67 protein-coding genes and 6 pseudogenes (1 of these 73 running past the window's edge) are annotated in these 54,043 nt (G+C 56.9%); 31 read left to right on the top strand and 42 right to left on the bottom strand.

The window, feature by feature from the left end:
• Positions 1-70 precede the first annotated feature (70 nt).
• A pseudogene (locus tag MXB53_RS15980) lies at positions 71-205 on the top strand (DUF7405 family protein); the annotation flags it as partial.
• A gap of 7 nt (positions 206-212) precedes the next feature.
• Here the strand turns inward: MXB53_RS15980 and MXB53_RS13960 are convergent.
• The 3 genes from MXB53_RS13960 to MXB53_RS13950 all read right to left on the bottom strand — a co-directional run bounded on the left by MXB53_RS13960 (position 213) and on the right by MXB53_RS13950 (position 1,600).
• Positions 213-848: an IS6 family transposase gene (locus tag MXB53_RS13960; protein WP_248898218.1), complete on the bottom strand. Its 636-nt coding sequence runs from the start codon at positions 846-848 to the stop codon at positions 213-215.
• Positions 800-1,051, bottom strand: coding sequence for a DUF8129 domain-containing protein (locus MXB53_RS13955; protein ID WP_248898217.1), 252 nt, complete (start codon positions 1,049-1,051; stop codon positions 800-802). The genes MXB53_RS13960 and MXB53_RS13955 overlap by 49 nt, the downstream gene beginning before the upstream one ends.
• A gap of 198 nt (positions 1,052-1,249) precedes the next feature.
• Positions 1,250-1,600 carry a DUF488 family protein, N3 subclade gene (locus MXB53_RS13950; protein ID WP_248898216.1) on the bottom strand — a complete coding sequence of 117 codons (351 nt, stop codon included), beginning with the start codon at positions 1,598-1,600 and terminating at the stop codon, positions 1,250-1,252.
• 290 nt (positions 1,601-1,890) lie between these two features.
• Between MXB53_RS13950 and MXB53_RS13945 the strand changes: the two genes are divergently transcribed.
• The 3 genes from MXB53_RS13945 (at position 1,891) to MXB53_RS13935 (ending at position 3,749) form a co-directional block, all read left to right on the top strand.
• The gene (locus MXB53_RS13945; protein WP_248898215.1) at positions 1,891-2,214 is read left to right on the top strand and encodes a DMT family transporter; all 324 of its coding nucleotides are present in this window, start codon (positions 1,891-1,893) and stop codon (positions 2,212-2,214) included.
• Between the two features lie 162 nt (positions 2,215-2,376).
• Complete coding sequence (locus MXB53_RS13940) at positions 2,377-2,580, top strand: hypothetical protein (RefSeq protein WP_248898214.1); 204 nt, start codon at positions 2,377-2,379, stop codon at positions 2,578-2,580.
• Between the two features lie 722 nt (positions 2,581-3,302).
• Positions 3,303-3,749 (top strand): universal stress protein, encoded by a 447-nt coding sequence (locus MXB53_RS13935; protein ID WP_248898363.1) that lies wholly within the window; start codon positions 3,303-3,305, stop codon positions 3,747-3,749.
• Between the two features lie 56 nt (positions 3,750-3,805).
• Here MXB53_RS13935 and MXB53_RS13930 read toward each other — a convergent pair whose 3' ends face one another.
• From MXB53_RS13930 to MXB53_RS15850, 9 genes and pseudogenes are all read right to left on the bottom strand, one after another.
• On the bottom strand, positions 3,806-5,143 hold the full coding sequence (locus MXB53_RS13930) for an MFS transporter (RefSeq protein ID WP_248898213.1): 1,338 nt from the start codon (positions 5,141-5,143) through the stop codon (positions 3,806-3,808).
• A gap of 294 nt (positions 5,144-5,437) precedes the next feature.
• Positions 5,438-6,598 (bottom strand): annotated as a pseudogene (locus MXB53_RS13920) (hypothetical protein).
• 129 nt (positions 6,599-6,727) lie between these two features.
• Positions 6,728-6,856 carry a hypothetical protein gene (locus MXB53_RS15685; protein WP_283102405.1) on the bottom strand — a complete coding sequence of 43 codons (129 nt, stop codon included), beginning with the start codon at positions 6,854-6,856 and terminating at the stop codon, positions 6,728-6,730.
• Positions 6,856-7,473 carry a DUF6166 domain-containing protein gene (locus MXB53_RS13915; protein WP_248898210.1) on the bottom strand — a complete coding sequence of 206 codons (618 nt, stop codon included), beginning with the start codon at positions 7,471-7,473 and terminating at the stop codon, positions 6,856-6,858. The genes MXB53_RS15685 and MXB53_RS13915 overlap by 1 nt, the downstream gene beginning before the upstream one ends.
• A gap of 118 nt (positions 7,474-7,591) precedes the next feature.
• Complete coding sequence (locus MXB53_RS13910; protein ID WP_283102404.1) at positions 7,592-8,428, bottom strand: HNH endonuclease; 837 nt, start codon at positions 8,426-8,428, stop codon at positions 7,592-7,594.
• 28 nt (positions 8,429-8,456) lie between these two features.
• Positions 8,457-8,804, bottom strand: a complete 348-nt coding sequence (locus MXB53_RS13905) for a helix-turn-helix domain-containing protein (RefSeq protein WP_248898208.1) — start codon at positions 8,802-8,804, stop codon at positions 8,457-8,459.
• A 126-nt stretch (positions 8,805-8,930) separates the two neighbouring features.
• Positions 8,931-9,194 carry a type II toxin-antitoxin system RelE family toxin gene (locus tag MXB53_RS13900; protein ID WP_248898207.1) on the bottom strand — a complete coding sequence of 88 codons (264 nt, stop codon included), beginning with the start codon at positions 9,192-9,194 and terminating at the stop codon, positions 8,931-8,933.
• On the bottom strand, positions 9,187-9,465 hold the full coding sequence (locus tag MXB53_RS13895) for a ribbon-helix-helix domain-containing protein (RefSeq protein ID WP_248898206.1): 279 nt from the start codon (positions 9,463-9,465) through the stop codon (positions 9,187-9,189). The genes MXB53_RS13900 and MXB53_RS13895 overlap by 8 nt, the downstream gene beginning before the upstream one ends.
• A gap of 46 nt (positions 9,466-9,511) precedes the next feature.
• Positions 9,512-9,694: pseudogene (locus MXB53_RS15850) on the bottom strand (DUF6166 domain-containing protein); the annotation flags it as partial.
• A 118-nt stretch (positions 9,695-9,812) separates the two neighbouring features.
• Between MXB53_RS15850 and MXB53_RS13890 the strand changes: the two are divergent.
• The 3 genes and pseudogenes from MXB53_RS13890 to MXB53_RS13880 form a co-directional block, all read left to right on the top strand.
• A pseudogene (locus MXB53_RS13890) lies at positions 9,813-10,022 on the top strand (restriction endonuclease); the annotation flags it as partial.
• Positions 10,023-10,122: 100 nt separating this feature from the next.
• Positions 10,123-10,692, top strand: a complete 570-nt coding sequence (locus MXB53_RS13885; RefSeq protein WP_248898205.1) for a response regulator — start codon at positions 10,123-10,125, stop codon at positions 10,690-10,692.
• A 66-nt stretch (positions 10,693-10,758) separates the two neighbouring features.
• Positions 10,759-11,589: an IS5 family transposase gene (locus tag MXB53_RS13880; RefSeq protein WP_089768607.1), complete on the top strand. Its 831-nt coding sequence runs from the start codon at positions 10,759-10,761 to the stop codon at positions 11,587-11,589.
• 21 nt (positions 11,590-11,610) lie between these two features.
• Here the strand turns inward: MXB53_RS13880 and MXB53_RS15845 are convergent, their stop codons facing one another.
• The 4 genes from MXB53_RS15845 to MXB53_RS13860 all read right to left on the bottom strand — a co-directional run bounded on the left by MXB53_RS15845 (position 11,611) and on the right by MXB53_RS13860 (position 14,838).
• Positions 11,611-11,991, bottom strand: coding sequence for a PQQ-binding-like beta-propeller repeat protein (locus MXB53_RS15845; RefSeq protein WP_248898204.1), 381 nt, complete (start codon positions 11,989-11,991; stop codon positions 11,611-11,613).
• Between the two features lie 50 nt (positions 11,992-12,041).
• Complete coding sequence (locus MXB53_RS13870; RefSeq protein WP_248898203.1) at positions 12,042-13,649, bottom strand: hypothetical protein; 1,608 nt, start codon at positions 13,647-13,649, stop codon at positions 12,042-12,044.
• The gene (locus MXB53_RS13865; RefSeq protein ID WP_248898202.1) at positions 13,646-14,425 is read right to left on the bottom strand and encodes an ABC transporter ATP-binding protein; all 780 of its coding nucleotides are present in this window, start codon (positions 14,423-14,425) and stop codon (positions 13,646-13,648) included. The genes MXB53_RS13870 and MXB53_RS13865 overlap by 4 nt, the downstream gene beginning before the upstream one ends.
• A 137-nt stretch (positions 14,426-14,562) precedes the next feature.
• Positions 14,563-14,838, bottom strand: coding sequence for a hypothetical protein (locus tag MXB53_RS13860; protein WP_248898201.1), 276 nt, complete (start codon positions 14,836-14,838; stop codon positions 14,563-14,565).
• A gap of 81 nt (positions 14,839-14,919) precedes the next feature.
• Here MXB53_RS13860 and MXB53_RS13855 point away from each other — a divergent pair, with 81 nt between their 5' ends.
• From MXB53_RS13855 to MXB53_RS13825, 7 genes are all read left to right on the top strand, one after another.
• The gene (locus tag MXB53_RS13855) at positions 14,920-15,204 is read left to right on the top strand and encodes a hypothetical protein (RefSeq protein ID WP_248898200.1); all 285 of its coding nucleotides are present in this window, start codon (positions 14,920-14,922) and stop codon (positions 15,202-15,204) included.
• 32 nt (positions 15,205-15,236) lie between these two features.
• The gene (locus tag MXB53_RS13850) at positions 15,237-15,467 is read left to right on the top strand and encodes a hypothetical protein (RefSeq protein ID WP_248898199.1); all 231 of its coding nucleotides are present in this window, start codon (positions 15,237-15,239) and stop codon (positions 15,465-15,467) included.
• Positions 15,457-15,753, top strand: coding sequence for a hypothetical protein (locus MXB53_RS13845; protein WP_248898198.1), 297 nt, complete (start codon positions 15,457-15,459; stop codon positions 15,751-15,753). Before MXB53_RS13850 ends, MXB53_RS13845 begins: the two co-directional genes overlap by 11 nt.
• The gene (locus MXB53_RS13840) at positions 15,746-16,009 is read left to right on the top strand and encodes a hypothetical protein (RefSeq protein ID WP_248898197.1); all 264 of its coding nucleotides are present in this window, start codon (positions 15,746-15,748) and stop codon (positions 16,007-16,009) included. Before MXB53_RS13845 ends, MXB53_RS13840 begins: the two co-directional genes overlap by 8 nt.
• Before the next feature lie 35 nt (positions 16,010-16,044).
• The gene (locus MXB53_RS13835) at positions 16,045-16,383 is read left to right on the top strand and encodes a toxin-antitoxin system TumE family protein (RefSeq protein WP_248898196.1); all 339 of its coding nucleotides are present in this window, start codon (positions 16,045-16,047) and stop codon (positions 16,381-16,383) included.
• 24 nt (positions 16,384-16,407) lie between these two features.
• A complete protein-coding gene (locus MXB53_RS13830) occupies positions 16,408-16,857 on the top strand; it encodes an HVO_A0114 family putative DNA-binding protein (RefSeq protein ID WP_248898195.1) in 450 nt (149 codons plus the stop codon).
• 471 nt (positions 16,858-17,328) lie between these two features.
• On the top strand, positions 17,329-17,631 hold the full coding sequence (locus MXB53_RS13825) for a DUF8011 family protein (protein WP_248898194.1): 303 nt from the start codon (positions 17,329-17,331) through the stop codon (positions 17,629-17,631).
• Positions 17,632-17,907: 276 nt separating this feature from the next.
• Here the strand turns inward: MXB53_RS13825 and MXB53_RS13820 are convergent, their stop codons facing one another.
• Together MXB53_RS13820 and MXB53_RS13815 are read right to left on the bottom strand one after the other, a co-directional pair.
• Entirely contained in the window at positions 17,908-19,101 is a 1,194-nt protein-coding gene (locus MXB53_RS13820) for a DUF6498-containing protein (protein ID WP_248898193.1), read from the bottom strand.
• Positions 19,098-19,745 (bottom strand): hypothetical protein, encoded by a 648-nt coding sequence (locus MXB53_RS13815; RefSeq protein ID WP_248898192.1) that lies wholly within the window; start codon positions 19,743-19,745, stop codon positions 19,098-19,100. The genes MXB53_RS13820 and MXB53_RS13815 overlap by 4 nt, the downstream gene beginning before the upstream one ends.
• A gap of 201 nt (positions 19,746-19,946) precedes the next feature.
• On the opposite strand from MXB53_RS13815, the gene MXB53_RS13810 reads away from it, so the two are divergent.
• Together MXB53_RS13810 and MXB53_RS13805 are read left to right on the top strand one after the other, a co-directional pair.
• On the top strand, positions 19,947-20,801 hold the full coding sequence (locus MXB53_RS13810; RefSeq protein ID WP_248898191.1) for a CPBP family intramembrane glutamic endopeptidase: 855 nt from the start codon (positions 19,947-19,949) through the stop codon (positions 20,799-20,801).
• A 112-nt stretch (positions 20,802-20,913) separates the two neighbouring features.
• Positions 20,914-21,513, top strand: coding sequence for an LURP-one-related family protein (locus MXB53_RS13805; protein ID WP_248898190.1), 600 nt, complete (start codon positions 20,914-20,916; stop codon positions 21,511-21,513).
• 45 nt (positions 21,514-21,558) lie between these two features.
• Here MXB53_RS13805 and MXB53_RS13800 read toward each other — a convergent pair whose 3' ends face one another.
• Positions 21,559-22,149, bottom strand: a complete 591-nt coding sequence (locus MXB53_RS13800; protein ID WP_248898189.1) for a hypothetical protein — start codon at positions 22,147-22,149, stop codon at positions 21,559-21,561.
• A 343-nt stretch (positions 22,150-22,492) separates the two neighbouring features.
• The gene (locus MXB53_RS13795; protein ID WP_248898188.1) at positions 22,493-22,693 is read right to left on the bottom strand and encodes a hypothetical protein; all 201 of its coding nucleotides are present in this window, start codon (positions 22,691-22,693) and stop codon (positions 22,493-22,495) included.
• 130 nt (positions 22,694-22,823) lie between these two features.
• Between MXB53_RS13795 and MXB53_RS16035 the strand changes: the two genes are divergently transcribed.
• Positions 22,824-22,988 (top strand): DUF7987 family protein, encoded by a 165-nt coding sequence (locus tag MXB53_RS16035; protein ID WP_486606378.1) that lies wholly within the window; start codon positions 22,824-22,826, stop codon positions 22,986-22,988.
• 944 nt (positions 22,989-23,932) lie between these two features.
• Here MXB53_RS16035 and MXB53_RS13790 read toward each other — a convergent pair.
• Positions 23,933-24,148, bottom strand: coding sequence for a hypothetical protein (locus MXB53_RS13790; protein WP_248898187.1), 216 nt, complete (start codon positions 24,146-24,148; stop codon positions 23,933-23,935).
• A 406-nt stretch (positions 24,149-24,554) separates the two neighbouring features.
• Positions 24,555-24,718, bottom strand: a pseudogene (locus MXB53_RS15975) (IS5/IS1182 family transposase); the annotation flags it as partial.
• A 102-nt stretch (positions 24,719-24,820) separates the two neighbouring features.
• Between MXB53_RS15975 and MXB53_RS13780 the strand changes: the two are divergent.
• Together MXB53_RS13780 and MXB53_RS13775 are read left to right on the top strand one after the other, a co-directional pair.
• Entirely contained in the window at positions 24,821-25,636 is an 816-nt protein-coding gene (locus tag MXB53_RS13780; RefSeq protein WP_248898186.1) for a DUF7847 domain-containing protein, read from the top strand.
• Positions 25,637-25,772: 136 nt separating this feature from the next.
• The gene (locus tag MXB53_RS13775) at positions 25,773-26,816 is read left to right on the top strand and encodes a DUF8127 domain-containing protein (protein WP_248898185.1); all 1,044 of its coding nucleotides are present in this window, start codon (positions 25,773-25,775) and stop codon (positions 26,814-26,816) included.
• Between the two features lie 28 nt (positions 26,817-26,844).
• Here the strand turns inward: MXB53_RS13775 and MXB53_RS13770 are convergent, their stop codons facing one another.
• Together MXB53_RS13770 and MXB53_RS13765 are read right to left on the bottom strand one after the other, a co-directional pair.
• On the bottom strand, positions 26,845-27,273 hold the full coding sequence (locus MXB53_RS13770; RefSeq protein WP_248898184.1) for a DUF7847 domain-containing protein: 429 nt from the start codon (positions 27,271-27,273) through the stop codon (positions 26,845-26,847).
• A 12-nt stretch (positions 27,274-27,285) separates the two neighbouring features.
• On the bottom strand, positions 27,286-27,612 hold the full coding sequence (locus tag MXB53_RS13765) for a hypothetical protein (RefSeq protein WP_248898183.1): 327 nt from the start codon (positions 27,610-27,612) through the stop codon (positions 27,286-27,288).
• Between the two features lie 263 nt (positions 27,613-27,875).
• Between MXB53_RS13765 and MXB53_RS15675 the strand changes: the two genes are divergently transcribed.
• From MXB53_RS15675 to MXB53_RS13750, 4 genes are all read left to right on the top strand, one after another.
• The gene (locus tag MXB53_RS15675) at positions 27,876-28,010 is read left to right on the top strand and encodes a hypothetical protein (RefSeq protein WP_283102402.1); all 135 of its coding nucleotides are present in this window, start codon (positions 27,876-27,878) and stop codon (positions 28,008-28,010) included.
• Positions 28,011-28,083: 73 nt separating this feature from the next.
• A complete protein-coding gene (locus MXB53_RS13760) occupies positions 28,084-28,275 on the top strand; it encodes a multidrug transporter (RefSeq protein WP_248898182.1) in 192 nt (63 codons plus the stop codon).
• Positions 28,276-28,682: 407 nt separating this feature from the next.
• Positions 28,683-29,195: a winged helix-turn-helix domain-containing protein gene (locus MXB53_RS13755; protein WP_248898181.1), complete on the top strand. Its 513-nt coding sequence runs from the start codon at positions 28,683-28,685 to the stop codon at positions 29,193-29,195.
• On the top strand, positions 29,192-29,644 hold the full coding sequence (locus MXB53_RS13750; RefSeq protein WP_248898180.1) for a toxin-antitoxin system TumE family protein: 453 nt from the start codon (positions 29,192-29,194) through the stop codon (positions 29,642-29,644). The genes MXB53_RS13755 and MXB53_RS13750 overlap by 4 nt, the downstream gene beginning before the upstream one ends.
• 85 nt (positions 29,645-29,729) lie before the next feature.
• Here the strand turns inward: MXB53_RS13750 and MXB53_RS13745 are convergent, their stop codons facing one another.
• The 4 genes from MXB53_RS13745 to MXB53_RS13730 form a co-directional block, all read right to left on the bottom strand.
• Complete coding sequence (locus MXB53_RS13745) at positions 29,730-30,488, bottom strand: DUF3307 domain-containing protein (protein WP_248898179.1); 759 nt, start codon at positions 30,486-30,488, stop codon at positions 29,730-29,732.
• Positions 30,485-31,147, bottom strand: a complete 663-nt coding sequence (locus MXB53_RS13740) for a SatD family protein (protein ID WP_248898178.1) — start codon at positions 31,145-31,147, stop codon at positions 30,485-30,487. The genes MXB53_RS13745 and MXB53_RS13740 overlap by 4 nt, the downstream gene beginning before the upstream one ends.
• 193 nt (positions 31,148-31,340) lie before the next feature.
• The gene (locus tag MXB53_RS13735; protein ID WP_248898177.1) at positions 31,341-31,664 is read right to left on the bottom strand and encodes a UPF0449 family protein; all 324 of its coding nucleotides are present in this window, start codon (positions 31,662-31,664) and stop codon (positions 31,341-31,343) included.
• Between the two features lie 91 nt (positions 31,665-31,755).
• Entirely contained in the window at positions 31,756-33,024 is a 1,269-nt protein-coding gene (locus MXB53_RS13730; RefSeq protein WP_248898362.1) for an RNA-guided endonuclease InsQ/TnpB family protein, read from the bottom strand.
• A 246-nt stretch (positions 33,025-33,270) separates the two neighbouring features.
• Between MXB53_RS13730 and MXB53_RS13725 the strand changes: the two are divergent.
• A pseudogene (locus MXB53_RS13725) lies at positions 33,271-33,585 on the top strand (biosurfactant protein 1); the annotation flags it as partial.
• Between the two features lie 145 nt (positions 33,586-33,730).
• On the top strand, positions 33,731-33,901 hold the full coding sequence (locus MXB53_RS13720) for an ATP-binding protein (protein WP_248898176.1): 171 nt from the start codon (positions 33,731-33,733) through the stop codon (positions 33,899-33,901).
• Positions 33,902-33,908: 7 nt separating this feature from the next.
• Here MXB53_RS13720 and MXB53_RS13715 read toward each other — a convergent pair whose 3' ends face one another.
• The 7 genes from MXB53_RS13715 to MXB53_RS13685 all read right to left on the bottom strand — a co-directional run bounded on the left by MXB53_RS13715 (position 33,909) and on the right by MXB53_RS13685 (position 38,980).
• On the bottom strand, positions 33,909-35,117 hold the full coding sequence (locus MXB53_RS13715; protein WP_248898175.1) for a PAS domain-containing protein: 1,209 nt from the start codon (positions 35,115-35,117) through the stop codon (positions 33,909-33,911).
• Complete coding sequence (locus tag MXB53_RS13710; RefSeq protein WP_248898174.1) at positions 35,078-35,407, bottom strand: response regulator; 330 nt, start codon at positions 35,405-35,407, stop codon at positions 35,078-35,080. Before MXB53_RS13710 ends, MXB53_RS13715 begins: the two co-directional genes overlap by 40 nt.
• On the bottom strand, positions 35,374-36,081 hold the full coding sequence (locus MXB53_RS13705) for an IS6 family transposase (RefSeq protein ID WP_248898173.1): 708 nt from the start codon (positions 36,079-36,081) through the stop codon (positions 35,374-35,376). Before MXB53_RS13705 ends, MXB53_RS13710 begins: the two co-directional genes overlap by 34 nt.
• Positions 36,082-36,807: 726 nt before the next feature.
• Positions 36,808-37,050 (bottom strand): thioredoxin family protein, encoded by a 243-nt coding sequence (locus MXB53_RS13700; protein ID WP_248898172.1) that lies wholly within the window; start codon positions 37,048-37,050, stop codon positions 36,808-36,810.
• Between the two features lie 12 nt (positions 37,051-37,062).
• Positions 37,063-37,662: a carboxymuconolactone decarboxylase family protein gene (locus tag MXB53_RS13695; protein ID WP_248898171.1), complete on the bottom strand. Its 600-nt coding sequence runs from the start codon at positions 37,660-37,662 to the stop codon at positions 37,063-37,065.
• A 4-nt stretch (positions 37,663-37,666) separates the two neighbouring features.
• A complete protein-coding gene (locus MXB53_RS13690) occupies positions 37,667-38,050 on the bottom strand; it encodes a RidA family protein (protein WP_248898170.1) in 384 nt (127 codons plus the stop codon).
• Between the two features lie 105 nt (positions 38,051-38,155).
• Positions 38,156-38,980: an aspartate dehydrogenase gene (locus tag MXB53_RS13685; RefSeq protein ID WP_248898169.1), complete on the bottom strand. Its 825-nt coding sequence runs from the start codon at positions 38,978-38,980 to the stop codon at positions 38,156-38,158.
• A gap of 170 nt (positions 38,981-39,150) precedes the next feature.
• Between MXB53_RS13685 and MXB53_RS13680 the strand changes: the two genes are divergently transcribed.
• Both MXB53_RS13680 and MXB53_RS13675 read left to right on the top strand, forming a co-directional pair.
• The gene (locus MXB53_RS13680) at positions 39,151-40,818 is read left to right on the top strand and encodes an aldehyde ferredoxin oxidoreductase family protein (RefSeq protein ID WP_248898168.1); all 1,668 of its coding nucleotides are present in this window, start codon (positions 39,151-39,153) and stop codon (positions 40,816-40,818) included.
• Positions 40,819-41,114: 296 nt separating this feature from the next.
• Positions 41,115-41,888 (top strand): fumarylacetoacetate hydrolase family protein, encoded by a 774-nt coding sequence (locus tag MXB53_RS13675; RefSeq protein ID WP_248898167.1) that lies wholly within the window; start codon positions 41,115-41,117, stop codon positions 41,886-41,888.
• A 230-nt stretch (positions 41,889-42,118) separates the two neighbouring features.
• On the opposite strand, the gene MXB53_RS13670 is transcribed toward MXB53_RS13675, so the two are convergent.
• Positions 42,119-42,541, bottom strand: coding sequence for a RidA family protein (locus MXB53_RS13670; RefSeq protein WP_248898361.1), 423 nt, complete (start codon positions 42,539-42,541; stop codon positions 42,119-42,121).
• Between the two features lie 385 nt (positions 42,542-42,926).
• Here MXB53_RS13670 and MXB53_RS13665 point away from each other — a divergent pair, with 385 nt between their 5' ends.
• Positions 42,927-43,313, top strand: a complete 387-nt coding sequence (locus tag MXB53_RS13665) for a Rid family detoxifying hydrolase (protein ID WP_248898166.1) — start codon at positions 42,927-42,929, stop codon at positions 43,311-43,313.
• Positions 43,314-43,447: 134 nt separating this feature from the next.
• Here MXB53_RS13665 and MXB53_RS13660 read toward each other — a convergent pair whose 3' ends face one another.
• The 6 genes from MXB53_RS13660 to MXB53_RS13635 all read right to left on the bottom strand — a co-directional run bounded on the left by MXB53_RS13660 (position 43,448) and on the right by MXB53_RS13635 (position 50,045).
• A complete protein-coding gene (locus tag MXB53_RS13660; RefSeq protein WP_248898165.1) occupies positions 43,448-44,530 on the bottom strand; it encodes a heterodisulfide reductase-related iron-sulfur binding cluster in 1,083 nt (360 codons plus the stop codon).
• 256 nt (positions 44,531-44,786) lie between these two features.
• On the bottom strand, positions 44,787-46,322 hold the full coding sequence (locus MXB53_RS13655; protein WP_248898164.1) for a sodium:solute symporter family protein: 1,536 nt from the start codon (positions 46,320-46,322) through the stop codon (positions 44,787-44,789).
• On the bottom strand, positions 46,322-46,570 hold the full coding sequence (locus MXB53_RS13650; protein ID WP_248898163.1) for a hypothetical protein: 249 nt from the start codon (positions 46,568-46,570) through the stop codon (positions 46,322-46,324). Before MXB53_RS13650 ends, MXB53_RS13655 begins: the two co-directional genes overlap by 1 nt.
• A 435-nt stretch (positions 46,571-47,005) precedes the next feature.
• Positions 47,006-48,208 (bottom strand): MFS transporter, encoded by a 1,203-nt coding sequence (locus MXB53_RS13645; protein WP_248898162.1) that lies wholly within the window; start codon positions 48,206-48,208, stop codon positions 47,006-47,008.
• Between the two features lie 266 nt (positions 48,209-48,474).
• Entirely contained in the window at positions 48,475-48,915 is a 441-nt protein-coding gene (locus MXB53_RS13640; protein ID WP_248898161.1) for a RidA family protein, read from the bottom strand.
• 200 nt (positions 48,916-49,115) lie between these two features.
• Complete coding sequence (locus tag MXB53_RS13635; protein WP_248898160.1) at positions 49,116-50,045, bottom strand: ketopantoate reductase family protein; 930 nt, start codon at positions 50,043-50,045, stop codon at positions 49,116-49,118.
• Between the two features lie 383 nt (positions 50,046-50,428).
• Here MXB53_RS13635 and MXB53_RS13630 point away from each other — a divergent pair, with 383 nt between their 5' ends.
• From MXB53_RS13630 to MXB53_RS13620, 3 genes are all read left to right on the top strand, one after another.
• Positions 50,429-51,235 (top strand): IclR family transcriptional regulator, encoded by an 807-nt coding sequence (locus MXB53_RS13630; protein ID WP_248898159.1) that lies wholly within the window; start codon positions 50,429-50,431, stop codon positions 51,233-51,235.
• Between the two features lie 2 nt (positions 51,236-51,237).
• Positions 51,238-52,317, top strand: a complete 1,080-nt coding sequence (locus MXB53_RS13625; protein WP_248898158.1) for an ADP-ribosylglycohydrolase family protein — start codon at positions 51,238-51,240, stop codon at positions 52,315-52,317.
• 898 nt (positions 52,318-53,215) lie between these two features.
• Positions 53,216-54,043, top strand: partial view of an archaea-specific SMC-related protein gene (locus MXB53_RS13620; RefSeq protein WP_248898157.1) — the 5' portion only. Its footprint extends 1,110 nt past the window's final position; the window shows 828 of its 1,938 coding nt (coding positions 1-828); its start codon is at positions 53,216-53,218; its stop codon lies beyond the right edge, outside the window.

The following is a 54,043-nucleotide window of genomic DNA, read 5'->3' as shown; positions in this document are numbered from 1 at the left end:
ATAATTATCTAGAATACTACCAAAACTCCTTTCAAGAGACGTACAAAGCAGAACGCAATGACCGACAGGATTGACGATCCAGTCAGGACTGTTTGCCGGCGGGACGACGCAGCATATCTCGAAACTGCGACTTAACCTCGATCAATGGTACAATCAGGACGACCGATGGCAACGCGAGGCAAAGATGTTCTGCCCCTATCACGCGGTAGTGTTCAGATTAGCTGATTCCATGCGAAGGCAAACGCTCGAAGCCAATTTTCGACGGTGTCTGCTTCGGCGTGGCTGAAACAGTTTGAGAATTGGTTTGTTCGACGTTTTAGTTCTCGGAAAACACGTTCGACACTGTTCCGATTACCATGTTTTTCGCATCTGTAATCGAGGCCGTGTCGATGGAGTGCCGCTTGCAGCCACGGTGCAGAATCGACGAGGAAGAGCGCCTCATCGACGAGATGTTTCTCGCGGAGTTCGGAAAGGAACATCTCGGTAATCGCTTGATTTCTCGTCGGAGAAAGCTTAACGTGTAGCAAGCGGTTCGTCTCGGAATCGACTGCAGCGTACAGCCAATATCGTTCGTCATTGAGTTGGATCACGGTCTCGTCGACCGCAACGTGATCCGGGGTGGTACCATCTGTGGGCTGTAAATCGGCCTTCTGCACCCAATTGTGAACGGTGGATCGACAGCGTTTGACACCCAAACTATCAAGAACTGAGACGGTATTCAAAAGTGATAGACCAGCCAAATGGAGTCGAATACCAAGCTTCATCGCCGGCTCGGGTGTCGCCTCTCGTTCCACAAATCCTAACTCAAAGCTGTCGCTATCACCGATGAGGCGGTCGGTTTCGAGCATTGACCACTCAAAAATCGCACCGCCTCATCCTTCATCCTTATCTGAACACCGCCGCCGTTCTCGTAGGCAACACACTCTTGTAGAGTCTCCATATCGGGAATCGTCGCGATCCCGGCCTCGATCAGCCGATGGTTCGGTGCTTCGAGGCGCTTCTTGGGTGGGAATTCGTCGTCACCCCTGTCGCTGTCCGTGGACTTCTCCATCTCTATTGTCCTCCACCCCTCAAGGACGAGAAAGACAGAACGGACGACTACCTTACCATCGTAGCGTCAGGCCATCGCATCCTGGAATCGCTCGCGAAGCGCATCCTCACGCTCCTTGAACTGGTCGACCTTCTCCTGCAGATCATCGCTGACGCGCTCGATATTCGGGAACTGGTTGCAGTCAACCTGAGTAACTGACTACAGCTGTGCAGCGAGATGCTCTTTGAGAAGCGTTCGGTGACACCGTTTCTGATCGGTGTTCTCGAAACAGACGAAGACGAGCTGCTCTCCGTCTTGCAGTCGGGCCGTAAGTTCGGCGACTGCCTCTTGCGCCTCCGCAGTGTCGGAGAGATGTGATCGGTACCAGTCCTCGAATCCGCCCTCGACCCAGGCCGCATTATGCGCGCCTTCGTCACACAACCCCTGCATCTTGAAGTCCTCGTGGCGTTGTTTGAACTCGTCGAAGAGGTTCTCGGGAGGACCGAGTTCCGGATAGTTCTCGTTGACCGACGTTCGGAACCAGCCGGTTGGCCGCCGGACGACTCCCACCAGGGTGGCCTCCGGGGGAACATCCACGAGGTCGTGTTATAGCGCCGCGACGTATGTATCCTCAAGGAGGTCTGAGGGACTCATCATCTATGGGTTGGCTGTTCGAAACCCAGCGTCGTGAACCTCTCGGTGGTCGTCTGTGCCGTCCCAAACTGGCGGAATTGCTGTGATAGTGAACACGACCTTGGTGAGGATACGACTATCCGATTCCGTTGAATCGCCAGATCGCAGAAACGACTCGAAGGCGGTATCGAAACTTATAGTCCGATCTGTGAGCAATATCGATGTGAATGTCGTGGGGCGTTCTCTTCGTCGCTGGTCTGTTCGAGATAGCTTGGGCAATCGGTTTGGAGTATTCTGATGGTCTCTCGGAACCGATTCCGACGGCGGGGACAGTCGCTGCGCTCATCATCAGTATGGTGTTGCTCGCGAGAGCAGTTCAGGATCTGCCGATCGGGACTGCGTATGCTGTTTGGACGGGGATCGGCGCCGTGGGCACCGCCTCGCTCGGCATCGTCCTATTCGATGAACCGGCGACTGGTCTCCGACTCCTGTTTATCTCCGTGATCGTCTTCGGGATTGTCGGTCTCCACTTCGTCTCCGGTGGCCACTAATGCCCGCTCTCCTGATCGCAACTCGGAGACATCGGTCACCTACTTTGGGGAACTTCTGTCGTTCGTAGGTTACCTGGATTGAAGTCGCGTCTGGGTTGTTCGAGTAGCCTCATACTCGTACGCCACACTCATTGAGGGTGATACCGTCCTCGTAAACAAGCGATGGATGAGCGAATGATCTGGGCGAGCGGGCACGGCATCGTTTTCCTCACCGTACTCGCAGGATTCGCATTCGCCTCCGGCTTCTGGGGGATCTTCATCGTTCTTGCGTCCGCGGTCTATCTGCTCGTCTTCTTCCCGCATGATGAGGATAACTCTCCGAAGACAGTCGTGGTCAGCCATCTGACCGCGCTAGTCGCAGGGTAGGTGACGTATACCGCACTTGCACAGGCGATCGCCCCGACGAGTATCGAACCGATGTCGGAGCCTGGGATCTGAATCGTCGGAAGTGCACTGCTCGCCTTTGTGGCTAGCACGGCTGTCTTTTTCGCCCTTCACATAGAGCACCCAATGGCTTACGTTACCACCTTCACCGCAGCAATTGGAGCGTCCCCGTCGATTCAGGCACTCGTCGTCGGAATGGCTATCCTCTGTGTCACTAGTCTTCAGGCATTCCGTCGGAAGGTAGGGCCAGAATCTGGTGCTCCAGAAGGTTTTCTCGGCACTATTGGATCAGAGATAGTCGCACAGAACTCTACTCGCGAGTCAAATTCCATCCACTGGCCGGGGTGGGGACGCTAGTAATTGTCCTCGTAGCGTGCGGCTTGCTGTTCGATATACCGTTCCGGCCACTCCTCAAAATGAGTCCTCAACCGATGTACGGCTTCTACGGCGACCGCTCTGAGTGTGGAACCGAGAGTAGTTACAGCCGTATCGAGTCCACGCCGGATGGACGAATCTGGGGTCAAACCGGATTTCTGGCTTGGTAAGCATATATTATGTGACTCAGGGTACGCTATATTCGTCTCAAATCTCATCTTTATTTTCCTCAGCTTCCTCTCTCCCCTTGCCCATGAGCGGTTTCTCGGTGGCGCGTGAACACCATTATCTGTACCGCAAAGAGATATACAAACGGAACGCACCGACTCATGTTCGACCGAATACTCATCCCGACGGACGGCAGTGATCCATCCAAGCCTGCGGTGGAGATGGCGCTTGACCTTGCTGAAGCGCATGATGCAACGCTCCACGTGCTCTATATCGTTGATCAGCCCACGTCCGTCTCCGGCATGGGAGAGGGATTCTCTGGTCTCGATGACCTTCTGGATGCGCTCGAAGAACGGGGGGAACAGGCAACGAAAGCCGTCGTCGAACAGGCCAGAGAGCGGGATATCGAGACGACAGCAGCGGTCCGTCGAGGAAACCCCCACGACGATATTCTCGGCTACGCGGAAGCCAACGATATCGACATCATCGTCATGGGGACGCACGGACGCACGGGGGTCAAACGAGCCCTCCTCGGAAGCGTCACCGAAAATGTCGTGCGCCACTCCGAGATCCCGGTGTTAACTGTTCACCGAGACCCTGAAGAGTAAGATACGGATGTCGCCACTGCCTTTATTCTCGATAACTGTAAGGGAGTGATGGGAGTTTAGTGGAGAGCTCCCTCGTCAGCGGTCTCTTCAGGCTCTGAGATCAGCCACTTGAGCGCGGCTGCGACGATGACACAGAGCCCGCTTAAGACGACGAAGACGGCAAACCCCCTTGCGTACCCGATGTGCCCATAGATATCCACGAAGAGACCCATCAATGGGAGGATAACAAGGGTACCGCCACCCCCGATTCCACTGATCCAGCCGGAGGCCCCACCGACAGCTTCCGGAACGAACTTCGGCACTAGCTCGAACACGGCCGCGTTGGCGAACCCCATCCCCGTTCCGAGGACCATCATACCGAGGATGGCGGGCCAGAATCCAGTGAAGAAGGTCATAATTGCACCGCCGAGGGCCATCACACCGAAGCTAATGATGGCAACTAATTCACCGCCAAATCGGTCACTGACACTCCCGGCAGGAACTCGGATGAGCGACCCATAGACGATGAAGATGCCTGCCAGCAGGCCTGCTGTCGTGAGCGTAAGTTCGTGGAACTCCGCCCAGTAGGTGGGGAACCAGGCTGACAGGGACGTGAACCCTCCGCCGAAGGAGACCGTATACAGGAAGACGAGAATCCACGTGCGGCGGTTTCTCGCGGATGTCCTCAGCGAATCCCACGTCCCACCCGACGGGAAGATATCCTGGCCGAGATCGTCAGCGATTTCTTGTGATTCCTCCGGTGTTTTGCCCTGCTTGCGGAGCTGGAAATAGTACGGATCGACCGCGTACACGGCATAGATAGCGGTGACGACCAGCAGGAATACTAACCAGGTCGAGTAGGCCATTGTCAGCCCCCAGATGCCGATGAGGACGGGCAAGACATAGACGACCATCCCCGGACCGATGTTGCCGACGCCGGCGAACGCGCCGAGCGCGAACCCCTGTTTATCGCTGGGATACCAGTAAGAGGTCTGTGTAATCCCGGCGGAGAACGTCGCCCCACCTGCACCCGCCAAGAATCCGAAGAACACCAGAACAGGGTAGAGGCTCATGTCGAAGTTCTCCGGGTAGGTCAAGAACAGCGTAATGACCAGGCCTGCTGTCCCGATGATCGTCGAGGCCATGAGGATGAGCAGCGGTTTTCGTCCGCCGACTTCGTCCACCCATGCACCGAACGGAATCCTGAGAATCGCCTTGCTGAGGTGCGGTGAGCCCAGCAAGAGGCCATGAAGGACTCCGGCAAGTGCTAGATGTTCTTCGAGGACTGGCCCTGCCGCCCCGTAGAACACGATGGTGGTCAGGCCTGCATAGAAGACGAGCGTGGACATGATGAGCCCGCGTTTGGGTGTCCCTGTAACACCGTGCTCATCCGCGAGTTGTTCTGCTTCAGTCATTACTCTGTAGTGGTTTTCCGGCGTCTTCGAAATCCGAGAAGAGATCCGTCTATGCGAGTGGCTGTGAAGCGTGGTCTTCGCTCTACAGGTGAAGGCTGTATCGTACCCATCTTCGTACAGGTTGTGTCTCGGCGAAAGGGACTTGTCTTTGTCGAATTATTTTTTGAGTGTCAATTTTTGAAAACCGGAATTCTACAATCTCAGTTTCTCGCAAATAGTGCTAAACTGCTGTGGATTGGTGTATTATCAGTATCCAGATGTTTTGGTATGGTGGTGGTGTGGCCGATGTTTGTCTCAGCTCATCGCGTCTTGGCCGCTCCCGAAGTGCGTCCTCGCGTTCTTCGAACTGCTCGACTTTCTCCTGCAGGTCGTCGCTGACGCGCTCGATGCTCGCCAGGGATCGTTCGCCGGCCAGCGAGGCTTGCGACCCGTCGTCGCCGTCCGCCTCTAACTGCTGCTCGTACGCCTGCTCGACGCGCTCGATCGTGCCTTCCGGGTTGAACAGGATGTGTCGTTGGCGATCCGGACGTACTGATCGAGAGATGCCCCTTCTTTCCCCTGGAAGAAGTGGGTGAGCGCGTACGTCGCGCCGGAATGCAGCGTCCACATATCGATCTCGAAGGGGTACGCCGCATTGGCTTCTGCATCGCCGGCGGCACGCTCGGCCAGGTAGTCCGGGAAGCCCAGCAGGGTGTAGAACTCCGCGACGGTGAACGGGAGCTCCGAGAAGTCGAGCTCGATGTCCTGAGCGTCCCGGATGAACTCGAAGAGGTCGTCGGCGACGAGTTCGACCTGTGCGAGGAGTTCCTCCCACCAGGTCCGGAAGTTCCGTACGTCGCCGACGTGTTTGATGACCTCCTTGTCGGTGAGCGACCGCATCGTATTCGAGCAGTAGCCGTCTTGGGCGAACCCCTCTACGTAGACAGCGTGCTCGCCGAAGAAGTCGTAGCCCGACGTGACGCCCATCGTGATCGGGTCCGACCGGCCAGGGAGGCGTACCTCGAGGCCGTCGAACATGATGTCCATGTGGACCTCGCCGCCGCCCCGGTAGCGCCGGATTTCGCCGAACATCACCTCGCCCAGCGGCGTTTCATCGATGGTCTCCTCGCGGAGGACCTCCTCCAGCGGGCCGTAGACGTCGACCGGGTTGATGATCGCGTAGCTGTCTGTCGGGATGTGAAATAGTGGATCCGTCTCGGCATCGTCATCTCGGGCCTGCGAGCGAGCGCGACTCGGCTCGACGAGCACGTTGAACCGCTCCGTCTCGACCCACTCGTCGGAGTACGGGTTCTGATACGCCACGGTGGTCTCGACGGCCTGCGGAAGATCACGAACCGCCTCGGCGAAGCTCACGGAGTCTTCCCCTCCGTGACGCTCTCGGTACCACTCGGGTAGTTCCGTGTCGGTACGCCCGTCGACGCCAGCGAAGATGGTTCTGGACTCTGGGTCTTTCATCTCTGTCACCTCGAAGCAGGAACGCTCGTCGATCCGCGACTGCATCGTCTCGCGCCCTGCGCCCCTCTCCCGGGCGCAAAAACAACGTCTCACGAACCACCATCCGACCTGGAGCGTGTCCTCACATCCTCAGCTGTCTCTGTCGGTGCGCTCCTGTCGGTCGTTGTACCGCTCCAGTTCGCGCCCGATTTTCTCGAGTGCCTCGACACCACGTTCGAGGAGCTTGTGGGTGGCTCGCGCCAGTCGAAGCGTCTCCATCAGTACTCCCCCTCCGGGGATTCGATGAGGTTGTTGCTCTCTTCAGCGAGTTCCCGGATTACCTGTTCCACGTCAGCCTCCTCGGCAACCGTCCGATGTGCGAGCGGGGCAGGATATGCCCGGTCGCCCTGGCTACAGAGCACGACCAGCCACTCGTCGCTTCCATCCCCGAGTACGATATAGTGGTCGCGATCAGCGCGCTGGAAGAGTCGCCGGTCCGGACGGGAGACGGTTCGCCAGTTCTCGGGGAGCGTCGGCGACGGCCGTCCGCCGTCGGGGAGGGCGACGACGTCGTCGGTGAGGGTCGCCATCGCGGCGTCGATCTCTTCGCCGGTGAGGTGCCAGCACGCCGCGGCACCGTCACACTTCAGCTGCGAGACCACCTGATTCCGGAACGCGATGTAGTGCTCACGGGCGAACTGCTCATCGTCGTAGTAGTCGAGCAGTAGTGCGCACGCGAGCTGGGCGGGGCCGCTTCCCCGGTACCCGACCTCGAACCCACTCGGACTGTGATTGACGAGTTCGAGACTACGGTCGGGTGTGAGTTCTGTGTCCTCGGGACGGCGAGTGACAACGAGCTCTCCTCGTCGACGTCGGCCGATGTATGCAGTCGTCATTTGAATCGTCCCCGGTCGTCCCGCTCGCGATCCGAGACGTCCCACTCGTGGTCGGTGGACTTAATCTCGGACCCGACGTGTCGTTCGGCGTACTTGGAGCGACTGAGAATCGGCTCCGCTATCTGTGGAAGTCGTGTTCTGCGAGATGGTCCTCGTGAGACAGAACAACCAGATTCTCAGGCCTATTATCGGCCCTGTGGTGGTTCTGATGGTGGACCTGTTCGCCACCGAAAACAGTCCGTGGATTAGCACCATCAGCGATTGCTACGAGTTGGTGAATGTACACCATGTCCTTCTCGCCGTCGACTGCTGACTCAGCACGAAGATAGCCATTTGTGTCGAATCTGAGAAACACCGGTCCCTGCCGCATATACTCCACATGATCTCGACGTTCAATTCCGAAGTCGTCCATCCTCCGTTGAACAGTCCCTTCTGAAGTACCGAGTTGGTCTGCAATTTCGGAGAGCGTCTGCTTCTTCTCTATGTATAATTCTCTCAGAACTTCCTCGTCATCCCACGGGCCACTATTGCTCACTTTCTTGCGTTGATCGGCGGGACGCCCCTTGATCTCGTGTCTGCGAAACCACGTCGCTATCGTTCGACGGTGGCACCCGGCTCGGTCCGCTATCTCGGCTTGTGTGAGTTCTTCGCCATGGTACATCTCTCGTAACCACTCCTCGTCTCGGTACGGTTGCTCGTCGAAGCCTCGCTCCCCTACCTCACTTCCGTGGATGTCACTGTGACATTCCGGACAGAGTGTAGTGAGATTATCGACGTGGTGAACGCCGCCGTCCGATAACTCTGTATCGTGGTGGACGTGTGCCACCGGTACGTCTCGATCTCCGACATGGCCTACAGCTCTCCCGCAAGATTGACACACCCAGTCATCTCGCTGGAGTGCTTTGTCTCGTTCCCGCTGATATACGGACGACCCGCGGTGGATACCATCACTCATTTTGATTCGAATTTGTGTTGTAATGGGCCTACGCCGCCATCTGATTGGCGGTGATCACATACTTGTCCGCGACGGCGTCGAACCCGTGTTCTGCCACCATTACGAGTCGGTGAATTCCGACGGAGTCCGTCGTCCCACGATAATTCGTGGCGCAGATGACGTAGCCACGGTCGGTGAACACGGCGGGATGCCGTCGCTGGTTCGGGGCCGCTTCTCGTGCGTCTCGACGTGGGATGTCGAATCGCTGCATCCACTTCGAGACTGTCTGTTGTGTACATCCCAGTTTGTCCGCGATCTTGACCGTGCTCAACTCCTGTTCCCAGTAGAGTTCGTAGAGGAGCGATTCGTCTCGCCAGGGGTACTCTGAATCGGTCATGGCTCGGTGACGGGAGTGAATTCCCCCGCGCCCCTCTCGGGGGCAATAAACACTACTAACCGGAATCGTACTTGAATTTCAGACCGGGTTCGTCACCGACCCGAGCAGGTCTGTAGACAGCTTGTGTTACGGTGGGAGGTGGCGATCGTAGATATTCCGGCGATGCCCGACCGCCTCAACGATCAGGACGTCCTCATCCTGATCCCACGTGATGATCGCACGGTAGTCGCCAGCACGAAGCTTGTAGTATGGATACCCGGTGAGCTTTTCGAGACGATGGGAAGTCCAGTCTTTCGCCTCGTCGAGTTTCTTCACCAACCGCTCTTGCGCTTCCGATTCGAGCCCCTCCAGTAAATCGAGTGCTTTCGGTGTCCACTCGACCTCAGTCATCGATACCCAGGCGGTCCTTCACGTCGTCCTGCGACACTGTCTCGCCCTGCTCCCGTTGCGTGCGGCTCTCGGCCAGATGCTCCAGCGCTTCCTCGGACAGCTGCGTGGGGGGATTGACAGCGTCCCGAAGCGCGTCGCGGATGAACTCGGATTTGTTCGCGTAGCCACGCTCCTCCCAGACCTCGTCGACCTGTGCCAGCAGCGACTGTGGCACCCGGACGTTGATCTTCTCCATTTCGCCGTCGCCGCCGGCGTCGCTGTCAGTGCTCATATGCTGTGATACGCTTGTATCACGTAAGTAGCTTCGGTTGGATCTGCGGACTGTGGTTGACGAGGTCGAGACTGCGCTCAAGGGAGAGCCGCCGATGCCCCGAGAGGTTCAGAACGACGGCTTGGCCGTCGACACGGAAGCCGACGTATTCGACTGCGTCTCGGTGAGACTGAGCGCCCGATGCGACTGGTACCGATTCCGAACTTGCTACAGGTACGTTCCCGTTCATTCGTTGCTCGCGGGCGGTTCGGTGACCCCCGCACCCCTCTCAGGGGTTCAACAAACAGGACGGCGCAGCGTTCGGCAACGTATTTGGCAGTTGCAACATACTGTCCACATAATTGAGGATGGCTGTACTGGACGATCTCTCGGGGTTCGAGTTCGAGGACGTGATGGAGGACGTGTTCCGGAACCTCGGCTACGAGAACGTCCGCCAGGCCGAGAAAACTGCCGACGAGGGGCGGGACGTCATCATGGAGGAGGTCGTCGACGGCACCCGGCGTGCGATCATCGTCGAGTGCAAGCACACGGGGACGGTCGGACGGCCGGTCGTCCAATAGCTGTATCCGGGAAATTCGGCTGAATGACCTTATGTGGGGTATTAACATACTCCCGTGCTTTGTGTATCATATGTCCTCGCCAGTCCAAGTCCTACATGTGGACGATGAACCCAGCTTCGGGGAACTCGTGGCTGATTTTCTGGGGCGTAAAGACGCTCAAATCCAGGTTACGACAGCAACCAGTGCTGCTGATGGGATAGAACGCCTCACTGCTGGCGACGAGGTCTTCGATTGTATCGTCAGCGATTACGATATGCCGGGCAAAACCGGGCTTGAATTCCTCGATGAAGTTCGAGACCGATATCCGGATCTTCCGTTCATTCTCTTCACCGGGAAGGGGTCCGAGGAAGTCGCGAGTGAGGCGATTTCGGCTGGTGCGACCGACTACCTCCAAAAGCGAGGCGGCACCGAACAGTATGACCTCTTAGCCAACCGTGTTCGAAATGTCGTCGAACAGTATCGGTCGACACAAGAACGCGACCGAGTGTATCAAGCGCTCGAAACAGCCACCCAAGGGATTGGACTCCTTGACGACAACGGCGAGTATATCTATCTGAATGAGGCGTACACCGACCTCTACGGCTACGATACCGAAGATCTCATCGGCGAACACTGGAGTCGGCTATACCCAAACGAGGAGGCAGCTCGGTTTGAAGGGCTGTGTTGAATCGCCATACGGCAGCGAGGTAGGCCGCTAAATCAAAGGAGTTGAAGCGGGAGAGTTCCGTTGACCATGACGCAAATCTCCCGCTTCATCGGGGAGGTTGTACCGGTTGCTCAAAGAGTTACTGGCGATGGAGGCGAATCCGCCGCCCCAGAAGGTGGCGGCGGATTCGCCGACTATGCACTCGTTTCCCTTCACTGTCTGCGGATTTACCTCGATTCGTCGTACCGCATGACGATCGACCTGCTCAAAGAGATGCCACAAATAATCGGGGAGATCGGCCTCAACGCGGCCGATCTCCCCGCGCCGTCCACGTTGTGTAAGGCGTTCGACCGGATCAGTATGAGCGTCTGTCGAGTGCTGCTGCGCCAGTCGGCGCAGCTGCACGATCTCTCTGAACACGCCGCGATCGACGCCACGTTCTACGACCGCTCACCAGCCAGCCGCCACTACTGCCAGCGAATCAGCTACCGCGTTCAGAAGCTCAAAGTCACGAAACTCGTCGATACAGCGTCTCAAGCCGTCCTTGACGTCCACTGCTCTACAAATCGGAAAGGGAGCGACGCAGACCTTGCCGAGCAGATCGCCCGCCGAAATGCGGGCGATCTGCGGTCTCTTGCGGCCGATAAAGGCTATGACAAGCAATCGCTTCGTGAAGGATTACGCGACCTCGGGATCAGACCGCTGATCAAACACCGCATCTTCGCAGCGTACGACCACGCACACAACGCCAGAATCGACGATAACCGCTACAATCAGCGCTCTATGACTGAAACTGTGAACTCGGCTGTGAAGCGCTCGCTCGGCTTCGCCGTGCGAGCGCGCTCATGGTTTCGTGAGTTCCGCGAAATCGCGCTGATGTGTGTCGTCTATAACATCAAGCGCTTCGTCAAACAGTGAATCTCTACGCCTTACAGCGATTCAACACAGCCCGTAAATCCGATTATCGTTCGACCCGGCGTACACCATATCGCCCACTAACGCCGGTTCGTACACGGTGCTGTTCTGGTCCGTAAACGACCAGCGGTCGGTCCCGTCTGTCTGGCGAAGCGCGACGAGCGTTCCATGGTCGCGCCCGCTACACCCGAGATACACCATGTCCGTCCCCACGACTGGGCGCGTCCCCGCTCGGGGTTCATAGAGCGCGTGGGCGACCGGAGAGGCGTCGACAGATTCGATGTCAAGGGTGTACTCAGAAGCAGTATCGTCTGAGCCGAGGAACCTGGGCGACGAACAGCCGGCGGGTATGGTGAGTGCCGTCGTCCCGACTGCTTGGAGGACACGTCGACGAGCGAGAGCCACAGACGAAACGGTCCTTCCCAGCCAGTAGCTCTGTTGACTGGGAGCGTGCTTCAGGCGACGGTGTACCGTCGATAGCGTCGCACCGCGTACCGATACGATGCGTACGACACGCTCGCGGTCAGGGCGAGATATATTCCGAACCCCGCGATGAAGAGCGGCGTGGTGAGGGGGTCGGTCGTGAGGGCGTACAACATCGCGAACAGCCCTATCACCGTCCCACTGCCGACCACGAGGATATACACGATCATCACGAGCGTCGATGGAACGACCGTCTCCGTTCCCCAGAATTCCCGCTCCTCGTAGACCGGATACGCCGAACCGAGACCGACCGAAAACAAGGCCGCAGCCAGACACATCACGAGCCCCACTCCCGCGAAGACGGTTGCATCCAGCGGCGTCGTTCCAAGGAGTATCGATGCGAGCGGACCGAGCACCGCGACTGGGCCCCCAACTGCGATCCCAGCGAGGAGTCGACCGCGAACGAGCGTTCGGGAGTCCGTCGCCGTGAGCAAGAGGACGGGCAACTGTGGCCGGTCATCACCGAGTGGATTGAGACCGAAGGCCGCTCCTGAGAGATACGCACCGAGCCCGACGCCGGTACCGGCGATGAGGGTACCAAGCGCGTTCCCCGACGACTGAGCGATAGTCGTCCCGAGCGGGCCGAGGAAGAACAGCACCATCACGAGGTGTGCGAGTTCCTGCGGATGGCGCCCCGTGCGAACGAGAAAGCCCCACGCGACGCGGCCCGCTTTCCGCCACGCGAAGGGCCGTGGCGCCGTGAGCCAGCCTGCGGATGACCGCGGCTGTCGCGTGTCAGCCTGCGGAGCATCCGTGAACCAGAGCTGCGAGACCTGTCGCGTCGCGACGACGAGTCCGGCCGGTGTGAGCGCAAGCAGACCACCGAGTACGGCCAGTGAACTGATCGAGAGCGGTCGAGCGAGCGGGGTTCCGACGAATGCAAGCGCGGCGTAGTCGGTCAGTGGTGTAACCGCGAGTCGCGACATGAGCGCTGTGATTGAGGCACCCCCTTCGACGAGATACCGGCCAATGAACTGTGACCCAACGATGATGGCGACCATCGCGAGAACGCCGCCGACTTTCAGAACGCGACGGACGCCAGGCAGTCGACGGAGGAGGCGCAGGGTCGTGATTCCGAGAGCGTATCCCCAGATGGCAGCCCAGCAGACAAGCGGGATGGAAACGAGCGCGGCCGACAGGAGCAGTGACAGCGAGCCGAGTCCGAGTGCGAACGCGGCGGTAACGGCCACCAGTGGAACGCCGAACCACAGCGTCAGTCGACCGAGTTCCGCGCCGATGAGCCCCACGACGACGGCCCGGGGATGCACGGCCGTTAGAATGAGCTCCTCGGCGTCGATTCGGCTGATTCGCTCTAGCGTTCGAAGCGTCGCGAGAGCCAGAAGACCAACCGGTAGCACTGTCGCAGCAGGAGCGAAATACGGAATCGACTCGATGGAACGGGCGGCCAACCCGACGGCGTACGCCGCTGGAAGTGCAAAGAGGAAGTTCCCGCCGAAAAACAGGACGACAACAACGAGGCCGGCGAGACGGCGTTTGTTCCGGATGTAGCCACGAACGCTCCGAACGAATTCGGCGCGGGCGATCCGGAGTCCGTGCCGAACGTCTCGACGCAGGCTCATTCTGCCTCGTCGGCGCTGGCTATCGATCCCTCGCTCGTGACGGCGAGGAACGCGTCCTCGAGCGAGCTACTTTCACCGATTTCCGCCCGAGCCTTCACGTCCATCGGCGTCCCTTCTGCGACCAACCGCCCGTCGAACAGCACACTGATCTCGTCGGCGACGGCCTCAACGACGGGAAGGATATGTGTCGAGAGGAAGACGGTCGTCCCGGCGTCGGCGAAGTCGGTGATCGACTCGCGGATGCGACGGGCTGCCCGCGGGTCCAGTCCCGATGTCGGTTCGTCCAGAAACAGGACATCCGGGTCGTGCAGGACGCTCTGGATGAACGCCGTCTTCTGGCGCATCCCTTTCGAATACGACCCAATACGCCGGTCGGCGTCGTCGGCGAGGTCGAACTCGTCCAGATAGTCATCGATGCGCGTTCGGGCCTGTTCTGTCGGAATATCCCGGAGGTCGGCGACGTAGTCGAGTTGCTCGCGGGCGCTGAACTCGTCGTACAGCGGTGGTTCCTCGGGCAGGTAGCCGATGTGGTCAGCGAGAGCACGTCGGTCGTCGACGGGGACGTTACAGACACGAACGGTGCCCGATGATGGCTGTGAAAGTCCGGTCAGGAGTCGCATCGTCGTCGTCTTTCCGGCACCATTCGGCCCGAGAAAGCCGTACACCGTGCCGGCCGAGATGGAGAACGTGACGCCGTCGAGGGCGACCTCCGAGCCGTACGTCTTCCGGAGGTCGGTCGCTTCGATGGCAATATCGTCCGGGTCAGTGGAGGGCATGAAACACGCTCCATTCCAACGGTAGTCGCCTAATCGTTACGACTCCGGGACACAACGCATTCACTCGTCGTCTCGTAGCGGAAGGAAAACGTTCGATTCGAGGCATCAGAACACCGGGCGAACGTCGCCAGCGTCCATCACACCCATTCGCGCACCGGTGGGACGAGTTCGAGCGTCGCTGCGACGAGATAGACACCGAACACAGTGACAGCGACGCCAGCCGCCATTCCGAGGGGAGAGAGACTCCAGATGATTGCTTGCCCGCCGGCGACGATGAGGATGACAGAAACTGCGACCAGCAGTATTGTCCCGATCATGTCAATCAGCGTGTCTTCGGTGGCATCGTGAGCACTCTGCCCGCAGTTCGCCTCAGCAGAGTCCTCTTCGGGACTGTTCGTGGAATCGGGGACCATGGCCACACATACCGTCGAAGCTATAGAAACCTAGTGATAAACCGGGAATCGCATAGCAGTACCTCCGAATCGGGCGTATAATTGCATGGAGAACTACAAGGTAACGGCAAACAGGCGTCTGTTCAAGGAAAAGCCGAGTATGGGCTCGTTCCTGAGGAAGAGCGGCCTGGATACAACGAGAAAATAGGTGGGTTTGAAAACGAGATCGAACGGGGACGAGGAAGCAGAAAGAAAACCCACCAAGGTTGGTCAGATACAGAATACCACGGGATATTCGAGTTCCGTCGAACCATCGATGGCGACTACGTTAGCCTCGATGCGACGTTTACGGACGGCCAGCTGGTAGAGATCACACGCAACGACTGATACGATGTCGAAAGAAAAGGCGAGTCAAAATTATGAAAATCCAAGACGAATTCTTGATCTCAGTCGAAGGGTATCACGTCAGAATTGATGTCAAAGCCACGCAATCAATGGTCTCCACCCAAGGTGGCCGACCACGGTGGGAGCTCCATTACGATGAATTAGGCAAGGGAGCCATTGACGTGATGGAAACGGTACGAGAGGAATTGGCGGTTTTTGACGAGTCTGAAGAGCAACTGCGGGAACTCCTCGAAGATGACGTGTGACGACTGTGAGGACGACGACGACGAAAACGAAGAACGGCCCGAGGTATCTGAGGGTGTCCTTCGCGGGATTGAGGACATCGCCGAGGGAAACACAGCAAGCAAAGAGGACCTTGAGAATCTGTGCGACATTGATGGGTCCGACCATCCAGATCCGGCACTCGTAGAACAGGCTGAAAGGGTACTCAGTCTGGTTCGGGCCACGATGTACCCTGTCGCCCACGGTGAGGCATACCGCCTCCAGGAGATGCTTGAGGAATGGCAGAGTGAGGACTCGGAAGATGAGTGATGGAGACGGAGAGAAACGCACAATCAAACGAGACTGCATGGAGTGTGGCAAGACAATCGAAATCACGGTCTACGCGGACGGCACATACGAGGGAGGCCACTACTTCGGCGAATTTACTGTACCTGATGAAGACAGCGACGGAGAATACGAGAAGACAGGCGAATGGGAGGGCCACGACGTAGTAAAATGGACTGGTGGCGACGAATCGTATGAGTATTGGGAGTGCGACGGCTGTTATTGTTCTCCAGACCAATAGAGTTATATTATTGGTCTGTATACCAATAGGTGAGGATGGCCTCACTGACCGACGACGACCTCGATGGCGTGAGCGAGGGGCGAAAGTACCCCGACGGGACTGTCGTCCGCGTGTTCTGTATGCGGACAGCCCGTGACGCGTACCCGTCTGGGTGGGCCTACAAGCTCCACTACGGTGCGACGGAGCCGGACCCGCCCCGCACGCTTGACGATGGGCCGATCCGTCGGTACGACAACTCTCACGAGGACACCAAAGGGCACGAACTGCACGTTGCACCGGACCCCAACCCAGACAGCATCAAGTTCCCGGGGATGGTCGAACTCTGGGAACGGTTCTGGAGCGAGATCCTCAAATCCGAGTTCGAGGTCAAGTGAGGCCATCACACCACGGTGATACCCATGAACGATACCACGCCGCCGCTGCACCCGATGGAGCGCGAACAGCTTCGAGCCGAATCAACCCTCGTCGTGACTGTGAAGTCGTCCAGTGAGTACCATGACGATGTCACCGACGGGATCGAGGCACTCGAACGGAGCGACGCGGTGGATTCCACGCCGACGCTCTCGTTCACCAGCTACGACGACCTCATGGAAACGCTGACGCCGCGCGTTCTCGATCTCATCGAAGCCATCCGCCGGGAAGAGCCGGCCAGCATCAACGAGACTGCACGGGTCGTTGACCGGGACGTGAAGAACGTCCACGAGGAACTCAGCCGGCTCGCTCAGCTGGGCATCATCTTCTTCGAGGAAGACGGCCAGAGTAAGCGCCCGATCGTCTGGTTCGACGAACTCGTCATCAACCTCCCGTTCGATCCAGAGGCTGGCGACACGGCCACTGCCGCGCCGTGAAGAGAGTCGGAAGATGGATTTCCTCGAGACGACAGATATCGTTTCGTACACTGTTCACACTTCGGACCCTCCGGAGAGTATCATCGTCCGAGGTCGTCTTGAACCGGTTCCTGACGACGAGCGAACGCTTGCGGCAGCTGCCATCGCAGAAACGCCGAAATTCCCTCGCTGAACGTAGATCCGGACCAACTCCCAGAAGAACTCACTTTCGCGTTCTATCGGCTTACCCCGGATGAACTCACCGGATGCTGATTTGACGACCACGCCCAGTTGACATCCTCCTGAGTGGCTCTGTTGAAGTTCTATTGCCCTGGTGACATCCTCCCCGCTGAAACAGGCGTTAGGTCGGCGTGCGGTCTCACAGTGTATCACCTACCGTCTCCTGCAGAGGAATCGCGTAGCACGGGAGAGGACGCTCTACTGGGACGCACTGAGGCATTGTTTTGTATCTTAAGCAGGAGTGCGTCGCTTATGGTCCCCTATATTAGCGAGGTGCTGTTCAACGAGCCTCAAGGCCGACGCATCGCACTTTTTCAGTTCGGCCTGTCGTTTACCTTCTTGTGCATGTTCGTGTATGCCTGGAGCGTCGGCGATGCTGGCGAAAGCCGGTGGTTACTCTTTATGGCCGTCGGAACTGCGTTGTCCGGAAGCGCCGAGTCCCTTCCAGAGACCCAGCTACAGGCGGTAGGCATACTCCGTTTCGCGGCGATCCTCGTATTGCTGTGCGTCGTCGTTGCACCCTTCCTCGATCTCGGATTTATTACCGGAGGATAACCGGCGGTGTTGTCGTTCCGGTGCTAATCTTCTCCGACGTGCTTATTGGTTATTGTATCTTGAAACCTATTTGACTCGAATAGCCCCTGCTGCATACACCCTCTGTAGTTAGTGTGCAGTAGTTCTCTCTATAGCATCTCCCAGAACTGTTAGCGGTTGAGGATTTCAACAGAGCCTCCTGAGTGAATTTGAGCAACGTCTCGTCGACGATCGCTACCCCCTGCCTTCGCAGAGAAACGATAGCTACCGAGTGTGGGGCACTCTGTGTCTCCAATATCAGTCACCAGTGCAGAGCTCAGCGACGAATGCATCCGAAACGTGCGGAATACGGACAGTCCGCCCGTCGTGATCGAGAGTGAGCGTCCACGTCCCGAACACACGGTCGGCGAACGTTCGATGCGGGTCACACCGCTCCAATTTCCACCGAGGAAGCCGCCACTGTGGCGTCCCGAGCAGTCGGTCGTGTCCCACCACATCCCGTCCGAATCGGTACTCCATCGTCGAGTATCTCACGAGACCGTCGACGACCCCACAGAGACCGACGAATACGAGAAGCACGAGTCCGACACCGCCCCCGAACAGAACGAGTTCAGGATTTGATCCGAGAGTCCCGAACAGGAGTGAGAGGCCACCGATGAACGCTGCGAGCCCAACCGCTTCCGTTCGCAGTCCTCGGATAACACCGTCGACGAGGACAGCTGCACCCCGTGGGCGAACGATATCGACGGTGTCCTGGAGTTCCGTGTCGATCGACGACCAGTCGTCGGGATCACTCGCCCAGCCGAAGTCAAGCGCCGAGCGCTCGTCGAACGCGACGAGCCGATCTCGATAGATGTCGGCGAGATCGAACAGCGACTTGGTAGCCACCAGCGCAACGAGAATGACGGTCGCGGGGGCACCCGAGGTCGCCGCCGCCCCACTCACGGCGAGCGCGAGACCAACGACCATGACCGGCCAAATCGCCGTCTTGAGCGCTCCCTGAACGGAGACGGATTCGTACTGTCCGTCGAGGAAATACTCCGACACCGTCTTGACGCCCCGGCCGACGACGATTCCCATGATTCCGAGCGCTACCGTCGACATGGTCTCCGTCTCGAATGGATCGCCTGCTATTGCCACGTTGGTACCGCCAAGTGCGATCCCACCGGTGACGAACCAGATAGTACCGAACACCGGGAACAGGACGAGGAGGATCGGTATGTTCGCGACCTGGACATCAAGCTCGATCCAGGGTATCGACACACGCCCACGTTTGTGTCGGAACGCGCCGAGAAGCAGGAGGTCGGCGTCGTGTTCCGGCGGCCGCTGTGCGAAGGTCGCTCTGAGAGCGGCGAATCCGAGGCCGACGCCGAGCTCCACCCAGTAGACAACGACGAGTGCGGCGATCGACCATCCGAGAAACCCGACACCAACGAGCGGGATGGCGTTGGTGACGAGAACGGTGAGAAGCGATAATCGACGGTCAGTCATGCAACGAGTGCGAGGGTGGCGTCGCGATCAACGACCGTATATCCCTGGGCGGCGAGCGCGACGGCACGGTACCGTTCGGCGAGCAGCCACTGTGGCAGTCGGTTGAGGCCGAATCGACGATCTGACGCCCACTCGATATCGATGGCCGTCTCGTCGCCGTTAGCAGTGATATTCACATCGTACGTTCCCCATGGATTCTCGCCAGTAGTTACTACGAGGCGAACGTCGGTGTCGTCGATGTCGGTGCGTGTCTCTAGCTCCATCACGACCGACCGCAGACCGAAGAGATACGAGATCTCGTAGACTGCGCCCTCCGGTGTCGACCGAACGGTATCGGCGATGCCCCACTGGAACGCGAGCATCGGTGGCGTTGTGCTCTCGAAGTCGGCCCGCACCGCGGCGAGTGTTGCGTCAGACATGAGGCGCGCAGTCCCTCTCGTTTTGAACAGCGGCGCCCGGACTGCGAGGAGGACGGTTACCGCAATGAGGCCACCTGATACGAGGGAGAACGAGAAGATAGACATCGCGACGATGGCGGCGACGAGGAGAGCGACAGCACCGCTGAGTGGGCGCTCAAGTCGTCGATACTGGGTGGCGATATCGACTGCTTCCGACGGTCGATCAACGGTCGTCGAGGAGGGCATATATCGCACTGTCGATACAACGCCGATAGGCCTTCCGTTTCTCGGGGATTCAAATTGGACCACCCCGCCGGTCCCACGATCGCTTCTATTGACTCCTGTCCACGCTGTGGCAGCCAAACTGGGCGGGTCGTCCGAGAGGAGGGTTGTACTGACTCATACGTTTATTATCTCGGGACTACCTCGTTCAGACAGTGGTGCTGAATGACGGACCCTGATAGAAGCCGTCTCACAGTCTTTGTCAGTATTCTGGTGGTCTTTGCAGTCGGTCTGCATATCGTGTCTCGAATCGCCGAGGTGAACCCGATTACACTCGCGCCAGCGTATATGTTCTCTCCGATGATTGCGGGGCTTGTCGTCTGCCTCCGTCGAGAGATTCCGCTATCGGCGGTCGGTCTGCAGATCGGACGAGTTCGGTGGCTCGCTGTGGCTGCCGTGGGAGCACTACCGCTCGTCGGATTGATGCTCCTCCTCGCGGTGGTTGTCCCTGGCATCGGCTTTGATCCGACAGTTGATGTGATACCCGGACTGGAACTGCCGTCGGGACCCGTCGGCGTGATCGCGACGTTCGGTCTCGTGCTCGGACTGGGTGCGACAGTGAACGCAGTGTTCGCATTCGGGGAGGAATTCGGATGGCGCGGCTATCTGCTCTGGGAACTGGCGCCGTGGGGCTTCTGGAAGGTATCGTTCGCAATTGGTGCCCTCTGGGGTGTTTGGCACGCACCGGTTATCATCGCTGGCTACAACTACCCGTCTTTCCCGATGATTGGGGTTGCCGCCATGACGATTGCCTGTCTGTCCTTCTCACCCGTATACACATATCTCGTGATTCGCGCCGAGTCAGTGATTGCGGCGGCGCTACTCCACGGCGTGTTCAACGGGTCCGCTGGCCTCGTCGTCGCCTATGCGGTCACGGAGAATGCCATTCTCAATGAACTGGTTGCGAGCCCGGTCGGTGCTGCTGGTGTGTTCGCGTTCGGACTCGTAGCGATCGGAATCAAGCTGACCGGTGCCCCATCGCTAACCCGCGAATTCGCTAGCGATGGAGACCGAGTCTAGCGATTGGGGGGACCCAGGCAAACAGATTCTCGACGATACCGGTTATCACAGCCGATTTCGAGTGCGACCACAGGCGGTAGATACATTTTGCCACGGCTGAACACACCGCACAATGACTGCCCCACAACAGTATGAGCCCACCACGACTGCACTCTCCGGGAGCCAATATACTGTCGAGCAGACGGGCCGCGATAAGAACTTTCGACCCGAGTACGAAGCTAGAGATGTTGTGGGTGACACGATTTTTCGCACCACCTACCAGATGTACGAGGAACAAGACGAGTTTCCCTTTGTCGATGCCGACGGAACCGATATCTGTCGCGTGAAAGCCATCGACACGTGGGATATCGCCGGCGACTATCTCCTCACGGACAGCCATACCGACGAGGATCTCGTGATCTTCGATAACGACCTCTCGCTGTTGCAAGACACGTGGCGGATTCGCGATGTCGATGATCGGTCGCTGCTTGCCGAGATCCGCTCACGTGGTGCCCTTTTCACCTTGGGGCGAAAATTCCTGCCGGTCGGCCAAGGGATCGCTCACAAGTACGAGATAACCGACGCAGACGGCGATTCGATCGGTTCTATCGAGGGTGAGTTCGCTCTGTTTGATTTTGACCAGTACGAGATTACGCTGACCGATACGAGTTCGATCCCGACAGGGGCAATTGTGATCGGAGCAATCGTTATCGATGCGATTCAAGGAAATTGAGCCCTTGACACGAGTGCGAGTTCATGTAGCGATCCCCTGAAGAACCTAGCCGAAAAATAGGAGGAAATAGCCGAGCAGTAGCCCGCAGACCCCGACGAGCAGTCCTGCAATCGACGTTTTGGCCATTCGAAAAACGGTAGCCATCGATGACCGATCCGAAACGACAACCGGATCGATTCCGGAGCCACCATCAGTGACGTGGCCGACAACTGTCACGTCTTCCCCGCGTGCTGCCCGCTGTTCGCTATATCGCCGGGTTCCGAGCGAGAGCATCCGGAATAGTGGCTCGAGGGGCGCTGGTGGGCGCTGCCAGACCGTCGATTCGGGAATATCCTCGTGTTTTTGTTCGAACTGCTTGATCCGTTCCGACGGTGCTCTGTCAGCACTCGTCGTCTCGACGATCTTGTTCGTCAAGACGACTGTCCGTATTGGTTCCGTTATGGGGACTGTCCCAGCCGCCGACTGGACGGAAAATTCGACCGCTCTGGTCGCTTCGTGAATAGTCACGTACCAAGGGAGGATGTACGGGAAACTCAGCCGACATTCCTCGATTTGATACCGTAGCGCGACACACTCGATGCCGCTGAACGGCGCGATGAGAACGTCCCCCGTCTCTTGCTCGGCCGTGCCAGACACACGAACGAGTGCCCCCGGAGCTTCCTCAGCGATTGCGTCTACATCCGTGGCACGGAGGACAGCCGTCGCCCGCCAGATGTATCGTCCACTGACAACGAGGATTATACCACCGAGGAACAGCATCGCTCCGCCGAAAAGCGTCGTCACAGATAGTTCCATTTGGGAGGGCATCTCAGATACTATGTACTGCTCGGTGTAGTCAGGGACGAGGTTGCTACAATCAAGGAGCGCTCAGTACAAAAAAGACATTACTGGCTCTGTTGAAATCCTTAGAAAGTGATCGGTTCTCTCTCCGGTGCGCTCAGTACAGAGTGAATACGTATGACCTGAGACTGTGGGGGCGTTATCCCCAGCGGCGGGCGATTTCGTAGGCAATACCGGCTGGGAGAGTGATAGCGAGCACGACGAATATTACCTCCTCAACAGTTAGCCCAGATTGGGTCAAGGCGCTGTAGAATACAAGTGCGCCGGTGGCAAGGACACCAACAACCGTTGCGACATACTCCGGGTCCCTCCACGAGGACGGGAAATCAGTCGAAGACATAGCACCTTCTACTCCGTATTGGTACATGTATCATGTGACTGCTGAGACTTCTGTCCTTAGGAAATACAGTGATAGGTTCAGGGGACCCATCTTTCGGTAGGTACTTTGTTCGCTTCTCTTGAGTTACGATATGGTTTCCCGCGAGAATCAGGTACTGGTCGCCTCTGCCGTGGTAGCCCTCGCTGTTCTTTTCGCCCTACGGGCATTTACGAACTTGGGGGTGTTGTCGAGGTTTGCAATTGTCGCCGTCGCCATAATCGGTACACAATCTGCTCTCGGACGGGTGTATCGGTGAGCAGCCTCCAGTGATCAGCTGTTTTAGACGATAATATGTCTGAACAAGAAGATTTCAACAGGGACATATTACCCATCTACAATATGCTATCGGAACGAAAAATACGCCAGTTATGACCCAGCTACTTCCCAATTGCTCCCCGGTCGATGAACGCCCCGCCGTCGTAGCTGGCGTATTTGCCCTTTGTGTGGCAACTACAGTGGCATACGCAGGTCTCCGAATCAGCTACACGGGGGACGTGATTAGTGCCGAGACCCATACTCTTGCTTCGACCGTCGTTCTGTACAGTAGCGTCCTCGGTGGGGCGGCAATCACTGGGGTGCTCAGCTACTGGCACACAAGTGCACCGACCAGTGTACTGCTAGGACTTGTACCACCGGCAGGTGTCTGTCTCGGATCGTTGGGGACCGTCGCCATTGGTATCGGATATTACGACTCATCGCCAGCTATCCTTCTCACCGGTTTCCTCCTGTTCTCTTCTGTGGTGAATGGGGTCGCCTGGGTTATTGGGGCAAGTGTTCTCCACACCCTCGGTGCGTCGGGGGAGCCGGGAGAGACAGGTGAGGAAAATGTCAAAAAGTAACGAGAGAAGTCACTGCGTAGCGTCGTAGAACGCCTCATAGCGCTGGGATAGTAGTGCAAATAGGAGAAGATGAGTGTGGCCCCGACTACGAATCCGAGCCACTCCCCATAGGGAAGATTGCGGGTCTGAAAGAACGCTCCGACCGTTTTTCCGTATATAGCATCGCTACGGAAACAACCACGATAAGCACTGCCTGTCTGAGGAAATGATCTTCAATTAGGTGGTCAGACATGTCTTTGCCAACGGTGTGACCTGTCATAGGGGTTCTGCTCAATGAGCAGTGGGTCTAGTCGTTCGGCGGATTCTGTTTTGTGTTGTTGGAACCGACCCTTCGATTCGGCCGATATGGAGGGTGGAGCGGTCAGGCCGAGGCTGTTCGCCGTAGTTCATGGACCAGTGCCCCGAACGTGATGAGCAGCATCACGAGGAGTGAACCATCATACAGTGTATCGGGAACGGATGGGCCTGCAATAACGAATCCACGAAGAACCTCCCACTGGAGGGTAGCAAAGACTACGCAGAGCAAGAAGAGAGCAATGGCCTCCTTCCAGCGTTTGAGGCCACCGAGCACTTCCATGCAGGGACTCTCTATCCCGATCCAATAAATCCTATTTTGGCTTTGTTGAAATCCTCAACTGCCAACAGGACCGATAGATCTACTTGTTATGTACCGCGTGCGACGTTATCGGGGGCGAACTCCCCCAAGGAACAGGCCATTCAAGATCATGAACCCACCTATCGCCGCGTAGATGATTGTTGAGGTGAATACGGTATTTCCAGCAGCAGCCCAACTAATGAGCTGAATCCCGATGAATGCGAGCACGAACCCAAGCAGTTGGCGGCTAAGAGATGTACTGATTATGTGAATTGGACCGGATTTACGGGAAGAACGAGCAGTTGCGGAATCAGTAGAAGGCATCTTCCAAGTCTTGATTCGTCACTGGCAAATATCTTCTTTGGCTGTAGTCAGCGTCGAACCGAGGGTTCCACGCTTTGTGGAGCGACGAGAACTCGCGGTGCTTGATAAGCGAACGAAGATCCTCGAGACCGATCCGAGGTATGTCGCTGAGCTCCTCGCGAAGCATCCGGGCGTCGTATTCTTCTGCATCTTGAGGCAGAGCAGGACAATGTGTTGATGGAGTGTGTGCCACCGTAGAGCCTGCATTCAGTCACACCACACGCCGGGCGAACCTGTAATTCTCCGAGGGTTTCAGCAAAGCCTTATCAGATTAATAGGTGAAGGCCTACTATGGCAGTCCTGAAAGCCCTCCGCCAGACGCCAAGCACCCTCCGGCACAATCCGATACTGTTCGTCCCGGTACTCGTGATACTGCTGTTTCAGATTCCGCAGTTAGTTCTCCAAGCCGTCAATCCGCTCATCGCCAGCATCGTCTCGATGATTCTGTCGCTTGCACTTCTCTTCGTCATGCCGTTCTTTCAGGCTGGCATCGTCGGGATGGCTGACGAGGCCCTTGATGGACAGACATCACTCGATAGTTTCCTCCGCGAAGGGAAATCCAACTACGTGTCAGTTCTCGTCGCGTCGCTGGTACTCGTTGCCGTCAACTTCACTATCGGATTCGTCGCGTTCTTCGTGGCAATCTTCGGTGGCTTCGCACTCTTCAGTGACACCAGTGGTGGCGTCGGTACCGCTACCCTCGTCATTTTGGGCCTGATCGTCGCCCTCTTAGTACTCGCGTATCTGCTGTTCGCCTTCTTCGTCCAGTTCTACAGCCAGGCTATCGTTATCGACGATCTCGGTGCCGTCGACGGACTCAAACACAGTATCTCCGTCGTCCGACACCACCTTGTGAGTACACTTGGATACTCGGTACTCGTGGGAGTTCTCGGCAGTATTGTCGGCGGCGTGTTCGGTATCGGCTCGCTCCTCGCATCACCCCAGTCTACCGGCGCCCTCCACCTCCCACAGGTTTCCATAGCCGGTGTCGTGGGCGTTTCATTCCTCATTGTTGCCGTCGGGACACTGTTCGGTGGATTCTTTGGCGTCTATTCGGTCGCGTTCTACCGGTCGATCAACGAAGGTGCCTCCGATGGTTTGAATTGAAAGCGACACCGCGGCACTCGTAGTCGCTGTACTCATTCCTCTTGCAGTTGCCGACAGCCGATCGCTCGCTACTCCAGCTCGCGATCCCGATACGTGAACCACAGCTTTTCAAACGGTCTTCATCCATCGCCTATATGTGTCCCCCGCTTTCCCCTCCATCCGTACCGCTGCAATACTTCTCCTGCTCGTCGGCGGCGGTTGTCTCAGCTTCGCCTTCCACGCAACGGCAGGTGGTGCAACGATCACCTACGAGGCTACAGCAGTTGAACCTGGAGAGAATCCAGAACGGGTCACACGCGCGACGAGCAACGTGACCGACCTCGACGAACGGCTCTCGGATACGCCCAGCCAATATCGGCAGCCAATTCGAACCGCCGCCGCAACCGGCACCTACGACGGAACGCTTTCGCCGGAATTGCACATTGTAATCGAGGATATTGAGACACCGTATGTCCAGTACAATGGAAGCTACTACGCCTGGACGCTATCGACGTATGGGGAGACGACGAACGCGACGATATCGATGCAACAGACGGACCCCGAAACAGTGTTCACAACCGTTGCGCGTCCGGTAGCTGAAGCGTCACCCGAAGTCCAAACAGCCATCGAGACGGGAACTACGACCGGCCCGATCGCCGAGTCGGGGTTGTACCGTCAGAACGGGACATACTACGTCGTTGCACCCGAGAACGAGGATGCGCTGGGCACCCAGCTTATGAGTGTCTTCGTCGGATTCATCCTCACGCCAGTCGGACGTGGATACGTCGCCGTTGGACTGGGTCTTTTGGGGTACCGCTATCGCGAACCGACGCGTGATCAGCTGCTGACCGTCCGTCGAGCCGTCGCAATCGCTGCACTCGCGATTCCGATAGCGCTCGTTGGGACGGCACTCTTCGAAAGTGGCACCCCCACCCGCTTCGTCACCGGTCCCGCAAGTGAAACCATCGTCGCGTCCGGTGTCGTTGCAGGTGTTCTCACGGCCCAGCGGCGGTGGCTCAGACTTGTCGGGATGACGATCGGGGTCGGCCTGCTCACTACAGCGGCAATCTCGGCCGTTCTCGGCCCCGTCGGTCTCTTTTTCGGACCTCTCGCGGTATTTCTCGGGTTCGTTACTGGCGTCGTGCCCTTCGGGTACGGCTACTGGTTCGCACAGACAGCGCCACGAGAACCGGCTCAGTAGTCATAGAACGACAACAGTCAGAACTAGATCATATCTCCGGCGTATTCTTTGTACTTGCAGTTGTGGAGGTGTTGGTACCACCAAGGCTACTAGCCTCCTCGGTGACCTGTAGATACGCCTCGGCCATGATCCCGTAGACGAAGATGAACAGGATACTGTTGAGGAGAATTGTGGCGAAATCACCGAGAGCCGGTGTGCTGGCCGTGCGAAGGAGTGTTGGAACGACACTGATTACGGTACTACTGATACCAATACTAAGGACGAGCACCACTAACCGGAGACGGTGCCCCTGAGAGAGACCCCAGCTCCGCTTGAGCGAGCCGATAACGCCCTGATCTTCGATACCAATCGTGAAAATGACGAAGAAGAAACACGCAGAGAGGAACAGTCCCGGCAGGAATAAGAACGCGAATCCGATCATGACCGCAAGAAGGACGATACATCCGCTGACGAGCATCGTGAGCGACGCTCAACCGATACGGCGAGTGACCAGGTCGGCAGGGAACGAGGACAACTGTGATTTCGGGCGAGCGAAGGCCCGGGAGAGAACCACGAAATAGACGGCGTTCAAGACGAGCGTCCCGACCAAGAGCACACCGGCGACGGTTCCCGAAACCGGCAGGGTCAGTCCGATCACGTCGCCCATCGCAGCTGGATTCGCTGCCGTGACCACGGTGTTGAGAGATGTGATGAGCAGCGCCTCGTGAACGAGTAACACCAAGAACAGTATTCCGCCGGTACGAGTCAAGACGCGTCGACTGCCGCCGATGATTGCGTTCGTGAGTCGGAGAGTCATCACGAATGACCACTACCAGAGCGGAGTTATATGTTAAAGAAAATCAAAATAGGTTTTTAGCCACCTCTGTTCGGCTGGCTCTGGCGTCCCCAGTAATTCGGTAGCTAGCCGCTGAGACAGCCGTTCGTGATGTGTGCGAATATCTCAGCCTGCAACTCGTCTATATCCAATTCGGAGCAGTTTGCCAATCCCGACGACAGTCAAAACAGCCGCACCAAACACAACGCCCGAGTGAACGATATCCAACAACGGGAATCGGTGTATTGTCCGAGTATGAGCAGTACGACGAGCAGAAGCCACAGGACGTACAACCCGATGGCTGCTCGCTGGAGGGCTTCACGCATATCCTGCTGTTGGTTGTTATCTCACTTACCGATCCCGAGAAGATGCTACAGTAAGAGTAGTTGTTCGTACTTCCGTTGGATCAGGTATCGAACAAGTTCATACCTCTTTACCAACAAACAGGGTAGTATGGATCCTGGATACGGAGAGCAGCCCTCCTGGGTCACTGCACTTGGCCTCATCGTTGCACTAATCGCGATCGTTGGAACGCAGTTCCTTGACTGGCAGTGGGGATCTGGACAACTCGTTCCGACGATTGTCGGCGTAGCCGTTGCCGGAATTGCCGTATTACTTGTCGCCAAAAGAATCAGCCAAATCTAATCGAACCTCCGACCGATTAGTGGATATCCATAATCGCTACTGTCTGCGGATCGCATACTTTGAGGCGGCATTATAGTTGGCGTCAGTCACGTATAGCGACACGTCCATGGGGTCGCTCACTGCGGAGGTACCGGATGAGGGACGACAGCGGGCCCGAACGCTCGCGGAGCGAGCTGAGGACCTCGGTGTGGCATCCGGTGTCTCCCCGGCGGGTTTGCGGCCGCCTGGTTGTACAAAGCAGCTAGACAGGGGCGGTGGGCGACACAAACCGAAGTCGGCGAGGCCGGGAACATCATGCTAACGACTGTCCGGACGCATCAAGAGACGCTAGAAAAGCAGATAGCCTGATTGATGCACGAATAATTTTCTTGGGGAATTATTTGTCTCTAGAGCGCGTAGCACTCAGTATGACTGAGACGTGGGACGACGTCAACGAGCAGGTCAAAGCGGACTGGGAAGAGGAGACCACGCCGTTCGAGCGGGTGTACGAGATCGTCGAACAAACCCACGACGGGCAGTCAGCAGCCGAAATCGCCGACCGGGCCCTCGTGAGCGAGCCAACGGCACGTCGACACTGCAAGGCGCTCGTGAACACGGGCTTCGTCGAGACGGAACCAGACGGCCAAACAACGCTGTACAAGCGAAACAGCGACCGGATCCTGATGTCCCGAATCCGCGAGCTGCGTGAGGAAGCAGATCGGACGGAGTTGCTCGATAGTATTCAAGACATGAAGGCCGAAATCCGGCTCTATGAGGACCGCTACGACGTGGTATCACCGGAAGAGCTCGTCCAGCAACTCGACGCCGACGAGACGGAGGGCTGGGACGATCTCACGGCATGGCGCACGACGCGACAGAATCTCGCCGTCGCCCAAGCAGCACTCGCCTACGACGAGGCCAGCCACCAGCTCGCCGTATGAGCGATAACGACCATACCGGCGAGTTCGGGCCGATCTATCTTCCGGCACTCCAACGGATTCGTGACTGCTGGCTCGACCTCGAACCGCTTGTCGACACAACCGCGTACGATGATGTCGTCGCCCCTACGGAACTACAGATCAGTCTCAGCGATGGGCTCGGCAATGCCGAGAGCGCTCAGCTCGATATCCAATGGAGCGAACTGGGGATGTATTCGTTCCATTACGTCGATAGTGACGACATCAACTGGCGCTTCGATCGCCACCCGAATACACACTCTCCCGAGATCCATTTCCATCCCCCGCCCGACGCCACGACGACGGCCGCCGAACCGTCCTGTATCGACGTGACCGAGGTCTCACTCGTGACGCGTGCCGTCCATGCGATGTGGCGAGCAGCCTACCAGGACGACAACGTCGAACAGCTGAATAGCGCCTCAAACCCGCCGTAAGGCGGCATTAGCGCATGGCGCGGTCACCCACGTCGGTCCGCTGTTCGCGAGCAGCTTCGACCCCGATCTGCGATTACTCCTCCCGTCAAACGAGGACCGACACCAGCCCGACGAGCGCGATGGCGACGAGCACGCTGGTGAGGGTGCCGACGAGGAAGTACTCGGCAAAGGGCTGTTTCTTCAGCTCCTCGAAGCGGGCGATCGACTTTGCGGCCACGACGAGCCCAACCGCGCCCCACAGCCCAGCCACGCCGAGGAAGAGGATGATCCACCGTTCGAGGCTCCCGATGAGCGACCCGACCTCCAGATCGTCCGCCGTGTCAGGCACAGGATCCGCGTCCGGGAGCACGCCACGGACGATGGCGTTCCCGCCGTCGTGTGCGAACACGAACGCTGCGAGGTACACCGCTCCCGTGGTCACCGCCGCCCAGGGAAGCTGCGTCACGCCACGAATCCCGGTCAGCAGCGGTGTGAGGCGCCAGACACCGGGGGCAAGCAACGACCATCCAGTGAGGATGACCAGCAGATGGGCCAGTTGGTCACCGAGAAACAGAAGTGCCGACCCGCCTCTGCGCTCGCGGAGCTGCGCCGAGACGGCGTCGATGGGGAGATGAAGCAACCCGATCACCGCGACGACCACCACTGACTGGACGGTCAACAGCGGCGCGAACACGGCGACGTGGACGACGAGGGTGATGGCCCAGTGCGTGAGCAACGGCCGGAGTCGATGCTTGGCCATCGCCAGGGCCTCCGTCTGGAAGGCGAAGTCACCGAGGACGTGCCCCAGCACGAGCAGTGCAAGCGCGGTCCCCGCCGGGCCAAGCCCGGTCAGCCACTCGCTCATGCTCGCTCCTCCTCGAGCGCCGTCTGGAGCCGCTTCCCGAGGGAGGTCTCGGCGTTCCGTACCTCTTGGACGTGTCCAGCACTCAGTGATTCACTCACCGTGGACTTCGAGATGTCGAAGCGCTCAACGACGCGTTTCTGGGTTCCCTCCTCTTTGAGGGCTCGCGCGAACTGCGCCTGCCGATCCGTCCAATCTTCACGGACACACTGCACTAGGTCGAACATCGAGTTGACGTGCGCCACCAGCTCGCTCGACCAGCCATCGACGCGGACCCACGCCCCCGCGACCTCGGCCGCTTCGATCGCCTCTCGTGCCCGGTGGAAACACGGGCCATCCATCCCGATTGCCTGGTTCGGGTTCAGCTGCGTATCCAGCGCCCCGACCCCGATGCCGAACCGGAGTCGAGCCGGGTGGAACCGGTCGCTTACCGAGACCACCGCTTCGACGGCATCAGTCGCCTCTCTCAGGAGCACCTGGAACTCGTCGCCCGTCGTGACGGTGAACTGGGAGGCGATGGAACTGTCCGGGAACTCGTCGTTCAGGGAGTTGACCACCTGCTTGAACTCCCGCTGTGCTTCGCTCCGATCCGCGAGCTCCCGAGACCCCCGGATGTCCCCGATCACGGCCACGAACACGGCGTCGGCTTGATTCTTGGTCATTTGTTCGCCTCCATTGCCGAACTAGGAGTTGGTTCGTGTTTCCCACCGAACTCGGATGAGTGTTGTGGTCGGGGATGTGTTCGGCTATAGGGGCGAACTACTTTCGAGTTCGTCGATAATGGCGAACAAAAATGACCGAGGGGCAGGGCGGAAATGCTCGGCTGCGACCGTCCCGATCGTCGTGTCAACTGGATTATTCATCTGTGTCAGGCTGGGGGGACGGATCATCGACGAGCCTGAACGATTCGTCGCTACCGTGCCACTCGTCAACGAGATCGGCCTCTTCGCGAGCGTCCGTCGCCGCCGAGGCTGGAAGGGGCTCGTCCTCGAGGTCGTCGAGGAGGGTGAACGCCGGGTCGTTGGGATCGGCTTGCTGTTGGCGTTCGATCCACTCGATGAGCGCCTGGTGGCCAGTTCCTTTGAGCGAGAGGCCGTGTTCTCTCGCGTACTTCCGGAAGCGTTCGTATTCGTCCTCGGTCAGTTCCGTTTGGAGATGCTTCGTGTCGTTACTGCTCATGAGCATCCCCAGTTGCTACGCCAGTCAACTTGCTCATGAAGTTTGACATCCTCCCCGCCCTGAAGGGCGAGGATTCCCGAGCGTTGGGATATTAAGATTCGCAACCTACCTGCTCGCTCGGTGCGAAACGCCCCGAAGTTTGATCGAACAGGTAGGCTACTGGCCGTGCCAAACGACCGTTACTCATATCCCCCGTCGGGGGACTCTGAGTTATCTTTCTGCGAATGTTCACCGCACCGTTCACGTCCGCATTCATCGTCGCCCCGCACGACTCACAGACGTACAACCCACGCTCCACACGATTCGCGTCTCGCTTCCGACCACAACACGAACACGTCTTTGACGTGTCTCGCTCGCTCGTGCGGTCAACGAGGATGCCGTGTTCTTCGGCCTTGTATTCAAGCAAGCGAGTGAAGCGGTCGAACTCCCATCCGTGAAGTTTCTTGTTTCCACGCTTGCCCCAGTTCCGAGAGTCACCATTCCCGTCCTCACGAATCTTGCTCAAGTCACCGATAGCGATGTTCCCGACCTCGTGGTCGATACACTGCTCAACGACGTGCTTAGCAAGGGTGTGCAGGAAGTGGTCTTTCCGCCGAGACAACTTCTGACGGGTGCGAAGCGCACGTCGTGACGGCCCGTTCTCGCCTTCAGTGTCGTACTCGTCGAGGGTGAAGTAGTGCTTGTCCTGCTTCAGCGCGTTCCCCGGATACAACTCCGCATCACCATCGTCGTAGGCGATGGCGAGGTAGTTCTTGATACCGAGGTCGATTCCAGCGGTGTTGTCGCCCGGTGCGTCCTCGACGGGGATTTCAACCCTGCAGACGAGGTGAAGTTCCCAACGGTCTCCGTTCCAGACGGCTCTGACTTGCTGTATGTTCTCGACGGTCACGTCCGGTCGCGTTTCGTATTCTGCGAGGATGAAGTCCGAACGGTGGCTCTTGAGGTTGAAGCCTTTGCTCAGACGGAGTTGGTTGTGCTCGGAGTCGTGCTTGATACCGTTCTGTTTCCACGTCACGGTAGAGCGTGGGTGTTTGTCGCCTCGCTTTCGGTAACCGGGCGGATTTGCGTCTGTGTCGCCGTTCTTGCGCTTTTTGAACCAGCCGGTGAACGACTCAGCAAGCTCTTCAAGAACTCGCTGACTTGACTGAGAATGTAGGTCACTGTATCGTTCGTGGTCTTTCAATTCGCGCTTGAGATCGGCTTCGGACGGTATCTCGCCCGTGTCATCCCATTCTTGTTGGGTGTGGTAGCGAGCGACGTTCCACAGCTTCGACGCGGAGTGCCCGCAGTCATCGAGATCGCCACTCACCTGAGAGTGGTTGGCGATTTTCGCTCGATAGGTGCGGGTTGTATCCAGCATCGGGCTGTGTTCATAACCACTTATGAGAATTAGAGTATTAAACGAAACGACTGAGGCGTGGAATATCCAGAATGCCATCGAACATGGTTAGTGGAGGAATTGTCGGCTGTATCCCCGCCCTGAAGGGCGAGGTTTTAGCCTCGAATCTTTCAATAATTTAGTTCATGGCCCATGCTCAAACGGGAGACGGAGCGGACTACTGGCCCTGAAATTGAAATGCGAATTCGGGACAAACCACACCAACCGATGTGTGATCGCTATCTAGATTTCGAGGAACTACGGCCGACCGGCGAGGCGTCCTACATTCCGGACACGAGGCTGGACGACGACCGTGAGGATGACCCCCGACGGCAACGCGTCGCGACGAGCGCTGGTGGCGACCCCGATGCGCCGACGGCCGCCGACGGCGAATGCCGGTCCTGTGGGGCGTCAGTCCCAGACGAACAGACGAAATGCCGGTTCTGTCTCACCAACCATCTCGGTAGTGACGCCACTAGCACGGACGAGGCAGCATCGACGACGTTCCTCGGCATCGTCCACCTAGTCGCCGAGTCAACCACAGTAATTCCGGTAAGGGACGCTTCCGAGTAATCCGCATAATCACAATTACACACTTTGAACTGCCAGTGACTCTTTCCAGTCGCCCGGTCGAACGTGTACACCGCGATGTCCCCTGTGCATATTGCGGGCCGATGGCGAGAAAAATATGTGTCTCTACATTGAATCAATAGTATATACGACATCTGAAGACGGAACCGGATTCGGCCTTACCATCGTCAATGAGATCGTTGAAGCCCACGGTGGAACAATTTCCGTAGTTGAAGGGGGTAATAGCGGAGCACGGTTCGAGATACGAGACCTCGATACCGTCGAGTGAAAAATAGCTACGAACGGACAGATAGATCCTGGAGCACAGCAGTGAATCGACGCTCGCCGTCGATCGTCGCCTCACCAAATGAAATGCCAAGCGGTACCTCGTTCCCGTCACAGTCCAGTCCTGGGAGTTCAACCCAATTCCAGTCGACCTGTTTCTCTCCGCTTTGAAGATATTGCTTGACAGCATGTTGATGTCGCTCGTGAAATCGTTGGGGCATAATGGTGAGCAGTGACTCTCCAATCAGTTCATCCGGCGTATAGCCGAACACAGTCTGAACACCGTTGTTAGCGTACTGTATTGTGTGCTGGTCATCGATTGTGACGATCGCGAGGTCTGTATTTTCAGTCAGTGCATCGAACCGTGCCTGTGTTCGTTCGAGTTCGCGTTGGCGTTCCCTTCGTTCCGTAAGATCACGCCCAACGCCAACCAAGCCGATCACCTCTCCTTCGGGATTTGTGAGACGAGCCCCAGTGAACTCATACGGAATTCGCTCTCCATCTACAGTCAGAAATTCTGCTTCAACAGTTACTTCGCCCGTAGTAAGCGTATTCTGGATTGCGGTAGCGATCTTCTCCCGCTCATCTTCCGGGAAGAGTTCCACGGCAGCCATATCCCGGATCTGTGCATCGTCATATCCGGTGACGGAAGCTAACCGATCGTTCCAGCGCTCGAGATAGCCGGTCCCAATGTGGTAGAAAACGTCATCCAAGGTGTTCAGGGCTTGGTCGACGAAATCGCGTTCCTCGCGTAATGCGCGCTCGCGCTGCTTTCGGTCTGTGATATCCCGCGTAAAACCGACAACTCGAACCACATCATCCTCGTTGTAGATGGGTTCTCCTTTGACCCATACCCACCCGGGTTCGTTGTCGCCTCGTAAGATGCGGTATTCAATATCGATCGTTTCTCCATTGGAGAGGCGATTCATCGCAGCCTCAACGTTGTCGCGGTGATCTGGATGGACGCCGTCTAGGAAGTCCTGCGGATTTTCCTTGATCGCTGTGACGGGGCGATGCCAGACATCTTCATACCCAGAAATGAAGTGGAGGTCATCCCACTCCCTGTTGAACATCCACAGACAATCAACAGAGCTCTGGGTGAGTTCTCCGAGCCGCCGTTGCGTGCGTTTTGCCTCTTTTTGAGCCCAATATTTGTCGACGCTGTTTTCGATACGATTTGCTAACACAGTATACTGGTCAGTTCCACCCTCTTTTTGCATATACTCCGTAACGCCCGCCGAGATAGCATCACTCGCGACTTCCTCCGAGCCCTTCTCAGTAAAAGGATGAACGGGAGGTCGGACGTAATGTCACGAACCGCATTGAGGAACTCGAGACCGTTCTTACCCGGCATATCGTAATCGCTGACGACACAATCGATCTCCTCAACTGCATCTTCCAAAAAGTCGAGCGCCTCCGCTGGATGTCTCTTCGTCGTTACCTCAATTTGTTCGCTTTTACGTTCCACAAAATCCGCTACCAGATCCCCAAATTGGGGTTCGTCATCCACATGGAGAACTTCGACTGAGGCGGACATACGGTAGTGTTCAGATTAGCTGATTCCATGCGAAGGCGAAGGATCTGAGCCACTCGTTCGCAGTTTCTGCTTCGGCGTTGCTGAAACAGTTCGAAAAAATGGTAGTTCTGCGTTTTATCTCTCGGAATACACGTTCGACGCTGTTCCGATTTCCGTGGCGTTCGTATCTGAAAATCGAGGCCGTGGCGACGGCAAGCGTCTTTCAGTGGTGTTGCGCTATCGACGAGAAACACGGCGTCGTCAACGTCGTGTTTCTCGCGCAGTTCGCGGAAGAACGAGTAAGCGATGACGTTGGTTCTCGTTGGTTCAAGCTTTGTGTGGAGTAATTCATTCGTCTCTGGATCGACCGCGGCGTACAGCCAATACTGCTCGTCATTGAGTCGGATCACGGTTTCATCGACCGCAACGTGATCCGGGCTTCGGCCTTCTTCGGGCTGTAGATCGGCCTTGTGAACCCAGTTGTGAACGGTGGATCGTGCCCGCTCAACACCGAACATTTCAAGAATAGAGATAGTATTCGAAAGTGATATTCCTGCAAGATGGAGCTGAATACTGAGCTTCATCAACAGCCGCGGTGTTGCCTCTCGTTCCACAAAGCCTAACTCGATCCGGTCGATACAACCGTTAAAGCTAGCGTTTTCTGGCATAGACACTCAAAAAACGCTACGCCTCACCTTTCAATCCTTATCTGAACACTACCCCTCCGACGCCGCATGGAATTAACTAATTCGAATACTATTGCCGGGATACAACAAAGACATTTATATCAAAAGGGGATTTATCTTGAATGGGGTGACTAGAATTCGATCTGGATACATATCACGTCACCACCGGTTCTAAGGTAGTCGTTGGAACTGGTTGCGCTTCTGATCATCGGACGGTATGCGATGAGGGGTGCGCTGACTCACAAAGGCTACCGTAGGTGGCGGCCAACATCATGACACCCTAGATAGACCCGGGACACGGGTGGCTACCATCGCCTGTATGGTCGGTTGTGGCCCGACTGTACGTTCACTGTCTCGGAGGCGGTGAGAACCGGTCTCGAATCGGACTCACCGTCACCGCCACACAGAATATGCTTACCTGACGAGGCGACGCTCGTCTCGTGACATTTTCGACCGAGTTTCTGCCGCTACGCCTCAGCGACTCGAGTCGCGTGGCTCTCTTCGGATTCAGCGGGCCTCACGGTGAACTTGATCCCCTTCGATAGCGGGCGACAAAGACCAACGATGCCGACATCGGCGGTTCTCCCGTGGGATTCCCCGACAGTTGCGCACGATTGTCGGGTCGGCGAAGTCTCGCGGGGCAGTAGACGCAAAAGAAAATTTCGCCGCGGATGTCTGCCAGTGAGACGAGTTCGGTCCTGAAAATATTCAGGACCGCAGTTCCGCGATGATGTCTTCCTTTGTCGGAACACCTGTGAGTTTCGTTTCACCGTCGATAACGACGGTTGGTACCGAAAACACATCATCCGAGAGCGCACGTAGCCGGTCTTCCTCCGCATCGACAATCTCTAGTTCGACATCCTCACGTTCGCTCGCGATCTCTTCGACACGTTCGATGACACTTGGACATCGGCCACACTCTGGCGTCTTGTATATAGCGATGTGCGTCATTTGCTTCACCGATCAGTTTTCGACCGGGCCGAGGAACTCCTGTTCCTGCATGCCTTCGTAGGAGACGCCCGTTGCACCGAGGAGGATAGCGATGTGGGCGTGGACGGCGATACAATCGATCAACTCGACGATTTCCGACTCCGAGAGACCGACTTCCCGAAGTTCCTCAAACTCCTCGTCCCTGATACCGTGTGAGTCAGTCGCCGCCTTCTCGGTGAACTTGAGAATTTCGTACTCTTTTCGGGAAAAGCCGACCTCTTCGAGCTCTTGCTCCTGGATTTCCTGGATTTCTTCGTCGTCTACTCCTTCCGATTCGAGCGTGGAGGAGTGGAAGAACTTACACCCCTCACACTCCATGACTGTCGCAACGACGAGGGCGACTTTGTGTTTGAGGTCGAACGAAAGCGATCCCCCGCGATACGTCTCCTTTATGTGGTCCCAGAAGATATCGAGGAGTTCCGGGGTGTTCCCGTAGACCGTCCAGAGGCGGTTCAGGCTCGCCTCCTCATCTATTTCACCCGAACGTGAGGAAATGATCTCATCATACACTTCTTTGACGGTGCCCGTAGCCTCGTCACGAGAAACCAGATCGATTGTGTTCTCTCGCGTCATGATTTCACCCCTCGTAGGCGATCACTTCAATCTTGACTCGTTCCTGAACGGGCAGTCGCGAGACTTCCACGCACGTCCTCGCGGGGGGAGTTTCCGGCATATACTCGGCGTAGATGTCGTTGACCGTCCCGTAGTCGTCCATGTTGGTGAGGTAAAGATTCGTCTTCACCACGTCATCGAATGTCAGGCCATCCTCAGCGAGTATCTTCTCCGTGTTCTCCATCATCGCCCGTGCCTGAGCCGCCACGTCGTCGCTCACGACGACACCGTCCCGATTGAGACCACCGGTTCCGCTCACGAACACGAAGTCACCTGCTGCCGACCCGTGTGAAAACGGACCAACTGGACTGTACACTGCGTCCGAATCGAATGGCTGGCAATCCGCCATAGTAAGTATGGTAACACCCATCATAAATACGTTTTGCAGGCGGCGAACCACGCTGAAACGGTTGGTTCCGACAGCTTGTGCTCGCGGACCGGCCTTCAGTCCCGATTACGTGCCGGTACTCGTGGGTGTGGTGATACCACGGAGTTTTTCGATAGCCGAGAGGGCAGCCAGATAACTCGTCTTCGGGTTCGTCGGCGACGGAACGTTCCGAACCGTCGTCTCAATACGGCCGGCGCTCCCGGTGGCCTGAATCCGGTGGACGTTGTTCTCTTCGTCGGGATCGGCAACGATAGTTACCTCCGTCTCATCCGGTCCGATGCCAGCGAGACTCAAGGAGATTGCCACGTTGACGTTCGAGGGGAAGGCCTTGGCTGCCTCAGTCGCCGGTCCTTCGAAAACGACAGTCGATTCGTCGAAGTCCGAAAGGTCGATGTCGTTCGTCTCGATGTACGGTGCTCCCTCCAATCCGGAGGGTGGTTTACGCGTCGTCAGCGAAACAGACGACAGCTCGTCGGCGAGGGCGGCTGCCTTGACGGCGTCCAGTCCGGCGATTGCTCCGGACGGCACGTACAGGCGGGAGGAGCGGGCGTCGACGGCGTCGAGAACTGCTGTCCGAAGTTCGGCATCCGCGAGCGCTCCGACGCTCATCAACATCAGATCCGTGTTGGCCTTGAGAACGTCGACCGCGACGTTCTGAACGGCCGTCTGCCCCGCCGCTTCGACCACGAGGTCAACCTCCGCTGTCAACCCCGAGACGGAGTCGACCACGGCCGGAGTGCCGGCCAACGAGTCGGCGAGCGATTCCATCTTTGCATGATTGACGTCAAAAACGGCTCCAAGTTTGGTGTCAGGTACTCTGTCCGTATCGATGGCCTTCGCTATTTCCGTACCGATGGTTCCACAACCGATAAGCCCTATCTCAAGTACCATAGCGTGTACTGCCGTTCCCGGCCTCAATAACTATTCGGTCGCCAAAGGCCGTCGGCGGTGGGAGATATTATTCATGGTCGATGCCCATTTGACGACTGTCTACGTGACTAGACCGATTGGCTGTGATATGGAACCCAAATCTTAATAGATGATATAGCCACATCCACGGTATGCGTCATGCGATTGGTTCACTCCTGTCGGTAGATGTCGGTTCACGAACTATAATGACCGAGTCCATCGATGACGTTCTGGAGAGGTATATCGGCGGGCGCGGTGTCGGGACACGCCTCGCACACGACCGCCTCCCGTTCGAGACCCCTCCACTCAGTCCTGACAACGCCCTTTTTTTCACAACGGGGCCGATGCAGGTCTCGAACATGAGTTTCACGGGTCGTATGAACTGTACGGGTATCTCACCCCTCACTGACGGTCTCCTGTCCTCGAATGCCGGCGGCTTCCTCTCCCGGAACTTCGCCGCGACAGGCTACTCCGCGGTGGAGATCACCGATCGAAGCGAGGAACTCGTTATCGTTCACGTCACCGACGAGGGAGTCGATTTCGAGGAAGTCTCGCAGCTCGAAGGTGCGACCATCCCAGAGACGGACGAATACCTCAAGGAGACTCACGGACTGGATTCGGACCACGTTGCCGCTATCGGACCGGCCGGAGAGAACGAAGTCCGGTACGCTGCCATAATGACATCGGAAAGCCGGGCGTTCGGCAGGGGTGGTCTCGGAGCTGTCCTCGGGTCGAAAAACGTGAAGGCGATCACATTCGATGGCGACTCGCCACCTGAGATCCCTATCGACGAGGAGGCCCAACAGACGGTTCACCGACAGGCAGCGACATCGGATCACGTCATGAAGCGGCAGGGAACGACGAGCGTGACAGAACTCGCTAATGAGATAAATGGAATGCCGACCAGGTACTACTCAGAGCAATCGTTTGAGGATATCTCATTGGTCAGTGGTGACCGCGTCGAGGAAAAAAAGTACAAGAAAGGAACCTGCTCGGCGTGTGCGTTCGCCTGCAAACTCCCGACCAGAGACGAAGAGCGCGAGGTCGAGACGGAGGGACCGGAGTTCGAGACACTGTACGCGTTCGGTCCGAACTCCGGTGTCAACGATATCGTCGACATTATGCAATCCAACGAACTCTGTGACCGATTCGGACTGGACACGATCTCCTGTGGGAATTCGATTGCAGCGTACCTCGCTGCGAACGACGAGTTCGGCAACGCTAACTTGATACACGAACTGGTGGAGAAGATCGCACACCGGGACGGGATCGGCGACACCCTTGCTGAAGGGATCGGTCGATTCCACGACGTGATCGGGGTCGAAAACTGGACAGTCAAGAATATGGAGTTCGCAGGCCACGAGGGACGAACCCTGAACGGAACGGGCCTTGCTTACGCCACCGCGAACCGGGGAGCAGACCACATGTACGGGTCATTTTATGAACTTGAGTACCCGCTCGTCGACGCCGACGAGGCAGTTGACAATGTGGGACTGGATGGAAAGCCGGAGCGACTGATCGAGAAGGAGAATTTCAATGGCGTTCTCGATAGCGCGATCCTCTGTAAGTTTTCCCGAAACTCCGATACGAAGTCACTACTGGGAACGTTACTTGACGCGGAGGCCGAGGAGTTGCTGGACGTCGGGGAACGGATTGTTACGCTGGAACGCCACTTTAACAGCAAGCGAGGGTTCGACCGCTCGGACGACACGCTTCCGTACGATCTGTCCGGCTTCGAAGCCGCGCTCGACGAGTATTACGACCGCCGGGGATGGAACGACGACGGAACAGTGCCCGATGTCAAGGTGCCATCCCACTGAATCGGCCCATAATCACAGCGAGGGACAGCAAAGGTCGACTGCAACGTTCGAAATCAACTCGATTGAGCATGTTTTTCGGGCATAAGGGGTGGTTCGTGTTTGGTTCCGTCATCGGATTCCACAATCCGATAGACCTGTGGGAATATTCGTACTCCGACCGATGCAACCGCACTGGGGAACGAGACGGTCGCCCTCCGAGCGAATAGCTCTGCTACCGATACGGGTTCCCGAAGTCGGAGCCTGGAAGACGGTGTTGTTGATTAAGTTTATACTACTCGGACGTGCAGACGTAACCGATGCGGAAAGTTCGATTCAAAGATCCGGCAGGAATGGTACGGACTGGTGAGTGGTTAGACGGAACGATCGCTTTCGGGAACGGGACTTACGATCCAGACGAGGTCGATATCCTCCCCCCAACGGAACCAAGTAAGATCGTTTGTGTGGGACTGAATTATTCGGATCACGCGGCGGAGACCGATTCGGACATCCCCGACCGACCCCTGCTGTTTCTGAAACCACCGAACACAGTGGCCGGCCACGGTGATACTATCACGCTACCCAAGGGGAAAGAGCGAATCGATTACGAATGCGAACTCGGCGTTGTTATCAGTCGACAGTGTCGGAACGTCCAGGCCGACCAGGCGATGGATGTCGTCGCTGGGTACACCTGTTTGAATGACCTCTCGAACAGGAAAGATCAGGAGAAAGAACAGAACTGGGTCCGGGGGAAGGCCTTCGACAACGCCGCACCGATGGGGCCAGTCGTCGCATCCCCGGAGCACGTACCGGATGATGCTGACATCGAACTCCGCGTTAACGGAGAGACGAGACAACATTCCTCGATAGACAACCTCATCTTCTCGATCCCCGAACTGATCGAGGAGATCACGTCGCTGATCACGTTGGAACCAGGCGATGTTATCGCGACCGGAACGCCGTCGGGAATCGGCGCTCTCAGCGACGGTGATCGAGTAGAAATCCGGATCGAAGGTGTCGGCACGCTGGAACACGACGTGATTGCCGACGGGCCCGTCGAAGAAGGCAAGCATGAGTTCATGCCCGACCTCTAGTTCGATTGCGCGTCCATTACCGACGTGCCGTGTTTACGGTCCGCCCATCTACTTCTAACCGAACCAGGGTGGGACCGGCGGCACGACGGCTCGCCGATCGCAATACCCCGAAGACACGGCTCAAGACAGTTGTCTCATTAGCAGCGGAGACCCCGATCCGACGTTCATACGCCCTGTGAAGGGGGGCCACTGACAGGAGCCGATCTTTGGAGCAATCAGTGACGGTCGGCCTACACGTGCTCAGTCTCCCAGCCGTCGTCAGGGATAACGGCGTCGGCGTCGATCTCGATGAGGAACTCATCGCTGACTAAGTCCTCAACCTCGATAAGCGTGCTGGCTGGCAGGTGTTCTTGGACGAAGAATTCACTACGGACGCCATGGACGGTTTCAAGGCTGTCCTCATCCATCTCGGGCCTGTTAATGTACACGCGAACACGGACGACGTCCTCCATCCCGCCTCCAAACTCAGACAGCATGTCCTCGATCTTTTCGAGGGTAGCCTGTGTCTGGGTCTCGATGTCGTCACCCTCGGCGGCGACACCCGAAATGAACATCCGCTTTGCGTCCGGCATGTGTACTACAACGGCGTCGGAGTACGCGACATCGTGCTCTGCCCACTCTCCGGTTTCGGGGTTAACGATCTCTTTTTTCATTAGAGCCACCTACGAGTAGGGAAGGTCGTAACAAAAAAATTTGGATAGTGTGATCGATTCGCATGCGTTGCAGTTCCCAACTGAGGGGGCTTCAATGGATTTGACACCGAGTCCGACCAACCATGATGCGGATTGGCCGTCGAGACCACGAGGGGCGACGACCAACATATCGACGGCTGCATCCGTCAATACGCAAGGATTGCCGACCACCACGATAGGTCACAGCGAACTGTCCACCGACACAATTGGAGTCTCACAGGCAATGAGACCGTCGTTACCGTCATGATCACCTCGAATTCGTCAACCGACTCGGTCTCCTAGTATGCAAGGGAAGCCACGTCGTCGCTTGGGTAGCATTTATGTTCCCTCGTGCGGTTCGTCCTCTATGGAAGAGATCAAAACGGAGTTAGCACCGCTTCTCGATTACCCGTTCTCACAGGCGATCGCACACGATGGGGCGCTGTACGTCTCCGGACAGGTTCCCATCGATCCCGAAACTGGTTCCGTGGTGAGTGACGACATCCGCGAACAGACCAAACAGACGCTCGATAACCTTGACCGGATACTCCAAGCCGCTGGAACATCGTTCGATAACGTGCTTAAAGCGACGGTGTACCTCGATGATATCGACGACTTCGCAACGGTGAACGAAACGTACAGCGAGTACGTATCCGAACCATTCCCGGCGCGGAGCGCGTTTGAGGTCGGTGAACTAGCCGACGTCTTCGAAATCGATCTGCTCGTCGAGATAGATGCGATAGTCGTCCTCTGAGCCCGTCGACAGTGGCCGCATTTTTTGCGTGCGTTTTCGGTCAACTCATCTTCGTAATTTCCCCTGTGTTGATCCGAACCGTGGCGTGACCGTCCAGAAGCCACCATCGTCGATTGACGCGGATACAATGAGACCTAACAGCCCTTGTCTTGCTGTGGTGCGAGATCCTCCCTGATGATGGACCTCGCTTCGGAATCGCTGATCCCGTTGGCCTCGAGGACGGGGGCTGCATCGTTCAGGATGGCGTCGATTTTGCCGTTGCGCGCGGCGAGTTTGTACTCCTTAGTGATATCGCGGTACTCGAATCCGAGACGCTCGCCGATGAAGTTCGCGTAGTTTCGGGTTTCGAGTGGGAAGTGTGGGTCGTAGACGACCATGTTGCGGTGGCAAGCGTGCCAGAAGTTGATGAGAAGGTCGGCACCGGCGTCGGCTGCTTCCTGGTAGACCTGCTCGGTGAGGTCGTCGTACTCCCACTGTGAGAGATCGCTGTAGAAGTTACAAGGGAGCCCATCCTCGAGAGTGTGTTCCATTTCGACGATTTCGACGCCCGGAAGGGTCTCGAAGAGTTCACGAGCCATATGGGCCTCATCGATGGGGGTCCAATCGAACCCGTCGTAATGATCGTGGAGCGCGATAGTAACGGGGTCGGTGACTTCGGCCATCTCGCGGAGCTGTTCCCGGCGGTCGTGGAGGAATTCGATCATGGACGTGAATTCATAGCCGTCAGGGTCACGATACCCCATCGAGAGTTTGTCGGAGGTGGCGAAACAGGAGGTGCACTCCGTGATGGCGTAGTCTGGATCGAACGCCTCAATGTTCCGGAACCGGTTGTCGTCGACGCTCTGGGCCGTTTCGACATCTCCGTTCTGGAAGTCGAGAATACCGCAACAGTTGTTGAATCCACCAAGTGGGACGGTCGTCATGCCGAGCGACTCGAGGATATCCATGGTGCCATCGACAATATGGGGCGTTTGAATCGAGTGACAGCCCATGTGAACAACGACATCGACATCCTGCTGGAGTAGGTGTTCGGCCTGGTGGGGCGATTGGACGATCTTCTGATTGTCGTGTTTCCGCAGGAGAGCGGCAACTCGCCTGGATTTGTTGTTGTGTGAGCCTTTGTTTACGGCCCCTTCCTTCCCCTCAACCTCTTCGAGTAACTCGGATTCTTCTGCTTCAAGGTACTCAGCAAGGGATTCATGATCTACTTCGCTCATGGTTCTCCTTGAGTTTGTGTCACAATAAGGGTTGTGGTGGTGATTGCCATGGACTTGATGCACACTCGAGGGAAACGGCCAGTGGAAAGGATGAGCGCTGATTCCGGCGTTCGAGCGAGCTGAACCCAGCTCCATCCGACTGTCGGTTGGCTCGATCACCGTATAATAACTTGCTCCTCATGCGGAGCAGAGTCGCCGCACTGTGTCGGTCTCCGGAACCAGCGAAAAAAGAAGTACCTCGTGATACGGCACTCACTCAATCGTCTGCAACGATCGACTCTCCCTCACGATACTCGTCTTCCAGCTGTGCCATCGACTCGTGGGTGGTTTGTTCGAAGTCATCGGAGCGGCCAGAGGTGGATGAAGTGGCCAGACTAACCACCGTGAAGAGCAAGATGTTGGTAACCAAGCCAGCGAATGGACCGTACATATTGTACGGAAGCGAAAGGCCCGGAACGACGAGGAAGGCGAGTGCAGTCGAACCGCCGAGCAAACTACCGGCGATTGCCCCCTCTTTGGTCGTCCACTCCCAGCTGTAAAGCGCGGCGGTGATCTGTGGAAGCACCAGGGATGCAGCCAACGCAGCGGCGGCAGCACCGCTCGTAAGCAGGAACGGAATATCCGCTAGGCTGAGCAGGAACGCCGCGATAAGCGCCACCACCATCGTGATGCGCGCGGTGAGTAGGTGTTTGCTGTCCTTCCAGTCCGGCTTGAACTGTCTCGTTATGTCACGCGCGACGACGGCAGCGATTCCGTGACACTGGCTACTCACGCTGGACATCATGGCTGCCAGCCCGGCTGCGGCCACGATGCTGAACAGGACCGTCGGGAAGAATTCACGGTACATTCGCAGGACGAATTGATCCGGGGGAGAGCCTGCAAACCGGATCGCTCCAGCCAATACAAGGAAGAACCCGCCCAACTGGATGAGGTACTGCAGGACGGCCATAACGGGAGCGAGCCGTTCGGCAGCGTGGCCGCTCTCGAAGGAGTGAATGCGGAGCCAGATGTGCGGATGGAAAATCCAGCCAAGCATGACAACCGACGTCCATGTCATGATCCGCGGCCAGTTCCACGTTCCCGTCGGGTCGGGGATGTTCGTGAAGTTGGGTGTGTTAGAGAGTATCGTTGACCAGGCCTCGCCGGAACCACCGCCGACTAGGAAGAAAATACTCAGGCCACCTAAGAAGGCAGCACCGACGAGCAAGACACCCTGGAACGTGTCGACCCATGCCACCGACTTCAGACCGCCGAGCCAGGTGTATATCGCGATGACAACCAGTACAAAGATGGAACCTACAATCGCAGAGATCATCCCACCAGTACCGAGTTCGAAGATGATTCCGATTCCGGTAAACTGCAGCTGGAGGTACGGAATCACCGCGATGATCAGTCCGATAGCAACGATCATTCCCAGCAGCGGGCTATCGTAGAAGTCTCGGACGGTGTCACTCGGCGTCAGATGGCCATATTTTCGGCCAATCTTCCACGTCCGCCCTGCAAGCGCCCAGAACGTTCCGATATAGAACGTGACGTATCCGATGAAGACGGCGATCCAGCCGGCGATGCCGAAGTTGAAATAAAAGGCGACGAAGCCCATAAACGCCAACGCAGTGAACTGGCTGGCCCCGGTGGAGAAGAACCCGACGAACCAATTGATCTTGCGGTCGCTCGATAGGTAAGAATTGAGGGTGCTTTCTGTCTGCCCTCGCCACGCATAGATACCGATCATGAGCGAGCCGAGGATGTACAGTACGATGATCGCCGTGGACAGTACCTGATTGAACGCCATTATTGTTCACCACCTGTCTCTGCAAGTTGCTTGTCGTTCCGAATCCGCCACTCGCTGTTTATTATAAAGAGTGCGATCAGCAGGAGTGGACCAACGATAACCTCCCAGAACGCGAAAAACGGCCAGTTGAAGACGGTTGCCTGAATGTCTTTCATGGCCACTGCTCCTGGCCACAGAACCAGCACGGAAAGGAACACGAACAGACTGTTCAGTATTACCCGTATGGTATTGTCTTGCATTGTCGTCATCTACTGGAATATATTCCATTCACTTATCTGTTTGGGTGGTTTCAGGATTCTGTTTGGAGTGGGTAAACTGCGGATTAGTAGGCCATAGACACCTTGAAACCCTCTATTCGCCAATGTCGGGGTGCCGCGTCGGGGCCATCGCATCGGTCCCGTCGTCTCTCCTATACTAGCCCGCGTTTCACGCATCCCTTCGGGTCGCGTCTTTGCACGACCGGGAAAGTTCTACTTTCCCGAGAGCACGGCAGCAAGACTACCGTCTCCAAGCGAGTCGGCTCATGGCAGACGGGACACAGGGGCGCCATAGAAACTCAGTACAGGTCGATGCCGTATCGGTGTTGCATCACGTGGCGACTACAGGGCGCGGTACGTGCGACCATCCCGAAACCGCATCGGTACCCCGCGACAACATGTCCACTGAGTGTAGCGATCGACGGCCTACGTCGAAATCGGATGCAGAAAGTACGTGGCGATTCCAGAGGTAATCAGCAACACCGCACCGGTCAGAAACACTAGCAACCAGCCGAACGACACGATCAGTACGCTCGCCACCGTCCCGCCGATGACGCCTCCCCAGAGTTTCCCCGAAAACAGGGCAGCGTAGTTTTGAGACGAGCGGGATAGTCCGTAGTATTCCCCAATGAGCGCCGGGAAGATAGCGAATACAGGGCTCCTGAAGAATGCCGCAACAGCGACGAGGACGACGAACAGCTCGCTGTGTCCCATCCATCCAACGAGAACGCTTCCCGCTAGAGAGATGCCACACATCGTCAACGTAATCATCGTCGTTCGTTCCCGTCCCAAGTAATCGGAGAACCACCCACCGACGACGATGCCGAGGCCATCGGCGAGGGCGATCAACGAAGCAGCTCTGACCCCTGTCGTGGTTGAGAGACCGATCCCGGACGCAAAACCCACAATCTTGCTGATGAGCATCAATCCGACACCATTCACAACGATGAAGACCAGATAAAGTAGCCAGAACTGCCAGGTGCGAATCATCTCGGACCACGTAAAAGAGTCGAGGTCCGCCGTCGACTCCGGGGTTTTCGGACGGTTGTCAGAATCGTCCACCGGAGGTTCCGACGTATTTTCGGACGTCGACTCTTCCTCACGAGGATCCCGCAAGATGAGGACGGCCAAGAGACACGTGACGCCAGCTCCGACGCCCAACATACTGACGGTATTCTCGAAACCGGTTACGACTCCACGTCGAATGTAGGGGATGAGAACGACGCTCAGACCGCCGTACATCAGACCCACGATACCGGTGGCAAGCCCTCGCCGCTTGTCGAACCACTTCACCGGAGTATTGATTGCGACGACATACACCATTCCCGATCCGATCCCCCCAGCTGTGTAGAAGAGATACGCCTCGAAAACGGACCCCGCCTGTGCCAGTCCGATGTAGCCGGCCCCGAGCCCGATTCCACCCACAAGAAGCGGGAGACGGGGACCGAACCGATCACGAATCCAGCCGGCAGGGAACTGGCTGAGTACCTGTGCGATAATGAACAGCGTGAAAACGGTCCCGACACCGGCTTCAGACGCGCCGATTCGAATTCCGAGTTCGGGCCGAATGGTTGACCAGACGAACTGGTAGGTACCCGAAACACCAAAAATCGCCGCTGCGACGACCACGAGTAGCCATCGGAAGTACGGTGACGGGCGGCTCGGATAGTTCATCGATGTCGGTCGGGTAGGTAAGATATGCGCGATGCCATCCGTCCTGTACGCGTCATCGTCTGCCCGACAACGTTCGTGCGTGGTCCTCCGTGAAGGTCATCCTATCGGTGGTCACCCGACAGTGAATCCGTTGCATCATCCACTTCCGAACACCTTGAACGGACAAGGTTGGGACCGATGATCGCCCAGCGTGGCCCAATACCCTGGTGAACGTGTTACAATTACTCAATGTCCCAGCCGTCGTCCGGGATAACAGCATCAGCATCGATTTCGACAAGATACCGGTCCCGCACTAGGTCTTCGATTTCGATGAGCGTGCTGGCCGGCAGATGTTCCTGAACGAAGAACTCGTTCCGGATGTCGTGAATTGTTTCGAGAGTCTGTTCGTCCATGTTCGGCTTACTCACGAATACGCGTACGCGTACGATATCCTCCATCCCGCCATCGAGATTCTCGAGTTCCGCCTCGATCTGTTGTAGTATGTCCCGTGTCTGTGCTTCTACCCCGTCCTTCTCCGAACAGATGCCCGTGAGGAACAAGCGTTTGTAGCCGTCGCCCTGCACGACGACGCCGCGCGAATAGGCAGTATCGTGGTCCGCCCACTGGGGCCCAGTGTCCGAGTCTACCTGTCCTTCCTTAGGATTGAGGAGCATTTTCTTCATCGGTGAAAGCCATAACATCCCAGGCCCTATTCAATTTTCCCCTATGTGTGGAGAAGGATACACTATCCCACAAATCTCTGATGATTAGCCGTGCGCCTCGAAAACAGGCCATCCGAGGTCGTTATAGTAGCGTTCGGAATTAATGGCACACCTGGTTGGACTGCGTACGATCAGGAGTGCAATTACTTACGAAGGCCCCTTTAGGATTTGCTCAGGTTTCGGTCGTGCTGTGGTTTGAGTACCGCATACACCGCCTCCGTAGCGGGAACTGCTACGTCCTGCTGATCCGCGTAGTCGACGACAGTCCCCTGAAAGGCCTCCAGTTCGGTTCTGTTTCCGTGGACGAGATCGTGGTGGAGTGAGGAGTACGAATCTGGATCGAGTTCGGTCGCAAACGACAGCCAGCGGTCGGCAACCTCGTCCGAGAGCTCGACACCTGTAGCGTTCGCAACCGTGATGACCTCTCGCAGGAGCCGTTCGTACATCGCCCAGGATTCAGGGGTGTTACGGATTTGCCCTATAGGACACCTTGCCGTCGCCGTCATCCCCGCCTGTGCACAGATGAACGCAAACTTCGTCCACAGGTTCTTCCGGATCTCCGTGGATAGCTCCGCCTCGATTTCGCTCTGTTCACAAAGATCCAAGAATCGCTGTGCTCGGTCACTTCGCGTTCCATCCAGTTCGCCGAAGATGAGCCGTGCCGGCCCACTCGAGTGTGTGACAACTCCGGGTTCGGAGAGGGTAGAGAAAATGTAGGCCACACCACCCAGAACGTGGTCCTTGCCGATTTCGTTTGCGAGGACCTTCTCGTTCTCCACACCGTTCTGGAGAGAAATGACGGCCGTATCGTCGTGCAATAACGGAGAAAGGGCAGCTGCAACGTCGCCCGTATCGTAGGACTTGACGGTTACAAGGACATAATCGACTGGGCCGATTGCTTCGGGATCGTTCGTCACGAAGGGCGCGACCGAGAAGTCCCCGTGAATGCTCTCAACGTGGAGTCCCTGTTGCTGCATAGCGTCAAGGTGTTCGCCGCGTGCGATGAGCGACACGTCAGCCCCACCCTGTGCCAGTCGGCCACCAAAATACCCCCCAATCCCGCCAGCGCCGTAAACGGCTACGGAAACCATGCGGATACGGGGAGCCAATACGGTATCAAAGTTATGCTTGCACGCTTTCGTTTCGCGGACGCCGTTTTTCCTGCGTTTTGTTCCGCTCTTCTTCGCTTGGTGATGAGGGGACCGATATCTGGGTCAGTCCAATTCGTTCGGGACATCACAAGACGTGCCCGTTGAATACTGAAACCGCGGTTTATCGTACGCCCACATGAAGACACACGTCAACCATCACGTGGTGGTCTATTGTTCTATATTATTGAACAAGAATCGCACTACAACCAGAGAAGGGGCGAAACGGTCCCACAGCTGTATTTCTGCACGCCCGGTAGTGATAAGTATTCTATAAGATTGAATGACACTACCTTTTTTTATGTCTAGGGTACAGAACAGAACGCATGGACAGGTCAATTCCGGAGGGCGAAGGAAAACGAATCAAATCCGCAGAGAGGGTTTTTGAGATACTCGAAGTGATCGGGGCGAAGCAGCCGGTGAGTCTGAGCGAATTGACGGATGAGCTCGACGTTTCCAAAAGCACCCTTCACTACTATCTCAAGACGCCCATGGCTAATCGGTTCGTCGTCGAAGAGAATCAGAAGTACCGATTCGGTCTCCGCTGTCTCGAATTCGGGGGGACCGCACTGAGTCAGAGGGACTTCCCCGAAGGGATTGAGGACGAAGTTGATAATCTCGCCGAGGAAACGGGTCAAACGGCCGTACTGGTCATCGAGGAGATGGGCAAAGCGGTCTGCGTGTACAAATCCCCGTTACTCGAAAGCGATAGCAATTGGTATATCGGTGTGGAGTCCCACCTCCACGTGACTGCCTTCGGCAAAGCCATCCTAGCCCATCTCCCGGAGGAGGATGTATTCAATATAATAGAACATTATGGACTTCCACAGCTGACCGAGTACACAGTGACGGATACTAACGAACTGATCGCGGAACTAGAGGAAGTCCGACAGCAAGGCTTGGCGTACAGCGATAAAGAACGCCAGGAAAACGTCCAGACTCTCGCTGCACCGATCATTCCCGAGAAGAGCCAGGGCAACGAGACGTTCGGTACCATCGGTATCGTCAGCAACACCGACGAGGAGAGCCTGTCGAAACCGACTCATCTCAAGGCTCAACGATTCAAAGAGGAACCCTCGAACATCGTCAATCGATTCGCGCAGATCATTGGAAACAAAATTGAGGTGACTTAACGATGCCCAGAGACAGCAAGGACATGCTTTACGGCTGTTTGATCGGTGGCGCAATCGGTGATGCGTTGGGTGCGCCAGTGGAAAATTGGCCGTACCAACAGATCCGGGACGAGTTCGGAAAGGTGGAGGAGTTTCACTCCTACGAGCATCCCCACGCAGATGGGGCCCCAGGTACTATCACGGGTGACTCAGTCATGCGCCAGTACCTCACCCTCTCGATTACGGAACACGAGGGGCGGATCACTCCCGATGAACTCGCTGAGACGTTGCTCGCTCACCTCAATCCAACCAGAGTGTGGACATCGGAGGAAATCATGATCAAGAAACTGGCCGCGGGAATGAACCCTTGGGAGACCGGACGTGGGACGATCCCAGCAGGTATCGCAACGACGTCTATCGCACCGATCGGGATTATCAATGCAGCCAACACTCGACAGGCATACCAAGACGGATTCAATATCGCTTCGATAAATCAAGACGGAATCAATCGTGATGCAGCGGCTGTCGTCGCGGCAGGCATCGCCGAAGCGTGTTCCCCGAACGCCACCGTTAATGACGTACTCGAGACGATGTTGGACTACGCACCGGAGGTGCTTTTCCGTGCGCTGGAGCTCTCCCTAACGTTGGCCGCCGATAGCGACAACATCGATACATTCGTCGAGCGGTTCTATGACGAACTTCTCGATTGGACGTGGCCGGCCGTCGACTGGGATACGTCGAAGTATTCGGACGGCCGGGTCTTCAGCGCGGACAGTATTGAGTCCCTCCCTGCAGCCGTCGGCATTCTCGAACTCTGTGGGGACGACCCAAACACGGCAATAACCGAGGCGGCAAGTTTCGGCCGTGACTGCGACACCATCGGGAGTGTCGTTGGAACGATGGTCGGGACGCTGTACGGTGCCACGGCCATTCGGGATACATGGATAACGCAGTGTGAGACGGCGAATGTGGATTTCTTCGAAGAACTGTACGACGATTCAGACTCGAACTTCGAGACGGCTGCCGAGCGTTTGCGCAATGCGCTCCAAAACGAACAGGTCAGAACCGAGAGATACTCCCAAGTACTGAACGAAATACTGTAGAATGGCACTGAAAGACCGCGAATTCGACTATCGAGTGCTCGTCGATTTCCATGGAGTACGGTCAGTGGGCTGTTCCAATTGGTCGACCCACGAGATTGATGGTCGCCATCGTACAAACGGTGCAAATGTCGACCGCAGCCAATTTCGAGACCGAAGTTAGAATAACAATATTAGGGATGTTATTCCCTTCCTGACCAGCATTCGGACCCAGCAGAGGTTCAGCGGTGAGATGCAGGTGCTACTTCGTACTTGTCCGGAAGTCCGATAGCGTCGTTTGAGAGCAACGCAACCAAGAGAGACGCCGTGTGATGAGGGGGTACTTGACGAACGTCGACGGAGAGCCGAACAGGCAGGTCGCCGGATGTCGGCGACAGGACAGCCGTCCGGTCGCATCCAGGTATCGCAACGTACGCACACCGACTATCAGGCTCGATTGAGCCAGGGAATCCCGGCAAGGTAGTGTTTGGGCCAGCGTCGAGATCAAGTGCGCGACTTACGACGGGACGAATCAGGCCTCGGTCGGCAGCGGCAACTGGCGACGTCCGTCGGGATAGTTATCATATCCTTGCAGGGGCGCTCACTTAATCGTTTGACTATCACTACCGTTCACTCGTTGTCTCCATCTCTCTTTTCCGAAGAAGCGGCTTTTCTGTTTGTGATAGGCCATGTTCTACGGCGTCAGTATCAGCTTATCACTAAATCCGAGGCCTGCACCGTCAGAAATGATTACAGAGGATATTGCCCCACTTCGTGGACATGGCTATAGCCCCTGCTCCGGCCTAACAACAGCGTAACACCATTATGTTTGTTATAACAGGTGCGGAATATGTGGTTCCACGGGGTGCGATAAGGGGCACTTCACGGCAACTTTTTTACCATACCAAAACTATGCGAAAATATGAACGAGGCAAATATACTCGACCAAACCGCCAAACTCGCGGTAGAAAATATAGGTGGGATCAACGAAACGTCAGTCGCCTTCGCCCCCGGCATCACGGTATTGGCGGGACGAAATGCAACGAATCGAACATCGCTGCTCCGCTCCATCATGGCAGTTATGGGGAGCGATGATGCGTCCCTGAAAGCAGACGCCGATGAAGGCCGAGTTGAGCTCAGCGTCGGTGAGGAAACCTACGTGCGAACGTTCACCCGGTCAGATGGCTCCGTCATGACAGGAGGCAATCCTTATCTCGATGAATCAGAGCTTGCCGACCTCTTCGCATTTCTCTTGGAATCCAACGAAGCCCGCCGCTCTGTCGCTAGAGGTGCCGATCTTCGCGAACTCATCATGCGTCCCGTCGATACCGACTCGATACAAGCCGAGATTCAGCAGCTCGAACGGGAACGATCACAGATCGACGACGAACTCAGCGAACTGGACGAGCTGAAAGGTGAGCTCCCGAAACTGGAAGACGAGCGAAGTCAGCTCAAGAGCGACATCGAGGCAAAAAAGGCGGAACTGGAGGCAAAAGAAGCAGATATTGAAACGCTGGATGCTGACGTCGACGAAACACGGGCGGAGAAACAAGAACTCGAGTCTCGCCTTGACGAACTTCGCGAGAAACGCGCCGAATTAGAACGGGTCCGCTCCGATATCGAAGTCCAGCAGGAGAGCATCGAATCACTGACAGCCGAACGGAGAGACCTCGAGTCGGAACTCAACGAACTACCCGAAGCACCGATGGGAGATCATGACGAACTCAAACACGAAATTTCCCAGCTTCGG

The sequence above is a fragment of the Haloplanus sp. XH21 genome, assembly GCF_023276355.1.
In the GTDB taxonomy this organism is placed as follows: domain Archaea; phylum Halobacteriota; class Halobacteria; order Halobacteriales; family Haloferacaceae; genus Haloplanus; species Haloplanus halobius.
The sequence above is the reverse complement of the archived record's forward strand: the minus strand, read 5'-3'. Positions and strand labels throughout refer to the sequence as shown.

Coding starts and splice junctions, on each gene's coding strand:
- MXB53_RS13705 (WP_248898173.1), bottom strand. CDS start 36,081: ATGCCAGAAAACGCTAGCTTTAACGGTTGTATCGACCGGATCGAGTTA.
- MXB53_RS13755 (WP_248898181.1), top strand. CDS start 28,683: ATGACTGAGACGTGGGACGACGTCAACGAGCAGGTCAAAGCGGACTGG.
- MXB53_RS13935 (WP_248898363.1), top strand. CDS start 3,303: ATGTTCGACCGAATACTCATCCCGACGGACGGCAGTGATCCATCCAAG.
- MXB53_RS13795 (WP_248898188.1), bottom strand. CDS start 22,693: ATGTCTTCGACTGATTTCCCGTCCTCGTGGAGGGACCCGGAGTATGTC.
- MXB53_RS13865 (WP_248898202.1), bottom strand. CDS start 14,425: ATGCCCTCCACTGACCCGGACGATATTGCCATCGAAGCGACCGACCTC.
- MXB53_RS13635 (WP_248898160.1), bottom strand. CDS start 50,045: ATGGTTTCCGTAGCCGTTTACGGCGCTGGCGGGATTGGGGGGTATTTT.
- MXB53_RS13895 (WP_248898206.1), bottom strand. CDS start 9,465: ATGAGCACTGACAGCGACGCCGGCGGCGACGGCGAAATGGAGAAGATC.
- MXB53_RS13735 (WP_248898177.1), bottom strand. CDS start 31,664: ATGAGCAGTAACGACACGAAGCATCTCCAAACGGAACTGACCGAGGAC.
- MXB53_RS13650 (WP_248898163.1), bottom strand. CDS start 46,570: ATGACGACAATGCAAGACAATACCATACGGGTAATACTGAACAGTCTG.
- MXB53_RS13815 (WP_248898192.1), bottom strand. CDS start 19,745: ATGCCCTCCTCGACGACCGTTGATCGACCGTCGGAAGCAGTCGATATC.
- MXB53_RS13720 (WP_248898176.1), top strand. CDS start 33,731: ATGTGTCTCTACATTGAATCAATAGTATATACGACATCTGAAGACGGA.
- MXB53_RS13845 (WP_248898198.1), top strand. CDS start 15,457: ATGACGTGTGACGACTGTGAGGACGACGACGACGAAAACGAAGAACGG.
- MXB53_RS13740 (WP_248898178.1), bottom strand. CDS start 31,147: ATGACCAAGAATCAAGCCGACGCCGTGTTCGTGGCCGTGATCGGGGAC.
- MXB53_RS13630 (WP_248898159.1), top strand. CDS start 50,429: ATGGACAGGTCAATTCCGGAGGGCGAAGGAAAACGAATCAAATCCGCA.
- MXB53_RS13760 (WP_248898182.1), top strand. CDS start 28,084: ATGGATCCTGGATACGGAGAGCAGCCCTCCTGGGTCACTGCACTTGGC.
- MXB53_RS13770 (WP_248898184.1), bottom strand. CDS start 27,273: ATGCTCGTCAGCGGATGTATCGTCCTTCTTGCGGTCATGATCGGATTC.
- MXB53_RS13685 (WP_248898169.1), bottom strand. CDS start 38,980: ATGGTACTTGAGATAGGGCTTATCGGTTGTGGAACCATCGGTACGGAA.
- MXB53_RS13805 (WP_248898190.1), top strand. CDS start 20,914: ATGACTGCCCCACAACAGTATGAGCCCACCACGACTGCACTCTCCGGG.
- MXB53_RS13835 (WP_248898196.1), top strand. CDS start 16,045: ATGGCCTCACTGACCGACGACGACCTCGATGGCGTGAGCGAGGGGCGA.
- MXB53_RS13930 (WP_248898213.1), bottom strand. CDS start 5,143: ATGACTGAAGCAGAACAACTCGCGGATGAGCACGGTGTTACAGGGACA.
- MXB53_RS13850 (WP_248898199.1), top strand. CDS start 15,237: ATGAAAATCCAAGACGAATTCTTGATCTCAGTCGAAGGGTATCACGTC.
- MXB53_RS13625 (WP_248898158.1), top strand. CDS start 51,238: ATGCCCAGAGACAGCAAGGACATGCTTTACGGCTGTTTGATCGGTGGC.
- MXB53_RS13655 (WP_248898164.1), bottom strand. CDS start 46,322: ATGGCGTTCAATCAGGTACTGTCCACGGCGATCATCGTACTGTACATC.
- MXB53_RS13820 (WP_248898193.1), bottom strand. CDS start 19,101: ATGACTGACCGTCGATTATCGCTTCTCACCGTTCTCGTCACCAACGCC.
- MXB53_RS13665 (WP_248898166.1), top strand. CDS start 42,927: ATGGAAGAGATCAAAACGGAGTTAGCACCGCTTCTCGATTACCCGTTC.
- MXB53_RS13715 (WP_248898175.1), bottom strand. CDS start 35,117: ATGCAAAAAGAGGGTGGAACTGACCAGTATACTGTGTTAGCAAATCGT.
- MXB53_RS13940 (WP_248898214.1), top strand. CDS start 2,377: ATGGATGAGCGAATGATCTGGGCGAGCGGGCACGGCATCGTTTTCCTC.
- MXB53_RS13730 (WP_248898362.1), bottom strand. CDS start 33,024: ATGCTGGATACAACCCGCACCTATCGAGCGAAAATCGCCAACCACTCT.
- MXB53_RS13695 (WP_248898171.1), bottom strand. CDS start 37,662: ATGACGCGAGAGAACACAATCGATCTGGTTTCTCGTGACGAGGCTACG.
- MXB53_RS16035 (WP_486606378.1), top strand. CDS start 22,824: ATGGTTTCCCGCGAGAATCAGGTACTGGTCGCCTCTGCCGTGGTAGCC.
- MXB53_RS13680 (WP_248898168.1), top strand. CDS start 39,151: ATGCGTCATGCGATTGGTTCACTCCTGTCGGTAGATGTCGGTTCACGA.
- MXB53_RS13915 (WP_248898210.1), bottom strand. CDS start 7,473: ATGACGACTGCATACATCGGCCGACGTCGACGAGGAGAGCTCGTTGTC.
- MXB53_RS13905 (WP_248898208.1), bottom strand. CDS start 8,804: ATGACCGATTCAGAGTACCCCTGGCGAGACGAATCGCTCCTCTACGAA.
- MXB53_RS13825 (WP_248898194.1), top strand. CDS start 17,329: ATGGTCCCCTATATTAGCGAGGTGCTGTTCAACGAGCCTCAAGGCCGA.
- MXB53_RS13955 (WP_248898217.1), bottom strand. CDS start 1,051: ATGGAGAAGTCCACGGACAGCGACAGGGGTGACGACGAATTCCCACCC.
- MXB53_RS15685 (WP_283102405.1), bottom strand. CDS start 6,856: ATGGAGACGCTTCGACTGGCGCGAGCCACCCACAAGCTCCTCGAACGT.
- MXB53_RS13960 (WP_248898218.1), bottom strand. CDS start 848: ATGCTCGAAACCGACCGCCTCATCGGTGATAGCGACAGCTTTGAGTTA.
- MXB53_RS13810 (WP_248898191.1), top strand. CDS start 19,947: ATGACGGACCCTGATAGAAGCCGTCTCACAGTCTTTGTCAGTATTCTG.
- MXB53_RS13830 (WP_248898195.1), top strand. CDS start 16,408: ATGAACGATACCACGCCGCCGCTGCACCCGATGGAGCGCGAACAGCTT.
- MXB53_RS13880 (WP_089768607.1), top strand. CDS start 10,759: ATGACGCAAATCTCCCGCTTCATCGGGGAGGTTGTACCGGTTGCTCAA.
- MXB53_RS13750 (WP_248898180.1), top strand. CDS start 29,192: ATGAGCGATAACGACCATACCGGCGAGTTCGGGCCGATCTATCTTCCG.
- MXB53_RS13790 (WP_248898187.1), bottom strand. CDS start 24,148: ATGGAAGTGCTCGGTGGCCTCAAACGCTGGAAGGAGGCCATTGCTCTC.
- MXB53_RS13870 (WP_248898203.1), bottom strand. CDS start 13,649: ATGAGCCTGCGTCGAGACGTTCGGCACGGACTCCGGATCGCCCGCGCC.
- MXB53_RS13670 (WP_248898361.1), bottom strand. CDS start 42,541: ATGAAAAAAGAGATCGTTAACCCCGAAACCGGAGAGTGGGCAGAGCAC.
- MXB53_RS13765 (WP_248898183.1), bottom strand. CDS start 27,612: ATGACTCTCCGACTCACGAACGCAATCATCGGCGGCAGTCGACGCGTC.
- MXB53_RS13675 (WP_248898167.1), top strand. CDS start 41,115: ATGCGGAAAGTTCGATTCAAAGATCCGGCAGGAATGGTACGGACTGGT.
- MXB53_RS13900 (WP_248898207.1), bottom strand. CDS start 9,194: ATGACTGAGGTCGAGTGGACACCGAAAGCACTCGATTTACTGGAGGGG.
- MXB53_RS13840 (WP_248898197.1), top strand. CDS start 15,746: ATGAGTGATGGAGACGGAGAGAAACGCACAATCAAACGAGACTGCATG.
- MXB53_RS13780 (WP_248898186.1), top strand. CDS start 24,821: ATGGCAGTCCTGAAAGCCCTCCGCCAGACGCCAAGCACCCTCCGGCAC.
- MXB53_RS13745 (WP_248898179.1), bottom strand. CDS start 30,488: ATGAGCGAGTGGCTGACCGGGCTTGGCCCGGCGGGGACCGCGCTTGCA.
- MXB53_RS13640 (WP_248898161.1), bottom strand. CDS start 48,915: ATGAAGAAAATGCTCCTCAATCCTAAGGAAGGACAGGTAGACTCGGAC.
- MXB53_RS13860 (WP_248898201.1), bottom strand. CDS start 14,838: ATGGTCCCCGATTCCACGAACAGTCCCGAAGAGGACTCTGCTGAGGCG.
- MXB53_RS13660 (WP_248898165.1), bottom strand. CDS start 44,530: ATGAGCGAAGTAGATCATGAATCCCTTGCTGAGTACCTTGAAGCAGAA.
- MXB53_RS13690 (WP_248898170.1), bottom strand. CDS start 38,050: ATGGCGGATTGCCAGCCATTCGATTCGGACGCAGTGTACAGTCCAGTT.
- MXB53_RS13945 (WP_248898215.1), top strand. CDS start 1,891: ATGTCGTGGGGCGTTCTCTTCGTCGCTGGTCTGTTCGAGATAGCTTGG.
- MXB53_RS13910 (WP_283102404.1), bottom strand. CDS start 8,428: ATGAGTGATGGTATCCACCGCGGGTCGTCCGTATATCAGCGGGAACGA.
- MXB53_RS13700 (WP_248898172.1), bottom strand. CDS start 37,050: ATGACGCACATCGCTATATACAAGACGCCAGAGTGTGGCCGATGTCCA.